This window comes from Pseudarthrobacter sp. J1763 (genome assembly GCF_050490295.1).
GTDB lineage: Bacteria > Actinomycetota > Actinomycetes > Actinomycetales > Micrococcaceae > JBNPEO01.
Genome location: NZ_JBNPEN010000017.1, coordinates 1 through 45,015, shown reverse-complemented (window position 1 = coordinate 45,015; position 45,015 = coordinate 1). Strand labels below are relative to the sequence as shown.

The following is a 45,015-nucleotide window of genomic DNA, read 5'->3' as shown; positions in this document are numbered from 1 at the left end:
AGCTCGCCGCCGGGATCCTGAGCCTGTCCTGAAAAACGGGCAACACCATTGGCACTTAGGACAGTCATCGTGCAGCGGCCACTTCCCGACCGAGCAGTCCGCGTTGAAGTGCGTCTACCTGGCTATCATGAGCCTGGACCCCACCGGCAAGGGCCGGAAACGCTGGAGCAACCGCTGGAAGGCCACTCTCAACGCCTCCGAGATCACCTTTGACGGCCGCCTGTCCGCCGGCAGGAGCTAGAGAAGACAACCCCAGTTACACCGAATAATTGACAGACCCCTAGCCCCCGGGGACACGCTCAGGAGTACTGGGCCCTAAGGTTTTGTCGAGCGTGGTAGCGGCCTGTATTTGCCGGCGTGGATGGGCTTGGGGCCCGGCCAGGTGTAGCCACGGAGTAAGAGCCCGGTATGGCAGGGATGCACGACTGCCCATGAAAGGACGTACGGATCATGATGGGTGGTCAGGTTCGGCATGGACTGGGATGGGCTATAGGCCTGCTGTTAACGTTTGGTAGGCGGGCAGGAGGAGGCCTCAGTCGTGGGCCGGTTCTCCAGTCATTAGGTGGTCGGCGTGGTTGATGGTTTCGCGGATGAGCCGGACCAGGTGCCCGTCGTGGAGGGAATAGATGACGTGCCGGCCGTCCTTGCGGGTGTCCACGAGGCCGGTGAGCCGGAGTTTGGCCAGGTGCTGGCTGACCACGGTTCGTGGTGCCCCGGACGCGTCGGTGAGTTCGGTGACGGTTTTCGGGCCGCCAGTGAGTTGCCAGAGCAGGTGCAGCCGGGTGGGTTCGGCGAGCATCCGCAGCGTCCCGGCAGCTGTTTCGAGCAGCTCCGGGCCCGGGGTGACCGGGTGGGCCAGGGACGGCTCTCCAGGGATGGTGCTCAGGGCACCGCTAGGGCTCAACGCGCTGCTAGGCCGGCTGCTCAACGGTTTGCTCCTCATTAGCCGGTTCCGCGGCGGTGTGCCGTGGCCAGGACAGGAAGGCACCTGCACTGCCTACCATCGCAATAATCATCAGGGCAAGAGCAGCCCAGCCCAACCCGGCCACGGCTCCGATCCAGCCGGCCAGCGGGTAGGTCAGGATGTAGCAGGCGTGGGAAAGGGAGAACTGCGCGGTGAAGACGTAGGGCCGGTTTTCCTCGGTGGAGGCATCGCGCAGCAGCCGGGAGGAGGGGGTGAGGATCGTGGAGTTCGCCGCACCGAGCAGGAACCACAGCCCCAACAGCAGCCACCACCCCGGACCACCGGACCCCAGGAAGGTCAGGAGTGCGGCGCCGGCCAGCACGGCAGGGATCAAGGCGGCGCCGGTGAGCATCACGGCACGGTCCCCGAACCGGTCCAGGACCCGGGGCGCTGACAAGGCGACGATCATAGACCCGACGCCGAAGCAGGCCAGAGCCAGGGCCAGGTCCGTGTCGGGACGCCGCAGAACGTCGCGGACGTAGACCACGGTGTTAACGAGCACCAGCGCCGTCGGGGCTGCGACCACGAGGTTCAGTGCCAGTAGGGAACGCAGGCGCCGGTTGCGCCAGAAAATCCGTGCTCCCAGAGTGGTCCGGTGCCACAGGGACGCCTGCGGCCCGGCCGGGACGGAAAGCCGCGGCAGGACCGTGAGCGTAACCATGAAGGCCGAGAACAGGAAACCGGCAACTGTGCCGATGAACAGGTTATTGTAGCTGATTAGCGTCAGCAGCAAGGCCGCAAGGGCCGGGCTGACCAGGGCCTCCATATCATAGGCCAGCCTGGAGAGGGACAACGCGCGCGTATAGTCCCGCTCGTCCTTCAAAATGGTGGGGATCAGGGACTGGAAGGCCGGGGTGAAGGTCGCAGAGGCGGACTGCAGCAGGAAGATCACCACGTAGATCTGCCAGGTCTCTGTAATGAACGGCAGAGACAGTGCCATCGCCGCCCGGATCAGGTCCGCCCCGATCAGCACCGGCTTTTTCGGCAGCCGCGCCCCGAGGGCGTTGATCACCGGGGCTAGACCCACGTAGGCGAGCATCTTGATCGTCAGGGCCGTGCCCAGCACCGCGCCGGCGTTCCGGCCGGCCAGGTCGTATGCCAGCAGCCCGAGGGCCACCGTGAGCAGTCCGGTGCCGATCAGGGCCACGATCTGGGCAGCAAACAGCCGCCGGTAGGTCATATTCCGCAGAACCGCTAACATCAGGCCGAACCCCTTAAGTGCATACGTGCGCGTCTATGCACTAACCATAGCGGATTTTCGCCGCTCGCGATTATCCGCATTCAGAGCCGGAGTTCCCACCCGTCATCCTCGCGGCCGGGATGTGGATGCGGCGCGCCGGTGTTCGGGGCGTCGCATCCGACGGGGCCGAGGTGCTGCTGACGGCGCGGATAGGCATATCGTCAATGTTCGGCAGCGCGCCGGCCAACCTGGCTTTGGCCTGGGCAACGACCTGTTCCGCCTCGGCCAGCGAGGTGCTGACAACCATGACGGTTGCCGCCGCCGGGGAACCTGAAGGTGCGCAGACCGGGGCGCTGGTCAGGGTCCGGCTGGGCAGCCTGGCCCGGGGCAGGGTCCGTCGGTGCCACGGGGATGTCATTCGTGGCGCTTCGCCTGATGGTCCGGTCAGTCGTCGCTTCCGGGGCGGCTGTTCCTGGTCGTGTTTCGGTTGGGTTCCCGATGGGCCCAATCCGGCGGGATGGCCGCTTCAAGGGCGTCATCGACGGTAATGACACCCAGGATGCGGCCGTCTTCATCCAGGACGGGAAGGGTCAGCAGGTTGTAGTCGGCCATGGTGGTGGTGACGTCGATGATGTCATCGCCCGCGGTCGCACTGACCGGTTCGGGATCGGCGGTGTCCCCGAGCAGGGCCGCCGGGTCGGATTGCAGTGCCTGGACCAGACCGATCACACCGGCGAGGGTTCCGTCCGGGTGCAGGCTGTAGATGGTGGTGAGTGCTTCGGGTTGCTCCGTGGTGGCGGTGCGGATGCTCTCGAGAGCATCCGCGATCGTAGAGGTAGCCGGCAACGCCGTGTAGTCGGTGCCCATGAGGCCCCCGGCGGTGGCGTCATGGTAGCCAAGGAGGGCCATGACCTTGGTGTGCTGGGCGGCGGGGAGGAGAGTGAGGATCCCGGTACGGCGCTCCTGCGGGAGATCCATGACGGCGTCGGCGGCATCGTCGGCGCGCATGTGCGAGAGCACGTCCGCGACTTCGGCGTCGGTGCGGTCTCTGAGGATCCTGGACTGGCGGTCCTCATCGAGTTCTTCGAAGACGTCTGCCTCCAGTTCGGGGTCGGAGTGGACCCGGGCCAGGAGTTCGTCTTGTTCTTTGTCTGAGGAGTCTTCGATCAGGTCCGCGATCTGGGCCGGTTTCAGCTGGGCGAACCGGGCCGAGAGGGAGCGGGTCTTGCTGGATGCCTCGTGGCCGATCAGGGGCAGGAACCGGTTCCAGTCCCGGAAGGGGTGGGTGTCGTGCCGCCGGCTGATGGTGAACCAGCGGGGTTTGTGTACGTCCAGGCCCGTCGCGGTCCATCCCGTTGCCGTGCCGTTCAGTTCGATGTCGAACGCCTTGACCATGACGGTGTGGTCGGTGTCGATCAGCCGGTGGCCCAGAACGTCTTCTTTGAGCAGTACCTCGCCCTCGCGGCGGGTGAAAGGGCGCAGGTCCAGTGTGGCTGTGCGCAGCCGGACGCTATCTGCGTCCATGTCGGAGATTTTCTCCAGCGGCGCAAAGACGCGGTTGGACCCGACTGCGACGACCAGGCCGGTCAGACGCGGGTAGTTTCCTTCGTCGAGGCGGACGATGGCGTCGGCGAGGGTCCCGACCTGGTGGCCTTTGGTGTCCAGTACGGGGCGGTGCAGCAGGGTCGAAAGCCGGATGGCCGGTGTTGCGGTGGTGCCGGTGGTGCCGGTGGTGCTCATCTTTGTGAGTGCCTTTCGAGGATACGGGAGGGGATAGCTGTCCTACGTGGAATCTACGCTGTGCCCGGTTCAGCCGCCAAGGGGGTTCAGCCGCCCATGGCAAGCTGGACTACCCGGACGATCACCAGGATCATGGCGATCAACAGGTAGGTCCGCAGCACGGTCAGCCCGGTACGGCCGGCGGTGGAGAGTTTCGGGGCCGTCAACAGCGCCAGGGGCGGCATGCGCCAGTCCTGCTTCCCGGTCCGGTCGATCGGCGCGGCACCCGGGCCGGGTCGGAATCTGGCATAGAGGAGGTATCCGGCACCGCCCAGAATGCTCAGGGCTGCCCCGCCGGCGAGGATGCCGATAATCACCGCGCTGCTCATGTCGGGGAAGAGCACCCCTGCGGTCAGGACGATGGAGAGAATTACCAGGACGGCGATGATGAGCGCGGTGAAGACGTTCGTGGCCCTGCCGTTCACCCAGGGGCCCAGGACCTGTTTGTCGTTGCACAGCAACAGTAGGAACACGGTGGCCGAGGGCAGCAGGACACCGGCGAGGACCTGGACACCGACGGTCAGCAGCCCCAGCGGGGCCCCCGGGATCAGGACAATGACCGCTGAGATGATCAGAACTCCGGCGAACACGGCATAGAAGCCCTTCGCGTCGGAGAATTTCCGGTGCAGGGAATGCTTCAGGCCCAGCACGTCCCCCAGTGCGTAGGAGGTGGACAGCCCGACGGCCGCCGCGCCGATGATTGAGGCGTCAATCAGGGCCACCGCGAACAGCACCCCGGCGGCCTTCCCGACGTACTTTTCCAGCCCGACGGCGACACCTCCGGCGTCCGTGAAGTTCCCGAATTCAGGGTGCCCGGCGAACGTGGCCGCGGTGAACCCCATGATGGCACCCGCGCCGATGATCACGATCACGATCCCGAGCCACAGGTCGACCTTCTCGTACTTCATATACCGGGGAGTGATGCGCTTATCGATGAGGTAGGACTGCTGGAAGAACAACTGCCACGGGGCAATGGTCGTACCGACGATGCCGATGATCAGCAGCGTGACCGTGGACAGGTCCGAACCCGCTGGGAGCCCGGGGATGAAGAAATCATGGGTCACCTGCCCCAGGTCCGGATGCACCATGACGATGATGGGCACCAGCAGCAGCGACCCCGCGACCAGGGTCATGCAGACCCGTTCGAACCGTTTGAACGACCCGGTTGAGGCTGCGCCGATGATCACCACTGCGGCCACGAGCACGCCCGCGACCTTGGGGATGCCCAGATAATCCAGGCCCAGGCTGATTCCAATAAACTCTGTAACGATGGTCAGGGCGTTGAGGATGAACAGATCGATCACGCTGAACGCGCCCCAGAACTTTCCGAACCGTTCCAGAATTAGCCGGGCATGCCCGACACCGGAAACCACCCCGAGGCGCAGGACCATCTCCTGGTTCACATACAGCACCGGAACCAGCAGCAGCAGCGTCCACAGCAGCGACGTGCCGTAGTTCTGCCCGGCCTCGGTATATGTCCCGAACGCGCCGGCATCGTTATCCCCGACCATCACGATCAGACCCGGCCCGATGATGGCCAGCAGGGTCTTGAACCTGGTCTTCCAGCCGCTTCCCGGCGACTCCTCACCGAGCCGGATCGTGCCGAAAGCACCCTTAATGTCGCCGATGTGTGCGCTGTCCAGGACCGCCGCCGGGGCAGGCCCGGAGGACGCTTCCGGCCCGGACCCGGAAGCCGTTGCTGGTGATGGTGACGGTGACGGAGCAGCGTGGGGTGCGGGCCCGGAATTGGTGGTCGGTTCGGGGCCGGTATGGGTGTTGGCGGGCATGGGCATGTCCTCCCGGAACATGAGACCTTTTGGATGCAGAACGCGGACATCACAGAAATCGGCGCAGCAGGAAGAGGTCCCGGAAATTGGCTAAGCGGTCAGGATGCCGGCCCGAGCAGAGCCGCGGCCGGCGGGGAAGAATTTGTGTTCAGGACCGCGCGAAGGCGGTACCGGTAGACGGACTATGACCATCGTTCACGGGTGACCACCTCCATTCCGGATCCGGCGGCGCCGCGGAGGAGGCCGGAGCTGGGACCCGGCAGTGCCCCTCCTCGTAAGACCTTTGGCACTTCACGGCGTGAACCCGGCGTTCCGGGAGCCAATCGGGGCAACCCCTTAGACCGGGGGAACCTGTCCTGACCCGGGGCGTCTCTCGACGTTGGGGGTCGCTGGCATGTATCCGCGAAGGAGCCTCAGCTAACGAACGGCACCTTGCAACCACTAATATATACCAACGTCAGACCCCGCATATCCACGAAACGCGCACCCGCAAACACCGCACACTGGCGGCCGAACAGCACGGACTGTTCCCCCGTCAGGCCGTGCCCGGGACGGAACCGGGGGATTTCTTTCCCGTGCCGGTGAGGAAGCCCTTCTGCCCTGGCCGGACAGGCACCGGCGCATCTTAGGCGCAGGACCTGACCCTTCCCTGCTGCACGATCGGTCCTACTCTCCTGCGCGTGTCAGCGACTCCTCCGGTGAGGCTCCGTCGGTGGTGGGCGTGCAGCTTCCCTGTGAGCGGTTTCCGACACGCAGGATTTCTCCGTTACGCAGGTACCAGACGGTGCCGTCCTCTGCACCGACCCTGGTGATGCGCAGGCCCACGGACTCAACGGTTCCGACGACATCGACTTCGCCTCCCAATCCAGCATCCCCCTGAGCTCCATCCACCAGCCCCGGCACTTGATTGGCGAACGCGCCGCACAGCTCCTTTTTGACGAGATAAACGCCGATTCACCCCACGTACACAGTCAGGTGGTTTTCACTCCGGAACTGGTTATCAGGCAGAGCACCTTACGCAGCTAGCTTTAAGTGGGCGCAGCTCGCTACAAACGGCCTCAGCCAACGTGAGCAGAATCCACTCCCCTGGTACTACCTCGCAACATAACCCGGCCCACCACATCGGCGAGTGGATCGTCGTCGTCCATCCCCAGTGCCAATGCGGAAGCGCGCAAACCTATTTCTTCTACCGGCAATTGTGCAGTGGTCAAGCTGGGCCTAAAGTCACGCAGGGTCTCAACATCGTCAAACCCGGCCACACCAATGTGATGGGGCACTTGCAGTCCGCGCTCCAAAAGCCCTGCAATGACCCCCATGGCCATCACGTCATTAACAGCAAAAATGCACTTCTCAGAAATCGCCTCGGCGGCGGAACGCTCACCCAACTGCGCCGCAATGCTCAGCCCCGCCGCATACCCGCCCGCTCGGGAGAATTCAACACGAACAATTTCTGCTGCGGCGCGGCCAGCATCAGCCAGCGCGCTTTGAAAACCCGCTAGCCGCACGTCCGAGGTCACAAGACCATCCGGACCAGCAACAACCAGGAATCTTTTATAGCCAAGACCGAGTAAAGCCTGACCCAGGGCATACGCTTGTTCAACATTGGGGACTTTCAACACGCGCACTCCGGCAACGTCCAGCAGCGCAGGCAGGGCCGCACCTACCATCGACACCGAGCCGCCATAGCTGCAGTAGCGCTCAATTTCTGCAGCAAGCAAGCTGTTGTCTTTTTCGGCGCCAGACAAATGCGAACGTGAACCAGCAATAATAATGGCCTCAGCCCGCCGGGCCGCAAAAGCAGCAACTGCCTCGCGTTCATCTGACGGGCTGCCATCGGTGCTGGCCAACAAAACCATTTTTCCAGCGCTTTTTGCCTGCTTTTGAACGCCGCGAGCCAAGGTAGAAAAGTATGGGTCAGCGATGTCGTGAACCACTAGGCCAATCAGACCCGTGCTAGATCGCGCCAAAGACTGCGCCTGAGCGTTGGCTACATATCCAAGTTCAAGGGCTGCGCCTTGAACCCGCTTGGTGACGGCGGCACCTGGGGTACGCGTTGAACCATTAAGCACACGGGAAGCAGTGGCTAGTGAAACACCGGCCAGCTTAGCGACGTCGGCCAAGGTACTGGCTGCCACAAGACCTCCATAGTTTGCACGTAAGTTTTTGTACACAGTGACCGGTTCCTGGTCACTGAATGCTCCCATGCTAGGGGAATTTCCGGCGCTTGCACGTCAACGCTTGCCATCGCCCGCGCCACACTGCACAATAGTCACAAGCGGAAAGCGCTTTCCACAATCTCTAGTCAACGACGATGGAGGACACCATGGGTGCCGAACAACGAACAATCCGAATTGCCATGAATGGCATTACTGGCCGGATGGGTTACCGTCAACACTTACTGCGGTCCATCCTCCCCATCCGGGATGCTGGCGGATTCACCCTTGAAGACGGCACCAAGGTTCAGATCGAACCCATTCTGGTTGGCCGCAATGAAGCCAAGGTCCGCGAGCTTGCTGAACTTCACAAAGTGGGCGAATGGTCCACCGACCTAGATGCCGTAATTAATGACCCCACCGTGGACGTTGTTTTTGACGCGTCCATGACCAGTCTGCGTGCAGCCACGCTGAAGAAGGCTATGCGCGCCGGTAAACACATCTTTACCGAAAAGCCCACTGCCGAGACCCTCGAAGAAGCAATCGAACTTGCCCAGATCGGCAAAGACGCTGGCGTCACCGCTGGCGTTGTTCACGACAAGCTTTACCTCCCGGGCCTGGTAAAACTGCGCCGGTTGGTAGACGAGGGCTTCTTTGGCCGTATCCTCTCCATCCGCGGAGAATTCGGATACTGGGTCTTTGAAGGCGACGTCCAAACTGCACAGCGCCCCTCCTGGAACTACCGCAAGGAGGACGGCGGTGGAATGACAACCGACATGTTCTGCCACTGGAACTACGTGCTTGAGGGCATCATTGGGCAGGTCAAGAGCGTCAACGCCAAGACTGCCACCCACATCCCCACGCGCTGGGATGAAGCTGGCAAAGAATATAAGGCAACGGCTGACGACGCCTCATACGGCATCTTTGAACTCGAAACACCCGGCGGCGACCCGGTCATCGGCCAAATCAACTCTTCCTGGGCCGTCCGTGTTTACCGTGACGAACTAGTGGAGTTCCAAGTCGATGGCACCCACGGTTCCGCCGTGGCGGGCTTGAACAAATGTGTGGCTCAGCAGCGCGCGCACACACCCAAGCCGGTATGGAATCCCGACTTGCCCGTCACGGAATCCTTCCGCAGCCAATGGCAAGAAGTCCCGGCTAATGCTGATCTGGACAACGGCTTCAAGCTCCAATGGGAAGAATTCTTGCGCGATGTTGTGGCCGGACGCGAACACCGTTTTGGCTTGCTTTCAGCCGCCCGCGGAGTCCAGCTGGCCGAACTCGGCCTCCAGTCCTCCGAGGAGCGCCGCACCATCGATATCCCGGAGATCACCCTCTAATGAGCTCCCTAATTCTTCCAAATAACGACGGCGGCATCCACGAGTACAGCTTGCAGCCCGCCACCGTGTGGAACAAACCAACCTCCCCTCTAACTGCACGCCGGGCCTACGCCGCAGCCCACGTTATCCCCCGTATTACGGCGGACAATACTCCCGGTGCCCCTGCACAGTTGGATTGGGATAGCACACTGGCTTACCGGCATGAGCTGTGGTCCTACGGCCTAGGTGTGGCTGACGCAATGGACACCGCACAGCGCGGTATGGGTTTGGACTGGCTAGCCACCCAGGAGCTGATCAGGCGTTCCGGCGCTGAGGCCGCTGCCGTAGTGGCCAGCGGCAATCCGGCCACAGCCGGAAAAACCGTCAGGGATCTCATCGCCTGCGGCGCCGGCACTGACCAATTGGACATTGCTGCACTCGCCACCGGCGCAGCTGGCCTTGAAGCTGTCATCAACGCCTACCGCGAACAAATAGCCACTGTGACTGAGGCTGGTGGAAAAGTCATCCTCATGGCCTCACGTGCGCTCGCGAAGGTAGCAAGCGGGGCCGAGGATTATCTGTACGTTTACTCCACACTGCTGCAGGAAGTGGAGCAGCCAGTCATCCTGCACTGGCTTGGCACCATGTTTGACCCGGCACTGGCGGGATACTGGGGTTCGGATGACGTTTCAGTGGCTACGGAAACGTTCCTGAGTTTGATCCGCGACCATTCTCAGAAGGTGGACGGGGTTAAGGTTTCTGTTCTTGATGCCGATCACGAGGTTGCACTCCGGGCCAAGTTGCCTGAAAACGTTCGCCTCTACACGGGCGACGACTTCAACTACCCCGAACTGATCGACGGTGACAAGAACCACCATTCGGACGCTTTGCTTGGCATTTTCGCGGCGATCTACCCGGCCGCGTCAGTCGCCTTGCAAAAGTACGACGCCGGCGAAGGAACCCAGGCACGCACCATCTTGGACTCCACTCGTGAGCTTGGAAAGCACATTTTCAGCGCCCCCACCTTCTACTACAAGACGGGGATCGCGTTTATGTCCTGGCTTAATGGAAAACAAGCTGGATTCCAGATGGTGGGAGGCTTGCAGTCTGGCCGATCGGTTCTGCACTTGGTCAAAACCTTTGAACTCGCTGATCAAGCAGGTCTTTTGGCCGATCCTGATTTAGCCGCTCAACGGATGTCCAGCTTCCTGCTGGTTAATGGGGTGGGAGCATGAGCACGGATTTCTCACGACTCTCGCTAAACACGGCTACCACCAAAAAGTGGAGCCTGGAGGAAGCCATTAACGGTTGCGTCCAGGCGGGAATCCCCGCTATTGGGCCTTGGCGTGATCGCGTTGCCGAGGTAGGTCTGGACAAGGCTGCTGCGCTCATCAAAGATGCAGGACTACGCGTTTCCTCGCTGTGCCGCGGCGGTTTCCTGACCGCTATTGACCCCGAAGGGCAAAAGGCTGCTCTTGAAGACAACCGTGCAGCCATCTTGGAAGCAGTGGCGCTGGGTACTACGGAATTGTTTTTGGTGGTGGGAGGGCTCGCTCCCGCCGAGAAGGATGTGGTAGCGGCACGCCAGCGCGTAGCTCACCGCCTCGAGGAGCTGGTTCCTTTCGCCGTCGAGCACGGCGTCCGGCTGGTTCTAGAACCGCTGCACCCGATGTACGCGGCGGACCGGGCGCTCATCTCCACCTTGGGACAGTCCTTGGATCTGGCCGCACCGTACGATGCTTCGGCAGTGGGCGTTGCGGTGGACACCTTCCACGTCTGGTGGGATCCAGAGCTCAAAGCGCAAATCGAACGCGCCGGGCGTCAAAACCGGATCGCTTCTTATCAAATCTGCGACTTCAACCTTCCAATTGCTGCGGACGCGTTGTTGTCTCGCGGAATGATGGGCGATGGTGTGATTGACTTCGCCACCATCAGCAGCTGGGTTCGCGACGCCGGATATACCGGTGACATTGAAGTGGAGATCTTCAATCAGGAGATTTGGGATGCCGACGGTCACCTCACTCTTGAGACTCTCAAGGAGCGCTACAGCTCCCTAGTCCAGCCCTACGTCTAGGGTCCAGCCCTACGTCTAGGGAACAGTCCCCGCAAAAGATTAGGTCCCCGTCCCGGAGCTTGTGCTCCAGGACGGGGACCTTTCTAGTGTGTGTTGTCCTTCTTGCTGTTCGTTCTACTTGTCCGCAAAGATGGGATCCAACGCTGCCAGACCATCTTGTTCAAGGCGGCCGTCAATGATCCATACCTTGAACGTACGGGACAGTTTTTGCCCTCGGGTCAACGTCACGGCAGAGTCCCAGGCCAGTGACGAACCAACTGCTGGATACTGATCAACGCGAACGAACCATGGGTCAGGTTCTTGATCCATTGCCGCAAAAACAAGTGTGCAGTCTTGGTCACCAAAGCGAGCAGTGTAGGCCAACCAAGGATTGCGGCTGCCATGGCTGGCTGCCTCGCCATGGGTTGTAGCAGTAAAGACCTCGATGTCAGTACACGGTGCGATCCGCCAGAAGAATCCGCCGTAGCCACTGCCGCGCGCGCCGTTGGAGCCCGGGCTGCCTAGGCTTGCATCTTGTTTTGCTTCAAGGCTAATGGAGACGTCTAGCTGCCATGCGTTTTGGCTGACCTGCGTAGCGCCGAAACTGCGCTGCTCGGTCAGAATTTCACGTCCATCCGGTCCAGCCCAGCTAAGAGTCTGCACCGACTGTGTGTCATGTTCAGACCTCTGCACTTCACTGATCCGGCCCTGGTTTTCCAGCTCTTCATAGCGCTGCTCGGCGGAAGTGTAAGTCTTTCCGCCCCAAAAATTGATGCCATTCACATCCTGCAATGCCACACCAACACCCAGATGCCAGGGGTGGTCCGCAGGGAAATGATCGGTGACAACGGTGCCCGCCAGGCTCCGCACGGGGTGAAGATAGGGCCGGGGAGAGAGTCTGTTGGGCAGCTGTGTGCCGGATTGCTGAGTGGCAATAGTGGGGCGTGGATCCGATGCTTCCAGAGCAAGACCAAGAGTTAGAGACTCGGCAGAGGGCTGGGTGCTCTGCGCCCACGGTAAGCCCAGCTCACTAAAGGTGACGTGGGCTGCCGTGGACCTCTCCAAAGCATCTTCAATACCGTCAACCACAGCGTGAGCCTGGTCCCCCTCGCCAACCCACCGAACGTACTGGGGCTCGATCCGCCGAGGTGGGGCCGCCGTGCGCACCGCTTCCAAAACTCGCATAAATCCGCCGCTTCCACGCAAAGGGCTGATGAGTTCAACGATGCCAGCGGTCCCCGAGAGGCTTCGAATATGTTCTATGAGGTTCTCGGTCAGATCGTCTCTTTGGAAGCTCAGGTGCCGTTCCCCGCTGGCAGTGAAAACGCTCAACCGGTCCTCGGTATAGTGCAGCACGGCTGATCCCTCGCTACCCTGCACCGTAATATACGGTTCAACACTATGTTCCGCGCACAAGGTCAAAGCGCACGTGATGGGCAAGCCAGTGGAGGTCTTGATACGGATCACAGAAGTGTCATCAGACTCAATGTCATTGGCATGGAATAGGTCCGTTTCCACGCTGTCCACATCAGCCAGCGTGTTAGCGCCAGCAATGCACAAAGCAGTTGAAATTGCGTGAGCCAACGGGTTTGTTGCCACCCCGTCCACTACATCCACACCATTGAGCCGACGTTTTCCGGCCCACGTGGAACGCTTGTAATAAGCGCGGTCACGGACCCACCTACCTGTTGCCGCAACACCAATCAACGTGCCAATTTCGCCCGATTTAAGCACCTGCTCAATGGCGCCTAAGGCATGCGAACCCAAGCCCTGAAAACCCACTTGGATACTACGGCCGGCTGCCGTTGCCGCCTTTTCCAGTACTTCGAAAGCGGCAAGATTGGCCACGGGCGGCTTTTCCAAATAGACGTGAGCGTGTTCAATGGCCAGGAGTGCAAGAGACTCGTGAGTCTGAATAGGCGTAGCGAGAATAATGACGTCAAGGTCCGCCGTTTCACCCAGCAACGTTGGCAAGTCAGGAAAGCGCTGAGTGCCTTCTGGGAGCTGATCCTCGTGGGACAGCTGTGGATCCGCCACAGCTACCAATTGAACTGAGCCAGCATTTTGCAATCGGTGCAGGTTGGCCAGGTGGTGCGCACCAAAGCCTCGAACACCTACCAGCGCCACTCGGGCCGGTTGCAAAGAATGTGAAGACGGCATCGGTTGAATTCCCTTCAGAAGCAAATATGAGGCAATAAATGGGGGTACCCCCGCACATGCGTGCGGGGGTACGGGTGCTCCAGTTGAGCCTAGGCGAAGTGTTACTGGTTTACCGAAGCATTTTTGGACGTTAGCTTGGATTCTCCTGCTTTCTTGCTGCCCAACTCGTCCAAAGTGATATGAGCCGTCTCCTTGGACGCCCACGCTGCGGCAGCGGAGATGACACACACCAGCAAAGTAAGTCCGCCGATGACCAACGGAACCGACGTTGATCCAGGAGGGGCAATCAAGGTAAAGACGGTCGGCATAAAGGCCGTGAGCAGCAGTGCGATGTTCTGTGAAACCGCGAAGCCAGTGACCCTGGTTCGAGTGGGGAAAAGTTCCTGGAAGAAACTTGCGAACGTTGCATTCCACATCTGGTAGAGAATGCCGAAGATCAAGATGGCAAGTAGCACCGTCAAGACCACATTGCGCTGGCTGACAACCTGCAGGTAGAAGAACGAAAGCAGGCCAGCTGCCAACGGTCCAAAGATCATCAGCGGACGCCGTCCAATACGGTCGGACAAGCGGCCGAAGAGAGGGATAAGAATGACCGCAACGATATTGGCCAATACTGGCATCCACAGATACGTTGACGGGCTCATTTTGACGCCATAGGCCGGTTGTGTGGCGTATGCGGCACCGAAAACAACCACCGTAGTTCCAATAACATTGGCTAGCCCCATGCACACTGCACGGAAAATTACGCTGCCGCTCTCACGGAATACCGTGAAGACCGGAACTCTTTCGATGTCGCGGGACTGCTTCTCACCGAGGAACGCCTGGCTTTCTTCAACTCCGCGACGAATGATGTAGGCGGCCACAATAACCACGGCGCTCAAGAGGAACGGAATACGCCAGCCCCAGCTGGCAAAGTCCGCAGCTGGAAGGAAGGCCGAAAGCGGGATGAAGCTAGCCGCGGCAAGAATGGACCCGACTTGGGTCCCCTGAAGGGCAAAGCTCGCATAGAAACCGCGTTTCTTGTCCGGCGAGTGTTCGATGATCATGGCACCCGCGCCGCCGAGTTCACCGGCAACTGCGAATCCTTGGACCAAACGAAGAAGGACCAGGAGCAAGGGAGCCAAAAGCCCCACTTGCTGGTACGTGGGAAGAATACCTACAAGGAATGTTGAAACACCCATCAGTAGCATGGCAAGAACCAGGACGTTCTTGCGTCCATGACGGTCCCCCATGGTGCCCAAGACAAACGCGCCAATGGGGCGGGCAACATAGCCCACGCCGTAGGTAGCCAGAGAGGCTACCACTGCGACGGCTGGGTCATGCGAGGGGAAAAATACCTGCGGAAAAACGAGTGCCGCAGCCGAGGCATAGATGGAAAAGTCGTAATACTCAAGTGCACTACCTACCCAGCCACTCATCGTGGCGCGGCGGCGGGATGCTGGTAAACCAACCTCAGGTGAAGTTGTGTTTGGCATTGGATCTCCTTTGACCTGCAATGAATGCAATTTTTCCCACCGTCATTGTGGGCAAGCGCTTTCCAATATGAAAGCATGAATCGTTTCATTGTGTCAAAGGTCATACTGAATTATTTTTTCCACGCCGATCCGTGACCTTCGGCCCTACCCCAAAACCCGAGGACGAATCACGCTTTTACGTACCAGCCTCTGTGCACGTTCAAGGAGTCAAACATGAACAAAGAATCAACGCTACAAACCATCGTTGTTGGGGTAGATGGATCAGACGCGTCAGTTGAGGCGCTCCTAGAAGCTCAGCACCTCGCCTTACCCACCGGTGCCAAAGTCATTGCAACCGCCTTTTGGGAATTCCCGCAAATGTACTTGGGCTACCTGACCATGGGGATTGACGGTTTTGAAGAGACCGCTGGAAAGATCCTCACCGAGTCCCTCACCCAGGCGTTCGGCACAGAATTGCCGGAAAACGTTGAGGCAAAACTCTCCCGCGGTTACGCCAGGGAAGGCCTCATTGAAGCGAGCAAAACCGCTGACATGGTGGTTGTTGGCCGGCGTGGGCACGGCGGGTTCGGCGGCCTTGTTCTAGGTTCCGTGAGCTCTGCCATTGTAGGAATGGCACACTGCCCAGTCCTGGTGGTTCACTCCCCCAAGAGCAAGTAAATCGAACTTCATAACAAGGAGGGGGCTGCTAGTAGCAGCCCCCTCCTTGCGTCATCTTATGTTCTACTTACTGAGCTTGACCTTGGTGAGCCTGGTAATGATGGTGGGACACGGCACCTCAGTGAGAACAGCGTGGGCCGTTGATCCGAGCATCAATCGCTTGAATCCCCCGGCACCTCGGCTGCCCAAAACCAACAAGGCCGCGTGCTGAGCCGCGGCCACAAGAGCCACCGCTGGTTCGTGCTGAGAATCCAACACCCTGTGAACCACCAAGTCCGGGTACTTATCGGCCAAACCAGCAACAGTCTCACCCATAATCAGTTCCTCTTCCTCAGCAATGAACTTTGCCAGATCACTCTCCGGGATCCCCCGCTCAACCCACCGAGTGGCGGCACCAAAAACGTGCAACACCGTCAGTTCTTGCCCCATTCGGTCAGCCTCCGCCGCAGCAAACGCCACCGCCTGAACGGATTCTTCAGAGCCGTCCACACCCACCAGGACGCCCGTCCCGGAAGCCGCGGCAGCACCGCCGTCGTCCTTTGCTCCCGCAATAACCGCTACCGGGCAGGCGGCTGCCGCGGCCACTTGCAAAGCGCGGTCAGTGACCGGGCCTCTAGGCCAAGAACTACCCGAACCGACCACCATCATCTCGGCACGTTTGGACTGGCGCTTCAACACATAGCCTGGGCTGCCCCACATCATCATCGCTTCAACGTGCACTCCCGGTTCCAGCTCCAATGCACGGGCCTGGGCGCGGGCAACTAGCGCGTGGCCGGCCTTGCTGAGTAGGTTATGAAACTCGGGCGCCTCAGAGCTCCAACGGTCATCTACTGCGTGAACCAGAACCACCGGCGACTTCAGACGAGCCGCGCGCTTCATAGCCCACTCAACAGCTGCCTCACTGCTACCGGAATCGTTTACCCCTACAACAATCGACTTCTTCATCACTGCGCCGCACTTTCTTCAACATTGAACATGGCTAGGAACCAACATCTATAACTTCAGTCTCTGCTGGTTACCGGCGCTGGGTAAGGGCCAAAAGTCCCGCGCTCAGTGGGACGGACTTTTAGCCAGTGTGTAGGTCGCGCCGCCGCATGCCCACCACGGCTGCCGCGGCCACCACCACAGCGAGCCCCACCATCCAAACCCCACCGCCAACGTTTGTATGAATCCCTTGCGGAACCGGCGTATGAGTGAACGGAGACAAATTCCGCAACGCTTCCGGGGCGCCGATCATGCCCCCAAAAATACCCAAAAACACCCCTGAGCCCAGGAAAGCCCAACCCAAAACGGTGCTGGCGCCAGGAACCACCACAAATAGAAGTGCCACCACGCCCAGATACAGGAGCGCCGCCGGAAGTTGCGCCGCGGCGGCAAGAAATACGTCCCCCATCCGCTCCGGCGAGTCCCCGGAAACCAGCACAGCCAAGGAGGCAAACAGCGCCGCGGTGAGCAGCACCAACACCACACTGACCACACCCAACAACAAGTAGTCAGCCAACCAGTGCACCCGGCTCACCGTTGTAGAAAGGACCAGTTCGGCCCGCCGACTGTCCTCTTCTTGGCGCATCCGCACCACTGTCTGCACAGCACACGCAGCCGCTAAAACTCCCACTATGGCGAACATCGCAGCGATCAGTACTTGGGAAATACTGGTCTCCCCCGCCGCGACCATAGTGCGTAAGGTTTGGCCCAAAATGGCATTAGTTTGGGCCGCCTGTTCCACCAGTTTGGCCAAAGAACCAGCCAAGACCCCCGTAGCCGCAGCACCCACGCACCACCCCATGATGGTTGGCCACTGCAGCCGCCATGCCAAAGCAAAGGAGGTCGACAGTGCCGGCCGCGCTTCCATCCGGCCAGAGCGTTCAGCCAACAGACTAGAACCACTGTCCCGCCGGGATTGAAGGGCAAAAACAGTCACGGTACATAGGGCCCCAAGCCAAGTCCCAGGAACAACGGCAGCAGATTGTTGGCCGTATATGCAGCGCTCTGCTGCCCCCAACCAATCGGCGAAAACCAACTGGGCCACGCCGCAGTCATATGCGTTCCGTCCGCATGCGGAATGCCCAAGGCGTCCCCCAGTCCACGCAAAAGATAAGCCAGTACGACGGCGGAACTTGAGAGAGCATTGGCCGCCCGGCCGGAGCGCACGAACTGTGCCGCTAACAGGCCGAAACCAAAAAAGGCCACACCAGTAGAAGCGACAGCTGCCCCAGTCACCAGCGAACCGTACGGCTCCAAGCCGCCTGCAATAAACCCGAGAGCCACAGCGGCACACAACACCACGTTGGCCAGAAACGCGTGAATCACCGTGGCCACAGTGGGTGAGTACCTCGACGCCGGGGTTGAAGCCACTAGCTCAGCGCGGCCGGATTCCTCTTCCGCTCTGCTGTGCCGCACCGCTAGAAAGGTATTCATTAGCCCGGCCATCAACGCCAGGAACGTAAAGATCTGGAAGAACACAAAAGCATCCAAGGCAGTACCTTGGGGTAAACCGCGCAACATCAAAATGGCGGGGTTTGCCACAGCAAGGCGAATAATTCCTTCACGGCCCACCGAGTCACCATATGTTTGTGCCACCGCAACGGCTGAGAAGAACCCCAGAAAGCCAATGCTCGCAATCCACGCAAGCAGTTGCCATCGGTCACGCCGGAGCCGGTGGAGCAGCAAAACCCAAACGGCGTTCATTGCCCGGCTGCTTGGAGGCCGTTGTTGGTGAATCCGTCCTTGGTGAATCCGTCCTGTTTCACGCCGTCGTGGGCCAGTTCCAGCGTGTAGTGACGCAAAAACAAGTCCTCGAGGGAAGGCGGTGTGATGGTCAAGGCCTGCGCGTTTAACTGCGCCAGCAAGGGCAAAACACCAGCCATGTGTTGGCTCTCAGCGGTGAACTTTATGCGCGCACTTTCAGCGCCAGTTGTTTCCAAGGCAAGGTCCTGGACGCCGGGAGTATGACGCAGTTTCGCCATGGCTTCCGTGATCACCGAAGGGGCCTCTCCCACACCAAAGGAAACGTCGCTGCGCGTTAGTCCACGCAGCTGATCAAGGGTTCCGGTTTCTACAGTTTTGCCTTGCCGAATGATAGTCACCCTGTCACACAAACGTTCCACCTCGGAAAGAATGTGGGAGGAAAACAGCACAGTGGCGCCATCGCCTGCCACGCGCTCAATTTCCTGGTTAAAGACCGTCTCCATAATCGGGTCAAGGCCGCTGGTGGGTTCATCCAACACGTATAGCTGGGCCGGTGTTGCCAAGGCAGCAATCAGCGCGACTTTTTGCCGGTTGCCTTTTGAATAAGACCTGCCCTTTTTAGACGGATCGAATTCAAACGCTGCCAGCAGACGGTCTTTCCTCTCCCGGTAATCTTTTTTGTTGGAGGCCCCTCGGCGCAGCCGGCTCAGCAAATCGATGGCTTCTCCCCCGCTAAGGTTTGGCCACAAACTCACGTCACCCGGGACGTACGCAATGCGCTGATGCAAGGCCGATGCGTCCTTCCACGGATCCCGTCCAAACACTGTGACGTCACCTCCACTGGAGCGGAGCAACCCTAAGATGATCCGGATGGTGGTGGATTTTCCGGAACCATTGGGCCCCAGAAAACCATGCACTTGCCCGTGCTCCACGTTCAGTTCCAGCCCGTCCAAGGCAGTGGACGTACCGAAGTTCTTACGTAGATCCCGGATTTGGATCAGTGCTGGACTGTTACCCATGTGTTCCCACCTCAACCCGCTAGTCTTACTGCAAGTCTGATGAGAGCCTGCGCCAAGCACCAGAGTCTAAGGTCACCGAACGCGCGAACCTCACCCGAATATCCCCAGCCCGCACCGGGACTTTGGACCCTTGATGGCAGCTACCGCATCCGGAAGACTCACAAGTGATAGAAACGTAGCTTGGCACTGACACTTGTAAACCACAAACGCGCATAACTAAGGAGAACCGTGGATCATCAAGAAGCCCCCATCAGGGTCTTCGTCCTAGACGACCACGAACTTGTTCGCCGCGGCCTGCAAGAACTCCTTGAGAGCGAAGGCTTTGAAGTAGTCGGTATGTCCGGCCTCGCCGTAGAAGCAACACACCGGATCCCGGCATTACGCCCGGACGTTTGCGTTCTGGACGCCCGCTTACCTGACGGCACCGGCATTGAAGTCTGCCGTGATGTACGCTCCGTGGACCCATCCCTGAGCTGCCTCATCCTGACCAGTTACGACGACGAACAAGCTCTCCGCGGCGCCGTTCTAGCAGGTGCCGCAGGCTATGTGCTGAAAGAGATTGGCGGAACCGATCTCTTGGGCGCCATTCGCCGGACCGCCCGTGGCGAATCACTCTTTGATGCCGACATAAAAGCGCGGATCCTTCAGGGCCTCACAGAGCCGGAAACTCCCGATCCGCGCGTAGCTTCACTCACCCCGCAAGAGCGGCGAGTACTCCAGCTCTTGGGCCAGGGCCTGACCAACCGGCAGATCGGCGAACAGATGACGCTGGCTGAAAAAACCGTCAAAAACTATGTGTCCTCGATGCTGGCCAAACTTGGTTTTGAGCGCCGCACCCAAGCGGCCGTATACATGGCCAACAAACCGGGTAGCTGAATGCACGCTTCAGCCTAGTGCGCTGGTATTTAGCCAACTGCCCCCGTGCTCACCGGCACCGACCACTGAACGTGGGTCCCCTCACCGGGTGTGCTGCTAACGGTGCACCAACCGCCTAACTCGGCGGCCCGGTAATCCATGTTGACCAGCCCGTTCCCGGGCGTGCATTCAGCGAAACCCACACCGTCGTCGTCGACCTTTAACAACAGCGCCCCGTTCTCAACGGCAACACTCACCCGGATACTTTCCGCCCCAGAGTGCCGGACAGCGTTGCTCAGCGCCTCTGAGATCACAGCCAGCAAATGCGTCCCAGTAGTGGGGTTGCTGATCGAATCGATCCTGCCGCGTAGCTCAAGATGAGGCGCAAATGGCAGTGGCCTAGACACGTTCCTGGCCGTGCGAAGGATGCGCGTGCTCAACAACTCAGTGCCGTTGGACGTGGAATGCAAGGAATAGATGGTGTTGCGCAGATCCCGGATGGTCTCGTCCAGCTCCTGAGTAACCGCATCGATCCTGGACAAAGCCGGCTCACCATCCGTGAACCTGCGCAGGCTCTGAATACTCAAACCCGCCGCGAACAATCGCTGAATCACCACGTCATGCAGATCCCGAGCAATCCGGTCCCGATCAGTAAAAACCACCAACTCCTCGCGCAAACGGTGACTCCGGTCAAGCTCCAAGGCAACTGCCACGTGCGAACCAAAAACGGCGCCCATCTGCACATCCGAATTCAAAAAGGGCCCCTCGCCACGGCCACGGACCAAAATCAGCAAGCCGTGGTGCACTCCGCGTGCGCTGAGATCAATAGCCAATAATCGTCCCCTATGCTGCCCAATGAGTCCGCCCAAAACGGTGCTTGCGTCCTCAGCTTGGGCGGTTTTTCCCGTGTCAACAACAGAACGAATCAGGGACGAATCCATGGCCAGCAACTGACCAGAAAATCCGGCGGACCCCTTACCGGCAGCGCCCGCCACACGGTACGCGCCTGTGCTGGTTACCTCCACGGAATCACCGGGGACCACAATGAGGGCGAGCCGGGCGCCGGATTCCTTGAGTGCACGCTCGGCAACAACATCAAAGGCCACGTGCTCGGCGCCGGTTATGTGCTCCGAAGCTGTCACCCCTGCGGAGCCAGCAGCGTGTTCCTCGCCCAGAACCCGGCCCGTAACGTCCATACACGCTTCCAACCAGGAAGCCCGGCGCCGCGAATCCTCATAAAGCCGGGCATTCTCAATGGCCACACCGGCGGCCGCTGCAAGTGCTACGGCCAGTTCTTCGTCCTCAGCGGTGAAGTCCCCACCACCCTCTTTGTCCGTCAAATACAGGTTGCCAAACACCACGTCTCGCACCGTGATGGGCACCCCTAGGAACGTTTTCATGGGCGGGTGATTGGCCGGAAAACCGTACGCATGGGGATGTTCCCGCAGATCGTGGAGCCGTAAAGGGGCCGGCTCGGTAATAAGCTGCCCCAACACCCCATGACCGGTGGGTAGTGGGCCAATCTTCTGGGCCAAATCCTTGTTTATACCCACGGTGATGAAGTGACTGAGCTGCTTGTCCTCACCAATCACCCCAAGAGCGCCATACTGGGCATGCAAGAGCCGGCAAGCGGAGTTCACCACCCGGTCAAGGACGGCCTCAAGGCTCAGGTCCTCGGCCACGGCAACCACTGCTTCAAGGAGGCCCCGCATATGCTGCTGAGCGTCTAGGAGCTCACCGCCGCGGTCCAAAAAGTTCTTGAGCAGGTCTTCGATCTTCGCGTCCACCGCTGGTAACTCGTGGAATCGCCGGGGACCCGTGTTGGAACTTTCCATATGCCAGCTTCCACCTCACTGCACCCATCAAACACTGCACCCATCAAACAACGTATGTCCACGCAGGGATATACGCCGCGGCCACTGCCGCTCTCAGACTACGCGGGGCTACCGGCACTAGCTAGAGTGCAGCTGGCCCCAGTTCCCTGCATCTGGTTCGCTACGTTCGGTTCACCATGCCTGGTTCACAACCTCCACCGCGCTCCCTGTAAACCACTGGGCCATTGGACCCTAGTCTCTGACATGGCGCAAGCGTAGCCTCGTGGACATGACGAACAAACCAACCACCCCGGAACCGGAAAACCTGGCACCGAATCAGTGCTGGGACTTGTTACGCACCACCTCGGTGGGCCGTCTGGCCCTTTGGGTCACCGACCACCCGGATATTTTCCCCATCAACTACCGCGCGGACCACGGCACAGTGGTGTTCCGCACCGGCGACGGGACCAAACTTCACGCCGCCTTGAGTGAGACCCCAGTAGCTTTTGAGGCCGACGGCGTCAGTCCCGATGGCGGTACGGCTTGGAGCGTTGTGGTCAAGGGCGAAGCCACCGCCGTAACTCTCAACCAAGAAGTAATGGACACTGTGGGGCTGTTGTTGTTCCCTTGGCAGGACGGGCGCAAAGACCACTTCATCCGAATCGTCCCCAGCTCCATCACAGGACGCCGCTTCTCCGTGACTCCGCCGCTGACGTGGTGGAGCCCCTTGGATGATGCCACCCGCGCAGGACTCGAATAGGACGGATGCGACAGTACATGGACCAGGAAATAGAAAACATTGAACGCCTCAGCCCCGAAGAGTGCTGGGACTTGTTAGGCTCCACCACGGTGGGACGGCTAGCCGTCATTGTGGACAATCACCCGGAAATCTTCCCGGTGAACTACGTCCTCGATCAGAACAGCATCGTTTTCCGCACCGCCTCCGGGACCAAACTCTGGGCCACTCTGAGCGATCCGTGCGCCTTCGAAATTGATGGCTATGATCCGCACACCGAACAGGCTTGGTCCGTGGTGGCTCGAGGCAAAAGCGAGCTGATGCTGGACCATGGCGAAAAAGCCAACGCTGATGAACTCCACCTAGAACCTTGGCAGCCCGGTAGAAAGAACCACTACCTACGCCTGAACCTCGAGGCCATCAGCGGCCGACGCTTCACCACCAACCATCCTGACATTTGGACCACACCGGACACTGACGCCCGCACGGAGACCTTCCACTGAGCGCCCAGCCCGGCACCAAAACCTCCGGACCCGTTCTGAGAGCTGTCAAACAATACCCGCTGGTGGCCTTGACCGTTCTGGTGGGTGCCGCCGTCGGAATTCTTTTACTGACCGGCCAGCCAGTGGCCGCCCGATGGACAGCCACCGTTTTTGCACTCGGCGTCACAGCGGTCCGGACCATCGCCATGGTCCGGGAAATTTTTCACGGAAAGTGGGGCATTGACCTCCTGGCCGTGACAGCCATTGTGGCCACAGTTCTGGTGGGCGAATACATCGCCTCGCTGATTATTGTCTTGATGCTCACCGGTGGTGAAGCGCTGGAAACCTTTGCGCAAGGCCGGGCCTCTAGGGAGCTCCGCTCGCTCTTGGACCGCTCACCAAGGATCGCTCACCGCGAAGCCAAGGGGGTGGGAACCGTTGCCGAGGACATCCCCGTAGCTGACGTGGAAATTGGGGATGTGCTGCTGATTAAGCCGTCAGAAATCCTTCCAGTGGACGGCGAGCTACTCACCGAGGCCGGGATTTTTGATGAGTCAGCGCTCACCGGTGAAAGCCTCCCCGTGGAGCACGTCCGTGGTGACACTCTTCTGAGCGGGTCCCTTAACGGCGAAGCTGCTGTTCACCTGCGGGCCACGGCCACTTCCGCGAACTCCCAGTACAGCCAAATTGTGGCGTTGGTCCAAGAAGCAGCTGCTAGCCGGGCTCCCACCGTCCGGCTGGCCGACCGGTACGCCGTCCCCTTCACGCTAATAGCATTGATTCTGGCCGGACTCGCCTGGTTTATCAGTGGTGAGCCGCACCGCTTTGCCGAAGTCCTAGTGGTAGCCACACCGTGTCCTCTGCTGATCGCCGCACCAGTGGCCTTTTTGGCAGGAACCAGCCGTGCAGCCCACGCCGGCATCATCATCAAAAACGCCGGCACCCTTGAACAACTTGCCCGGGTCAAAACTGCCGTGTTCGACAAAACCGGAACACTCACCCATGGACACCCCACCCTTGAGAGAATCCAGATCGCGCAGAGCGCGCCCGCAGGACTCACAGCCGATCGTCTGCTGCAATTGGCGGCCTCCGCGGAACAATATTCTTCCCATGTGCTAGCCAGTTCCGTGATGAACTCCGCACGCGCCAAAGGCTTGGCCCTCTTGCCTGCCACCGATGCCCGCGAACACGCCACCGACGGCGTTACAGCCCAGTGCCAGGGTCACACCGTAGTGCTTGGCAAAGCAGCGTTTGTGGCCGCAGCAACCACTGGATTTACCCGAACCATCCTTGCGAGCGGGCAACTGGGCATCTACCTTGGGGTGGACGGCCAGTTCGCCGGGGCCCTCATGATGAGTGACCCGCTGCGCGAAAACGCCCCCGCCACGGTGGCTGCACTCCGCGCACTTGGAGTCCAAGAAACTCTGCTCCTCACCGGAGATGCCACCTCAACCGCCGAGCACATCGGCCGCGAAGTAGGCATCAGCACGGTTCATGCTGAATGCCTGCCCGCGGACAAAGTCACCGCCGTAGCAGCCATCACCCAACGCCCCGTCATGATGGTGGGCGATGGCATCAATGACGCACCGGTCCTCGCTGCGGCCGACGTCGGCATAGCGATGGGTGCCAAAGGCGCCACAGCGGCAAGCGAGTCAGCCGACGTCGTTATTATGATCGACGACCTATCCAGAACCTCACTCGCTGTGGAGATTGGCCAGTACACACTCAAGATTGCTCACACCAGTATTTGGACCGGCATACTACTGAGCCTCGGCTTGATGGTGGCCGCCGCATTTGGACTGATCCCCGCCGTTGCCGGCGCGCTCCTGCAAGAATTGGTGGATTTGGCCACCATCCTCAACGCCCTCCGGGCCCTCGGCGACGGCCACAAGCGCTCACCCGTAGCTCCGCGTTAGAGCTGCTGAGAAACACTAAAGCGGGCCGCACGGCGGTGAACATGGTGCGTCCGCCCACGAGGCTTCGCGGCAGTGGCGGGTAGCTCCGTTTGAGCGGACCGGGCAAAGAACCAGTGCTTGGCCGTCTCCACGAGCACCAAATACACCACTGTCATGGCCAGAAGCGCTAAGAAGAACGGCACCGGTAGCGGATCAAAACCAAGAACCGGCCCCACCGGCGACAGCGGCAAATAGATCCCGGCGGCCACCACACTCAGGGAGGCCCACAACAAACCTGCCGAAGGCCTGCTGCGCAAAAACGGTACACGGCGGGTTCTGATGGCAAAAATGATCAACGTTTGAGTGGCGATGGATTCAATAAACCAACCTGCCCGGAACTCGCCAGGGGCTGCATTAAAAACAAACAACATCAACCCAAAGGTGGCGAAGTCGAACAGAGAACTGATGGGACCAAAGAGGAACATAAAACGGCGAATAAAGGCAATGTCCCAGTGCGATGGCGCTCGCAATTGTTCCTTGTCCACCCGGTCCCCCGGAATGGCCAACTGGCCAGTGTCGTAGAGCAGATTGTTGAGCAGGATCTGGCCCGGCAGCATGGGCAAAAAACTCAAGACCACAGAGGCCGTTGCTGCGCTAAACATGTTCCCAAAATTGCTCGAAGTCCCCATCAGGACGTACTTGATGGTGTTAGCAAAAATGCGCCTCCCCTCCCGGACACCTTCCGCCAAAACACCCAAGTCCTTGTCCATCAACACAATGTCAGCAGCACCCTTGGCAACATCCGTGGCGGTCTCCACCGAAATTCCAACGTCCGCCGCGTGCAAGGCGAGGGCGTCATTGACGCCATCGCCCAAAAAGCCCACAGCCCGGCCTTTTTGGCGCAGGGCCCGGATGATCCGTGCTTTCTGTTCTGGGGAAACACGGGAGAAAATGCTCGCCTCATTCGCAGCTACCGCCAACTCTTCTGCGGAGAATGCATCAATCTCAGTTCCGGTGAGCGTCCCGCCGGAAACCAAACCCAAGTCGGCGCACACCTTTGCCGCCACCCTTGCGTTATCCCCCGTGGCAACTTTCACGGCAATCCCTAGGTCCGCGAGCGCCTTGAGTGAATCTTGGGCACTGACTTTGGGCTTATCCAAAAACACGAGAAACCCGGCCAAAACCAGACCGTGCTCATCTGCCGGTGTAATAGCCGATTTGCCCACCACTTCCCGGTAGGCAACGGCGATAACTCTTGATCCGGCGTCGTACTCATTGTCCAAAAGTTGCTGGGCGGCGGCCGGGACGTCGGCGCAGACTGCCATCACGTCCTCTGGTGATCCCTTGGTGACGATCTGCTGGTGACCGGCGGAGCTGCTGATGAGTACGCTGGTCATCCGCCGCTGGTGATCAAAAGGGAGGATGGCCAACTGCTGCTGGGCCGTGGTGCTGAAATCTTGGGCGTCGCTTGCGTCCCACAGGGCTGTGTCCAGCGGGTTCTGGCCCAGGGTTAGTACTGGTGTGTGGGAGTAGTCGGCCTCTGTGGCGAGCAGGCCCAAGGTAAACAGCTCGTCCTGGGTAACGTCCGTGCGCACGGGGTGGGCTGCCACAAAACTGATGTGCCCCTCGGTGAGGGTTCCGGTTTTGTCCGTGACCAGCACGTCCATGTCTCCGAGGTCCTCAATACAGACCAGACGTTTGACCAGGACTTTCCGCTTAGCCAGGGCCCGAGTTCCAGCCGCCAGGCAGGTGCTCACCACGGCTGGCAGTAACTGTGGGGTAATGCCCACAGCGATTGCGAGGGAAAAGAGCAGTGACTCCAGGAGCGGGCGTCCCAAAAGGAGGTTGGCAATAAAGATCAGAGTGGTCAGTCCTACCGCCACTTGCAGCAGGAGGAAGGAGAAACGCTTGAGCCCGTTTTGGAACTCTGTTTGTGGTTGGCGCTCCCCCAAACCCATAGCGATCTTGCCAAACTCGGCGCGTCCACCGGTAGTAACCACCACCCCGGTGCAACTGCCAGCGGCGATGATGGTGCCCATAAAGAGGCAACAAGACAATTCCGCTAGGACGCGGTCACCCTCACACGGTGCTGGGTCCTTATCTACTGGGAGCGATTCCCCTGTGAGAATGCTTTCATCGCACTGCAAACCCTGCGACGTCAGTAGCCTGATGTCCGCAGGGATCAAGCCACCCAAGGCCAAACGGACCACGTCACCGGGAACAAGATCCACCACGTTGATGCGTGATTCTTTGCCGTCCCGCAAGACCACCACTGTGTGTGTCACTCGATCATGCAGCGCTTCGGCGGCACGCTCAGCGCGGAATTCGTTGGTGAAGCCCAAGCCCACACTGACCACGAGGATCACACCAATTACGATGGAGTTGGTGGCGTCACCCAAAAATAGCGACAAGCCCGCCGTGATGATCAGCAGGATCAGGATGGGGCTTTTGAGCTGACGGCCTAAGACCGACCAGCCACTGGCCCTGTGTGTTCTCAGTGCATTCGGGCCAACGGCTTGCAAGCGTTTGGCGGCCTCGGCGCTATCAAGACCGTTGTCCCTGGATTGCAAGTCTTGAAGGACTTTGCCAATCTCATCCCCGGCCGATTCAGGCGCAGTGAAGCGGCGGAAATCCGTTGCTTCTTTCACTCCAGCAAGGCTCACTAACTGCCAACCTGTCCTGCAGCGGTGGTTGCTGCGTTTTGTCCCTGTGGTGGGCCCAGTTGTCCCGTGCCTTACATATTCCAGTAGCCGAGCGTTCCTGCACAGGGTCCAAAGTCCCTTTCAGTCAGCACCGGCAGATGCCACACTGGGGAAGAACGTTGATTACCAGCATTGACCATGCAGCCAACGCGGTGGACATCCACCCCAACGGATCCGGGGCAAGCCTTGAACAACGAAGAAACCCAGCACAACGCGTCACCTTTCACGCCTGCCGTAAACTCCGGCGTTCCCGCAGAATTTGTTGAGCTGGACAGGTACTGGCACGCAGCCAACTACCTGACGGTGGCGCAAATTTATCTGCAAGAAAACGCCCTCTTGCGTGAGCCGCTGCGTGTGGAGCACATCAAATCCAGACTCTTAGGCCACTGGGGCACCAGCCCTGGATTGTCCTTGCTGTACGTGCACTTGAACAGGCTGATCAACAAAACCGGCGCTAAAGTTCTTTTTGTTGCCGGGCCGGGCCACGGTGGGCCGGCCGTCGTCGCAAATGTCTATTTGGAAGGTTCTTATTCCGAGGTTTACCCCGAGGTTAGTGAGAACCATAAGGGTCTGCGGAAAATGATCCGTCAGTTCTCAACCCCGGGCGGTATTCCCAGCCATGTTGGCCCGCCCACGCCCGGTTCCATCCATGAAGGTGGCGAACTGGGGTACGCACTCTCGCACGCCGCCGGTGCCGCAATGGACAATCCAGAACTGATTGTGGCGTGTGTGGTGGGTGATGGGGAGGCAGAGACCGGCCCCTTGGAAGGTGCCTGGAAAATCCCCGCATTCTTGAACCCACGCCGTGACGGTGCTGTTTTGCCCATCCTGCACCTGAATGGTTACAAGATTGCTGGGCCCACTGTGTTGGGACGCCAATCGGACCAACAGGTAATGGACTTGCTCAGTGCTCACGGTTGGGACCCCATAGTGGTCTCCGGTGATGACCCGGCATTGGTTCACCCAGCACTGGCCCAGGCCGTAGAAAAAGCTCATAAGCGCATTGTGCAGATTCAGGCCCAGGCACGGGAACGCGGCACTAACGGTATTCCCCGCTGGCCGGCGATTATTCTGCGTACCCCCAAGGGCTGGACCGGACCGTCCTCGGTGGACGGCGTCCCGGTTGAAGGGACCTTCCGTTCCCACCAAGTACCGCTCTCCGGTGTGAAGGAAAACCCGGAGCATTTGGCCCAGCTTGAGGCGTGGTTGCGGTCCTATAAACCAGAAACACTGTTCGACGACGAAGGGCGGCTAGTGCCTGAGCTTGCGGCTTTGGCCCCGGCCGGTGAAGCGCGTATGGGTTCCAGTAAGTGGGCTCGAGGTGGTCCAGCCTTGGCGCCGCTGCCCATCCGGCCCTTGGAAAATTATGCCCTCGAAGTGGGCGTTCCTGGTTCTACTAAGCACGAAACCACCAAAGTTCTGGGCGAGATGCTCCGGGACATTTACACTGACACATCAGACGATCCGCGGTTCCGGCTCTTTAGCCCCGATGAGACAAATAGCAACCGGCTAGGTGCCGTGTTTGAGGTAACCGATCGTTGCCTGATGGAGCCGGTTCAAGAAGGCGATGACCACCTTTCCCCAGACGGGCGGGTGATGGAAGTTCTCTCCGAACACTTGTGCCAAGGCTGGCTGGAGGGGTATTCGCTCACTGGACGTTACGGTCTTTTTGCCACCTATGAGGCCTTTGCCATGGTCAGCGCCTCCATGACCATCCAGCACACCAAGTGGTTGCAACACGCACGCGATTTGCCATGGCGGAACCCCGTTCCCAGCCTGAACATTTTGTTGACCTCGACCTGTTGGCGCAATGACCACAACGGTTTCAGCCACCAGGGCCCCGGGCTCATTGATACAGTCCTCTCGCTCTCCGGATCTGTGGTTCGGGTATACCTGCCACCAGATTCCAACACTCTGCTAGCAGTCTCCGAACATGTTCTCCTGAGTAAGGACTACGTGAACTTGGTGGTGGTGGACAAACAAGCTCACCCACAGTATTTGACCCTCGAAGAGGCGCGTCATCATGCCGAAGCTGGTGCTTCAATCTGGCATTGGGCCGGGAACGAGGCTGAAACCAAAGAGGCCGCCGATCCTGATGTGGTGATGGCGTGCGCCGGTGACGTACCCACGGAAGAAACCCTCGCGGCAGCGTGGCTCCTGCAACGGCACATGCCACGCCTCAAAGTCCGGGTAGTCAACGTGATGGACGTGATGGTCCTGCAGCCCGATGATGCGCACCCGCACGGTATCAGTGACGCGGACTTCGAAAAGCTTTTTACTTCCGACGGCGAGGTGATAGTTGCATGGCACGGTTACGCCCGAGCCTTCCACCAACTCCTTCACGGCCGCCAACACCCTGGCCGCTTTCATGTGCGCGGGTATAACGAACAGGGCACCACCACTACCCCGTTCGACATGGTGGTCCTTAACAGGATGAGCCGCTACCACTTGGCACTTGAAGCCATCCGCCGGGCCGGGCAGCACGTTGACGGTGCCCAAGAACTGATTGAACATTGCAACACCATGCTGGCCCGGCACGCCAGCTATGTTCAGGAACATTTGGAGGATATGCCAGAAATTCGCGATTGGGTGTGGTCAGCGCCCTAACTCGGGCGCTGGCCAGCCGCCGGTGGTGACTACCCTGTGCTGCTGATCAACAAATCTGGCGGCAACACCGGCAGCTTTGAACCAGTCAACGGCGCCAAAGCCGCGCACAATTCCTGCAGTGCTGTACGCATTGGCCTGCAAGCACGTTGGCGCCGCCACGGTGACTGATCTCCACACGGGCTCCGCTGGAGTGCCAAATCGCGGGTCCAGAATGTGGTGAACTTCTTTACCCTTCTGCACCCAACGCCGCTTCTGTGTACTGGAGGTGGCCATGGCGTGCCCCGCCGCTAAGCCAACCTGCTGCCACGGGTCTTGGGCGAGGTCTTGGACCAAAACCTGCCAACCACCCAGCGGTGCCGGACCCGCCGTCGCAATATCCCCACCCAAGGACACCAGAACGCCGGTGCCCAAGGTTGCGGCAACGCGGTCTGCTGCCATGTCCGCGGCAATTGCTTTCGCTGTGGCGCCCAAGTCCAGGCGAAGGGTCTGCGGAATCTGCAATGTGCGGCCAGTGAGCTTAACGCGTTCCCAGCCCGGTGCACGTCCAATAGTTCTGACCTGTACCACCACCGAAGACGCTGAAGGGTGTTTTAGGCGGCTGCGAAGTTTTACTTCCGTGAGGTCGCGGTCATAGCCTAGGGCGTCCATGTCGCGTCCCAAGGTGGGGTCCACTGCCCCATCTGTCCATCGGGCGGCGTCGAGTGCACCAGCCACCAGCAGGGCCAAGGTTGAGCTAACCGTTGCCCCGGACGCGAGTTCAGGCTGAAGTTTGGCCAACTCTGAGTCCGGCCGGAAGCGGCTGCCGGCAGCATCCACCTGCGCTATAACTTCCCGAACAATCTCTTCCGCAGCATTCAGCACCGAGGCGTCGGTGACAGTCAATGACGCTTCAAGACCCCATACTTTCCAGTTGGTTTGAGCGATTCTCTCAATGCCGCTCGTCGTGAGATTGCTCATCCTAAGAACCCGTTGACTGGCCGCTGATCATTCCACCGTTGCCCTGCTGGACAGAGGTATCACCGGAAGAGTCCGTACTACCTGAGGAAGCGCTGCTGTCCGAGGATCCACTGTCGCTTGAAGTACCGCTATCGCTTGAAGGACCGCTGCTGCTAGTGCTTCCGCTGGTGGTTTGCGAGCTCTGATTCGTGCTGGTGCTGGATGCTGCGGCGTGAGTGCTACTCATGGCGTCTACTGTTACGTTGGTGATCCCCACAACTGCCAGACCGCCCAGCGCCACTAGCGCCGTGGCCTTGAGTGCACCCTTGCTTCCATTACTTCGCGGTTCCATCACAGGCTCCTATCCGTTCGCTGAATCCCCTGAATTCATAGTGGCCACGGTTCCTGTGATTTGGATTAGTCAGTTCTTGGAGCGGCCTTTGGATAGTGGCCGGTGGTGCCCACAGTTGTGACTTCCGTCCGCGCTGATGAAAACCTCTCAAACACACGCTGCTCAGTGCCTGGCATACACCCGGGTCTGCCTTCAGAGTCAGTTTGCCGGGCGGGTGAGCACCAAGGGGCATACAAGACCCTGCAAAAGACTGTGTGTTGTTAGCCCGTGACGCAAGTGGTGGACAACGTCACCACCACGGCTACCCACTACCAAGAGGGTTGCATGCCGCGCGGAATCTTTGAGTGCTTGGGCGGGATCTTCACCGAAAATAACGTGTCCCTGTACGTTCAGCGCAACACCGAACCGTGCCTGAAGCTCGGTGATAGTGGAATCGATAACATCCTGACCCGCCGTCTGAGCGTCAGACTCATCCGAGGAGCTACCAACCAGCCCCGTACTGGTGCTTGCCGCGTAAATCATGGTTAGCTCACCGCCGCCTCTGAGAGCTTCACCGGCAGCAAAATGGGCCGCGACCAGCGAATTGGGTGAGCCGTCAATCCCCACCACAATTCTTGTGGCTTCGCTGGGTGTGTGTTGCGGAATGATGGCGAGGGGGCACAAGGCTAGGACGGTGAGTTGGCTATTTACAGCGCCGAATCCTTCCCCGTGAATGTCAGCAGCCCGGTCAGTACCAACCACCAACATCTCGGCATCGTGGGAGGCTTCAACCAATTTGCCGGCGGGATCACCTTGGGTGATGTGTACCTGCACCTCCGTGAGAGGCGCAAACTCCCGCACTCGGTCAGCGTCGTTTTCCAAAAGAGCAATACTTTTTTGACGCTCGTTGTGCAGGTCTGTAGGTCCTGCAAGCTCATCAATCACGTGCATCAGAACCAGCGGGAGTTGGAGTGCCTCGGCACGCCGAGCAGCCCACTCCAACGCCACCTTGCTTGACGCGGACTGATCTACCCCAACAACAATTGGCTGCTTCGAGGACATCTTTGACCCAACTCCCCTGCTGTTCTGACAATCTATGGTTCAGATGACTGATGGTGTTGAAGTACTGCTGAACTAACTTTTCAAGCTAGGACGCAGGCACTTCCATCTCGCCGAGTTTGGACCAGCCGTCAACCTTCACGTTGACGATGTCCGGGGTTTCACTCAGGTAGGCCGGCAAGGTCTGAGTGGCCTTCTGGAAATGATCTGACTGCACGTGCTCCCCACCGGCTTCGTCATCACGGAATGCTTCAAGCAGCACGTACGTGTTGGGCTCTTCAACCGAACGTGACCATTCAAAAAAGACGCAGCCTGCTTCAGCGTTGGTGGCCTCAGTGAACTCACGGGAAATCTCCGGCCAGGCGTCGGCGTGCTCAGGCTTCACCGGGAACTTCGCAGTAATAAAGATCAACGTGTACTCCTTTTACATCGTGGCCGGGCGGGGTGGCCGCAGCACTTTAACTCTGCCATCCACACTAGTAGACGCCTGTGCCAAACTGTCCGTATGCCCGCCCACCTTTACAGCCTCTCTTCCATTTGGAACTTTGCCCATCCCCGGCAGAAGGTCTGGGACGTGATGGCGGATCCCACCATGTCTTGGCCCCTTTGGTGGCCCGGCTGCAGCCTGGCTGCCCCGCTCGAACACCACAGTGACGTCCATTCCTCAGCCGATGAACAAATCTTGACGACGACGGCGGCACTGAAGTTCCGCGCGTCGTACGGCTACACCTTGATGGTCCTGTACCACCCAACCCGAGTAAACAGTCCCCGGGAAGTTACTTTTGACGCCCGCGGCGACCTGGTAGGTCAAGGACGCGCGGTTCTATCCTCGATTGACGAACAGTGCACTCGTGTGGAGATTGAGTGGAACGTTCGGCCAACCAGCCGATGGATGCAACTGCTCAGCCCGCTTGCCGCGCCGGCATTCAAACACGCGCACGCTGTATTGATGGCCAAAGGTGAGACTGGCCTGCGCAACTACCTCGGCCGCTAGTGCGCCTGCCCGTGTTCGGGTGACTTAATGAGATTATATGCGTATGTATGCAGATAAGAAGGCTTGCACGCTTGACGTTGACAGTCAGTACGTTGAGCTTGCTGTTGAAATCTTTGCCATGCTGGCCGATGCCACCCGTGTTCGGATTATCCTCGCACTGCGTGACCAAGAGCTGGCCGTTGGCACCTTAGCTTCCATCGTGGGAAAGTCCCCCACCGCAGTTTCCCAACACCTGGCAAAGATGCGTTTGGCCCGTATGGTCTCAACCCGGCAGGACGGCACCAAAGTCATGTACCGCCTGGAAAACGAACATGCTCGGCAACTGGTTACTGACGCAATTCACCAGGCCGAACACGCACTTGGCGGAGTTCCAGCCCACCACCAAAAGCAGGAGGAAGCATGAGCATTACGGATCACGGCAGCCACGAACACCCACACAAAAACGGGCACAGTCACGAGGATGAAGCTCACCACGAGCACGGTCACAGCCACGATCACGATCACAATCACAATCACAATCATGAACATGAACATGGCGACCACAGTCATAAGCATTATTCGGGAATCCGCGGCTGGCTTTATGAGCTCTTTGTTCCGCATACTCATGATGCCGCTGACTCGATCGATGACGCGTTGGAGTCCAGCACCAGGGGTGTTCGAGCTCTAAAAATCAGCCTTTTCATCTTGCTAGGCACAACCATCCTGCAATTCTTGGTGGTCCTTATCAGTGGTTCGGTGGCACTCTTGGCTGACACGATCCACAACTTCTCGGACGCACTGACGGCAGTACCCCTGTGGATCGCGTTCATTGTGGGGCGCCGTGCTGCGAACCGCCGCTACACCTTTGGTTATGGCCGCGCCGAGGATCTCGCCGGGATATTTATCGTGGCGGTAGTTGCCCTATCCGCCGTGGTGGCCGCTTGGGAATCCATTGATCGCTTGTTTCACCCGCAGCCGCTGCATAATCTCGGCTGGGTCTTGATAGCTGGACTCATCGGTTTTGCAGGCAATGAGTTAGTGGCCGTCTACCGCATTAAAGTTGGCCGCCAGATTGGCTCGGCTGCCCTCGTGGCGGACGGCGTTCACGCCCGGATTGACGGCTTCACGTCTCTAGCCGTGGTTCTTGGTGCTGTCGGCGTAATGCTTGGTTTCCCGCTAGCTGACCCGATCATTGGCCTGGTCATTTCCGCGGCCATCATTGCTCTGCTGTGGGGCACGGTGAAAAGTATCGGCCGCCGCCTGATGGACGGGATCGAGCCCGAGCTGGTGGACCGGGCGGAAGCTGCACTAACCGGCACCCCAGGGATCCTTTCTGTGGATCGGGTTCAACTGAGGTGGGTTGGGCATCGTCTCCAAGGTGCAGCCGTGGTGAATGTCGCAGACGCTCCCCTGTCTGAGGTAGCAAAAACTCTGCACGCCGCCGAACATCGCCTTGGTCACGCACTGCCCAAATTGGACCACTTCACCGTCACCCCGGCCGCCCAGCAGTAGCAGAAGCTCGCGACACGCGAACGTGGAAAGAATTCTCGAAATTAGTTGTTGCTTCAACTAAAGATGAGGCGTACATTTTTAGTTGAAGCCTCAAGTAAGTGAGGTCAACACATCGAGGAGATCGAAATGACTGCAGTAAGCATCCTGGGACACGGCAACATGGGCTCAGCAATCGCTGGCATCTTTGAAAAAGCTGGCAACACCGTTCAGCTTCTGGGAAGTGCAGACAAAGACCAGGCGCTGACTGGCGAGATTGTTGTCTTGGCTGTTCCTTACCCGGCTGTTGAGGGTATCTTGGCCCAGCGCGGTGAAGAACTCGCAGGCAAGGTGGTTGTGGACATCACCAACCCGCTCAACTTCGAAACTTTCGATTCCCTCACCGTCCCGGCCGATTCTTCCGCCACCGCCGTGATCCAGGCAGCACTCCCCGGCGCCAAGGTCATCAAGGCCTTCAACACAAACTTCGCCTCCACCTTGGCAACGGGCGAGCTCGCCGGTCAGCCCACCACCGTTTTGATCGCCGGCGACCACGCCGAAGCAAAAACCCAGCTCGCCGAGGCTGTTACCTCCGCTGGCCTGCGCGCCATCGATGCGGGCGCTTTGAGCCGTGCACGCGAACTCGAAGCAATCGGCTTCCTCCAGATCACCCTCGCTGCTGGCGAAAAGATCGCCTGGACCGCAGGATTCTCCGTCAACGCCTAAGGCACCCGTAGTAGAGCATCACCGTCATACGGCTACACATCCTTTGGGCTGGCGAACACCTTTCGCCGGCCCAAAGGACTCCACTTAATACTTTTTGAGGACCCCCAAGTGAACACTTTCTTTGCAGAACCCACTGTTATTTGGCACGCTCCGGACAACTCCGCACAGCCGCTTGTGGTCCTCCTCCACGGACGTGGCGCCGACGAAAACGGCATCATTGGCCTAGCGGACCACTTGCCAGTGGATCATTCCTACGTGGCGGTTCGTGCACCCATCGCGGCAGGCGCAGGTTACGCGTGGTTCGCTAACCGTGGCATTGGCCGTCCCATTGCCGAATCGCTGGCCGAAACCATGGCTTGGTTCAAGACTTGGTTGGACTCCGTAGCCCCAGCTGGCCGTCCGGTAATCCTGATCGGTTTCAGTGGTGGAGCCGCGTTCGCCGGCGGGCTTCTCCTGGCGGATCCTCAGCGTTTTGCTGGCACCGCCGTCCTCTATGGCACCTTGCCGTTCGACGCCGGTGTCCCCACCACTGCTGGCCAGCTCACCGGTGCGCCGGTGTTCGTAGCGCAAGGCGATGCCGACACCGTAATCCCCCGTGAGTTGCTGGATAAGACCTGGACTTATCTGTTGGGCGACTCCGGCGCCACCACCACTTCGCGCCGCGATCCGGGCGGGCATGGACTCACCAATGAAACACTGACCAAACTCGGCGAGTGGATCTCAGGACTCTAGGGTCCCGCTTCCAACCACCACGGCCAGCCATTGCCGGGCTCTGCCCATAAGGGCTTTGGCCGGTTTGGTGTTCCGCGCCCAAGACTCGAATCCGTGCGGCGCGTTAGGGACGACGTCGAGCGTTACCCTAACGCCCGCGCTGGCGAGCCGCCGCCCGTACTCACGCACTTCGGGGAAAAACAGTTCAATATCCCCCACTGCGAGAAAGCTCGGCGGCAGGCCCGTCAGATTTTCACGGCGAGCCGCAGCGGCGTAGCGCGGAACTTCCTCACCACCAGGCTCTTTACCGAGGTAACCCCGCCAGCTGTTCCGGTTGGAACGGTTGTTCCACGCCCAGTGCTCCACCGAGTCCAATGTCTCATCGGCAGCCGTTCTGTCATCAATCATCGGCGAAAAGAGCCACTGACCAATGGGCTGAGAGCCCCCCTCATCCAAAAGTCGCTGAGCCAGTACTGCCGCCAATCCTCCCCCGGCGCTTTCTCCGCCGAGCACAATTCTTGCCGGGTTCACGCCCAGCGCATCGGCATTTAGCTGCAGCCACCTCCACGCCCAGTGAACGTCATCCAAGGCCGCCGGAAAAGGGTGTTCAGGGGCAAAACGATAATTAGCCGAGACCACAACCATTCCAAGATCACGTGCTGTTTCTGCGCACAACGGTTCGTCTTGACGGGCATCTCCAAACATTAAACCGCCACCATGAATCCACAGCAGTGCCGCTTCATTGCGCCGCAAATCCGGTACATAGATTCGCAGCCGAAGCTCCCCCAGCTTGGCTGTAGACACAGCAACACCAGCCACCCGCCGCACCGGCATCACCGCAGTAGCCCACCGTGCCATATTGCGGATGAAAGCATTAGACCAATCGAGGGCGGGTAAGGCCTTTGTCGCAGCCCTCAGGTCTGGGTCCACGTTGTTGATATGCATACGCTTCCAGTCCAATGGTCACGAGAAATGGCCGGATACAGCCGTGTAACCAATTTATGCCGAAACTCCTGGTCGTCATAGCTGCATGCACTTACGCTGCCTGCACTTACAACGTTGCGGCCCGGAACCTGGCCGGAACATCTCGCGTGCCGGTGGCCAACCCTGCAGCCCACTCGCCAATCAGCGGCGCAAACTTAGCACCGTGGCCCGAGCAGGGCGAGACGATAGTGAGCCCACCGGCCCGGTCGATCACAAAGTCTTCGCTGGGGGTGTTGGTGAAGAGGCACGTGGTTTCGGCATACGGTTCAGGGTCTAGGCCAGGCAGATTCATGCGTACATAATCCACAACCCGCTCACGGTTTGCCGGATCAACCACGCCAGTTTGGTCGGCAGCAGAAGGGATGATTCGTCCGCCGTTATATTCGGCCACTTTTTGGCCGTCAAACCCGGCATCCCTGCCACCGGGGAGTCCATAAACCTCAATGTATCCGTTGTTGTGGATGAAGGTGGGCCAGGCTTGCCTAGTCTTATTTGCCTCCCGGTAGTGGAAGTGGAAGACCTGCTCTTGCCGCACCGTAAATTTGGGTATGCCAGCCAAAAAACCAGAGGGAAGTGGGAGCTGCCCAAGTAGTTGCGGTAACCAGCCACCGGCAGCGATCACCACATTTTCGGCGTCGAACGTCTCACCGTTATCGCGTACCAAACGGTACCCGTGGCTGCGTTCCTGAACCGAGGCAACAGTCCAATCCGTCAGCAGCCGAGCGCCGTGTTTTCTAGCTTGTGCCACCATCGCGTTCACCGAACCCTCGGCATCGATCACCCCGGCACCAGGCTGCCACAATACCGGCGACTCAAATTGGATCTGCGGCCAGCGCTGCCGGGCCTGGTCAGCGGTGAGGAGGTTGTGCTCAACACCAACAGCAGCCAAAACTCGGGCCAGCTGTTCCGGGTCTCGGTGCGTGCCGTGATCCACAGCCCCAACGGGGTCAATCAGATCGGCCCCGTGGAGCTGTTCGAGTTCATTCCATAGCGTGCGGGATTCCGCCACCGCCCGGGCATAAAACTCATCGGCATAGGCGTACCTGAAGATCCGCGCAGAGCCGTGCGAACTCCCCCTGTGGCTGGCTGGTTCGTCACGCTCCAGGATGGTCACTTCATGTCCTGCTGCGGCAAGCTTCCACGCAGCCGCGGCACCAGCTAGCCCCGCACCTACAACAAGGTATTTGGATGATTCAGTCATAAACGGGATCCCCGGATTCAGCTCGTGCCGCCCATCGCTTGGCGGGCCATCATTGACGCTTCAATCCTATGGGTCAGCAGGATGGCCCCATCAGCTATTACGCTGCGAGGCCATCGCTGATCATCGCCACCGGTGTGGTGCGGAACCCTTCACCTGGTTCGAACTCTTCCCGGAGGATTGCGTATGGTGGCGTTCAGATCCCCAAGATCTTCTCGAAAAGCCCGGCCGGGATATCACCCTTGCCCATTCCCCGTGGAGTGCGATCCCGACGTCGTTCAGCAAGGCGTCGCTTGGCCGAAACACTGCCTTGGAACCCCTGCGCCAGGGCGCTCTTGCGAAGTGGTGGAAGATCTTCGCGCACGATGACCTTCTGCTCAACGCGCGCCTGCAGGGGAATGACATCAAAACGGCATCGTTGGCCGAGGCATAAGTCAACGAGATGTATTCGCCGCGATGACTTTGGCACACCTCCATAACGGGGCCCACCCGGTCGTGGGGAAGATGGAGGCTCACAGAAACGAATGGCTCCAAGGCACTATGGAATTGCTGCACTTGCGGAAACTGCATGGGGCCGTCAACTGCGATCACTTCGCCGTTGACGAGCCGAGCCTGGTAAGGAACGCTCGGTGAACTGGCAATGACCTCCACGGAAAACTCACGGAGCAGCCGCTCGCGAACAATTTCTAGATGAAGCATCCCGAGGAAACCGCAACGGAACCCTGCACCCAGCGCAGTGGAAGTCTCCGGAGTGAAACGCAGCGCTGCATCGTTCAGGGCAAGCTTGGCGATGCCCTCACGCAAGGTATTCAAATGGCGGGCATCTAGGGGATAAAGACTGGCGAAGACCATAGGCGCAGGTTCATCGTAGGGCAACAATGGTTCGGTTGCCGCCAGCCCGAACCCCGTCAGGGTGTCGCCCACCCGGAGCGCCGCAACGTCCTTTACCCCGGTCACGACATAGCCGACCTCGCCGTTGGACAAGCCGAGCGCGGCAATCGGTTGAGGAGTGAAGTGGCCGACTTCCACGGCCTCTAACTCAAGATTATTCGACATCAGCTGCATGCTGTCACCGTGCGCGAGCGCACCATCAACGATTCGTACGTGCATAACTGCGCCCTGATACGGGTCATAGTGCGAATCAAACACGAGTGCACGCAACGGGCTCCTTGGATCGCCCGAGGGTGGCGGAAGTTGCGTGGTGATGGCTTCGAGGAGCTCCGGGATCCCTTGGCCCGTTTTGGCCGAGACTAATAGAGCGCCTGCGGCATCGACGCCTTCGAGGGCATCGAGTTCTGCCAAAGCGGATTCGATGTCCGCCCCGGGACTGTCCACCTTGTTCAACACCGGCAGGATAGTTAGACCTTGACGGTGGGCCGCACGGAGGACTGCAACGGTTTGCGCCTGAACTCCTTGAGTGGCATCAACCAAGAGGATTGCTCCATCGCACCCCGCCAAACTGCGTGCAACCTCCGCCGCGAAGTCGACGTGGCCGGGCGTGTCTATGAGGTTCAGCTGGAAGTCTGAACCTAAGTGGTTGCGGTAATTCAAGCGCACCGTTTGAAGCTTCACCGTGATCCCGCGTTCCCGTTCAATCGCCATGGAATCGAGGACTTGGTCTCTAAATAGCCGATCGGGAACGGCGTCAGTTGCCTGGATCAGGCGATCGGAGAGCGTGGATTTCCCATGGTCAATATGGGCGATGATGCAAAAATTCCGGATATGGACAGGACGGTCCGGTTCGGATTTAAAGGGGAAGGAAATTGCTGTGGAATTCACAAGAGTGCCTTTCGGAGCGTGAGTGCACGCACGAAACTCATTACCCGACGAAAAAATACCGCGGGTCTAACTGAATGAGGCGCCTCTAGGTGGGCGGGACCGGGCGGATCCCAAACCATGTTCACGGCTTAATTCCAGGGCCAGGCGCGCACGCTTTGCCTCGCTGCGGCTGTGGATCTAGCTCAACCTTGAGTTCTGCAGATGTGCCACGATTAGCCTGTGAGATCTAAGGAATTACTGGACAGCCTCGAAGACGTGCCTGCATCGGATCAGCGGGATGCGTATCAACGGTTTGTGTCATCGTCCGGAGACGCAGCCTTGAGTCGCGACGGCGGTCCGGAGCACGTCACAGGATCCTGCTTCGTTTTCTCGCCAGATTTCGATCAGGTCCTACTGTGTTTTCACCGCAAAGGTCAGTTCTGGGTGCAATTTGGCGGACACGTTGAGACTCAGGACCAGACTGTGGCTCAGACAGCCCAACGGGAGGCCCGGGAGGAATCAGGGCTTAGGGATCTGCTATTGATGTCAGCACAGATCGTTGACCTCGATCGCCACGAGCTCGGGTCTGGGTTTTCCTGCAGTGCCCATTGGGACATTGGCTACGTTGCCATCGCCGATCCCCGTGGTGAGGTCACGGTGAGTGACGAAAGCGACGACGTGAGGTGGTTCGCCGTCGATCGGTTACCTCGGCAAGTTCCCGCCGGCTTTGCTGGCCGCCTGAATCAGGCGCGCCACCGAGCGAGGTCGATTCGAACTACCCAACCGGGCCACATCACATCCGTACCGCGTTGAGTCGAAAGAACACCATCCACGCGCGCACTGGAGCCGTAATGGAACCAAGCAAGTCGCAGATCCTTGCCGGGTATGTCCGCACCCTTCTGCCGCTGGTCCGCGTGGGGAGCCCAGAATCCTAACGATCTGGCTCTGTGGCCGGCAGTAGCTCAGCTGGACTCCGACGGCGTTACTTCCGCAGCGGTTTCAGCCGGAGCGGCCGGTGGCATTGCGATCACAGCTACCACCGTGAGCACGGCCACCACAAGCACCGCAAGGAACACTGCTCCGGAGGCGGAGACAATAGTGTGATGGTCTGTTGTGCCGTTTGGGGTGCTGGCATAAATCGCGTTGGCTATGGCTCCAAAAACGGCCACACCAATGGCGCTACCAATCGACCGGGTAAAGAGGTTGGTTCCTGTCACCACTCCCCGTTCGCTCCAGCCCACACTTGATTGGGCTGCAATGAGAGTGGGGGTAGCAACCAGTCCTAGCCCGAGTCCCACAATGAAGCAGCTTAATGCCACCAGCAAAACGTTGGGTGTGGCGGCCGTGAGTGCAAGCACCGCCGCGCCAAGAGCGGTGATGCTGATGCCAATAAGTGCAGTGCGTTTGAAACCGATGCGCAGATAGAAGCGGCCCGACTGTGAAGCACTGATGGGCCAGCCAAGGGTTAGTGCGGCTAACGCGAGCCCGGCCAAGATGGGGGATGTGGAGAGCGAGCCTTCCAAGAACGTCGGCACGTAGGATGTGAGACCCAGCATCGCTGCACCCACACCAAAAGAGATGAGCGCCGTCGTTGCTAATAGTCGGCGGGAGAAAACCCACGGAGGCAAAACAGGTTCGGCAGCCTTCCGCTCAACAAAAACAAATATTGTCAGCGTCAGAGCACCGATCACAAAGATGCCGATGCTGATGGGCGAATTCCAGGCCCATGCTTGGCCACCCTCCAGAGCTCCCAAAATGATCAGGCTGAGGGAAATGGTGAGCAGGACTGCGCCAGCGTAATCCACGCGGTGCTTCACTCGCTCAATATTTTCATGGAAGCTTTTCAGCAGCATCCACGCCGCCAGCAGGCACAGTGGAATGTTGACCAAAAAGATGCCGCGCCAAATCCCTAGGGAGGAAAAGACGCCACCCAGCGTTGGGCCAACCACTGAAGAAATCGCCCACACACTCGCCAAGTAACCTTGGACCTTGGCTCGCTCCGTCAGAGTGTAAATATCACCAGCAATGGTGATAGCAACTGGCTGTACCGCACCAGCACCGAGGCCTTGCAGAACGCGGAAGGCGATCAAGGCCGGCATACTCCAGGCGATTCCACACAGAATAGAGCCCACTAAGAACAAACCGATGCCCAGCAGAATAATCGGCTTGCGGCCCACCATGTCGGAAAGTTTGGCATAGATGGGCACTGAGACGGCCTGCGCCAAAAGGTATGCAGAAAACAACCACGGGAAGGACGCGAAACCGCCAATATCGTTCACGATCGAAGGCACAGCCGTGGCGACAATCGTGGAATCAATCGCCACCAACCCCGTCGATAGCATCAATGCGATCAAGATTGGTCCTCGTTCGGACCGGAAGCCCACTCCGTCTGCAGTTGTTGTGGTCATCTGATCCCGTTCGTCTCGTCTTCTGTTCCGCTGTGGCGTATGGACTCCGTCTGGCCCAGGGTGCACAACCACAGACGACGGCGAATTAGTCCCGCAGGTGCCCCATGAGTGGCAGCTCTAGAGGGGCGGGTGATCCGCCATTGCGGTGCATCTCATGCCAATCATCATGTGTACTTTACTGGCGTGGTTGCATGCTAGGAACTCGGCGCCTGGCATGGGTCCTGCTGGTAAAACCATCCGCTTTTCGAAACCCGCCGTTCCACGATGGATTCACCGAGTTGAGCATTAAACAACGAATGACTCCCCCGCCCCTGCTGACCATGAGCTATGCAATTTGGCACTTCGCCTGATGTCTTAGGCGCGCGTTGCCTGCAGAAATCCGAGCAGTTGACGGTTGAATTCAGTAGCTTCGTTCCAATGCGGACAGTGCCCACTGTTTTCGAAGATGGACAGAGACGCCTGCGGCAACGTGTCCGCCAGCCACTGCATCCCCTCGAGCGGGAATGAAGGCGAATGGCGACCAGTGGCCACCCACGATGGGACATCAACCATGGGGACGACGTCTCGCCAGTCGGCAATGAAGTGATCTGCCAAAAGCGGCACTACGGTCCCCTGAGGAAATTCTGTGAGCCCTCCCACCTCAGAAAAGAGTTGCTCCACATGAGCTGGCATAGGGGGTTCCAGCTCAGGACTACCCCACTGAAACCTTCCATTTACGGAGTCCCAAACGTTACCCCACTGCACACCTCTCACACCCCAAGCCCATGACTCATCGTTAACAATTTTTGGCGACTCATCAATGGCCACGAAGGAATTCACTCGATCGATTCCGTGTAGCTCGAAATAAGCCAGACATACCGATACGCCAAGTGAGTGGCCGATCAATGCAACCTCATCAAGTTGCAGGTGATCGATCAGTTCACCGAGATCTTTCCCCATCCGGGAGATTCGTTGGCCGTTACTTGGTGAGTCCGAGCGTCCGTGAAATCTCAGATCCAGAGCAATCATTCTGTAGCCAGCAGTGATCAGAGCATCACGCTGCAAGGCCCAGTGCGCGGCCTTGCAGCTAAACCCATGAACAAGAAGGACGGCAGGACCAGCGCCCAGGTCATCGTAGACCAGCCGTGCGCCATCCGTGGTTCGAAACGAGCTAGTTTGATCCGTCACTTGTTGACTCCTTCGGCATTCTTATGACTGAGGTGTGTCAAGGATCCGGGACAGTTCGTTAGTTTCTTTTTGGTTAGGCAGCAGCGGGTAGCTGCTGGTTTTGGGTCATGAATTTGGCCATGGCCGCAGCTGGTGGCAAGCCGTCATTGTGGGTGTGGGGTCTGTGCCGATTGTAGAAGACCTCGATGTAACGCATCGTTGCCCGCCGTGCGTCTTGCCGGGTGGGGAAGCTGTAGTGGTGGTAGAACTCGTTCTTCAGTGACGAAAAGACAGACTCGGCCACGGAATTGTCCCAGCACACTCCTTTGGCCCCCATGGACTGCCGGACCCGGTTGCCCACACACCACGCACCTAGCTCCCGGGACGTGTATTGAACTCCATGGTCGGAGTGAAAAACGGCGTCTTTTCGCACATATCCCTTGTTTCTAGCCATGGTCAGGGCGCTGACACACAAGGAAGCACGCATGTGATCAGCCATAGCCCAACCAACAATCATGCGAGTACACAGATCGATAACCGTCGCCAGATACAGCCATCCTTCATTGGTCCTGAAGTACGTGATATCCCCAACCAAGCGCGTCCCAGGAGCCGGGGAGGTGAAGTCCCGGTTGATGAGGTCCGCGAAGACTTTGTCTGGGTCAGAAGGGATCGTCGTGCGTTTGAAAGCACGCATCCGCCTAGCCACCCACCCGTTCTCCGCCATGATTGACGCCACCGTTCCCAGAGACACCCGAACCCCCGCGGTGGTGAGTTTCGCATGCACCATACGATGCCCAAAAATCCCGTCGGAGGAATCGAACACAGTCTTTACCTGCCCGGTCAGCTCCCGGTGCCGAATCGTTGTGGGCGTATCGATAGCATCCCTCCAGCGGTAATACGAGGACCGTGGAACACCGAGTTTCCGGCACATGAACGCGATCTTCTCTCCAGCGTTCTCCTCCTGCTGAACAA

At 59.2% G+C, this 45,015-nt stretch carries 40 protein-coding genes, 2 pseudogenes and 1 riboswitch; of the genes and pseudogenes, 17 read left to right on the top strand and 25 right to left on the bottom strand.

The window, feature by feature from the left end:
* A pseudogene (locus ACQQCD_RS13140) lies at positions 1 to 241 on the top strand (hypothetical protein); the annotation flags it as partial.
* A 291-nt stretch (positions 242 to 532) separates the two neighbouring features.
* Here the strand turns inward: ACQQCD_RS13140 and ACQQCD_RS13135 are convergent.
* The 6 genes and pseudogenes from ACQQCD_RS13135 to ACQQCD_RS13110 all read right to left on the bottom strand — a co-directional run.
* Positions 533 to 928, bottom strand: a complete 396-nt coding sequence (locus tag ACQQCD_RS13135; protein WP_236803055.1) for an ArsR/SmtB family transcription factor — start codon at positions 926 to 928, stop codon at positions 533 to 535.
* Entirely contained in the window at positions 912 to 2,165 is a 1,254-nt protein-coding gene (locus tag ACQQCD_RS13130; protein WP_236803054.1) for an MFS transporter, read from the bottom strand. The genes ACQQCD_RS13135 and ACQQCD_RS13130 overlap by 17 nt, the downstream gene beginning before the upstream one ends.
* 70 nt (positions 2,166 to 2,235) lie before the next feature.
* Entirely contained in the window at positions 2,236 to 2,562 is a 327-nt protein-coding gene (locus ACQQCD_RS13125) for a hypothetical protein (protein WP_236803053.1), read from the bottom strand.
* A 26-nt stretch (positions 2,563 to 2,588) separates the two neighbouring features.
* Positions 2,589 to 3,884: a magnesium transporter MgtE N-terminal domain-containing protein gene (locus ACQQCD_RS13120; protein ID WP_236803052.1), complete on the bottom strand. Its 1,296-nt coding sequence runs from the start codon at positions 3,882 to 3,884 to the stop codon at positions 2,589 to 2,591.
* A gap of 86 nt (positions 3,885 to 3,970) precedes the next feature.
* Positions 3,971 to 5,710, bottom strand: coding sequence for an Nramp family divalent metal transporter (locus ACQQCD_RS13115; protein WP_236803051.1), 1,740 nt, complete (start codon positions 5,708 to 5,710; stop codon positions 3,971 to 3,973).
* A 261-nt stretch (positions 5,711 to 5,971) separates the two neighbouring features.
* A riboswitch (M-box (ykoK) riboswitch) is annotated at positions 5,972 to 6,142 on the bottom strand.
* Positions 6,143 to 6,376: 234 nt separating this feature from the next.
* Positions 6,377 to 6,559 (bottom strand): annotated as a pseudogene (locus tag ACQQCD_RS13110) (mechanosensitive ion channel family protein); the annotation flags it as partial.
* Here ACQQCD_RS13110 and ACQQCD_RS13105 point away from each other — a divergent pair.
* On the top strand, positions 6,557 to 6,736 hold the full coding sequence (locus ACQQCD_RS13105; RefSeq protein WP_430268791.1) for a substrate-binding domain-containing protein: 180 nt from the start codon (positions 6,557 to 6,559) through the stop codon (positions 6,734 to 6,736). The pseudogene ACQQCD_RS13110 and the gene ACQQCD_RS13105 overlap by 3 nt on opposite strands.
* A 32-nt stretch (positions 6,737 to 6,768) precedes the next feature.
* Here ACQQCD_RS13105 and ACQQCD_RS13100 read toward each other — a convergent pair whose 3' ends face one another.
* Positions 6,769 to 7,845, bottom strand: a complete 1,077-nt coding sequence (locus ACQQCD_RS13100; protein WP_430268787.1) for a LacI family DNA-binding transcriptional regulator — start codon at positions 7,843 to 7,845, stop codon at positions 6,769 to 6,771.
* A 188-nt stretch (positions 7,846 to 8,033) separates the two neighbouring features.
* Here ACQQCD_RS13100 and ACQQCD_RS13095 point away from each other — a divergent pair, with 188 nt between their 5' ends.
* Genes ACQQCD_RS13095 through ACQQCD_RS13085 form a run of 3 tightly spaced genes read left to right on the top strand, consistent with a single transcriptional unit; the run spans position 8,034 to position 11,256 of the window.
* A complete protein-coding gene (locus tag ACQQCD_RS13095) occupies positions 8,034 to 9,203 on the top strand; it encodes a Gfo/Idh/MocA family protein (protein ID WP_430268790.1) in 1,170 nt (389 codons plus the stop codon).
* Positions 9,203 to 10,417 (top strand): dihydrodipicolinate synthase family protein, encoded by a 1,215-nt coding sequence (locus ACQQCD_RS13090; RefSeq protein ID WP_430268786.1) that lies wholly within the window; start codon positions 9,203 to 9,205, stop codon positions 10,415 to 10,417. The genes ACQQCD_RS13095 and ACQQCD_RS13090 overlap by 1 nt, the downstream gene beginning before the upstream one ends.
* A complete protein-coding gene (locus ACQQCD_RS13085; protein ID WP_430268785.1) occupies positions 10,414 to 11,256 on the top strand; it encodes a sugar phosphate isomerase/epimerase family protein in 843 nt (280 codons plus the stop codon). The genes ACQQCD_RS13090 and ACQQCD_RS13085 overlap by 4 nt, the downstream gene beginning before the upstream one ends.
* Before the next feature lie 114 nt (positions 11,257 to 11,370).
* On the opposite strand, the gene ACQQCD_RS13080 is transcribed toward ACQQCD_RS13085, so the two are convergent.
* Positions 11,371 to 13,395, bottom strand: coding sequence for a DUF6807 family protein (locus tag ACQQCD_RS13080; protein ID WP_430268784.1), 2,025 nt, complete (start codon positions 13,393 to 13,395; stop codon positions 11,371 to 11,373).
* A gap of 101 nt (positions 13,396 to 13,496) precedes the next feature.
* A complete protein-coding gene (locus ACQQCD_RS13075) occupies positions 13,497 to 14,870 on the bottom strand; it encodes an MFS transporter (protein ID WP_430268783.1) in 1,374 nt (457 codons plus the stop codon).
* A 213-nt stretch (positions 14,871 to 15,083) separates the two neighbouring features.
* Between ACQQCD_RS13075 and ACQQCD_RS13070 the strand changes: the two genes are divergently transcribed.
* A complete protein-coding gene (locus tag ACQQCD_RS13070; protein WP_430268782.1) occupies positions 15,084 to 15,527 on the top strand; it encodes a universal stress protein in 444 nt (147 codons plus the stop codon).
* A gap of 63 nt (positions 15,528 to 15,590) precedes the next feature.
* On the opposite strand, the gene ACQQCD_RS13065 is transcribed toward ACQQCD_RS13070, so the two are convergent.
* The 4 genes from ACQQCD_RS13065 to ACQQCD_RS13050 all read right to left on the bottom strand — a co-directional run bounded on the left by ACQQCD_RS13065 (position 15,591) and on the right by ACQQCD_RS13050 (position 19,234).
* Positions 15,591 to 16,472 carry a universal stress protein gene (locus ACQQCD_RS13065; protein ID WP_430268789.1) on the bottom strand — a complete coding sequence of 294 codons (882 nt, stop codon included), beginning with the start codon at positions 16,470 to 16,472 and terminating at the stop codon, positions 15,591 to 15,593.
* Positions 16,473 to 16,593: 121 nt separating this feature from the next.
* Positions 16,594 to 17,448 (bottom strand): hypothetical protein, encoded by an 855-nt coding sequence (locus ACQQCD_RS13060; RefSeq protein WP_430268781.1) that lies wholly within the window; start codon positions 17,446 to 17,448, stop codon positions 16,594 to 16,596.
* Positions 17,445 to 18,215, bottom strand: a complete 771-nt coding sequence (locus ACQQCD_RS13055) for a hypothetical protein (protein WP_430268780.1) — start codon at positions 18,213 to 18,215, stop codon at positions 17,445 to 17,447. The genes ACQQCD_RS13060 and ACQQCD_RS13055 overlap by 4 nt, the downstream gene beginning before the upstream one ends.
* Positions 18,212 to 19,234 (bottom strand): ABC transporter ATP-binding protein, encoded by a 1,023-nt coding sequence (locus ACQQCD_RS13050; RefSeq protein WP_430268779.1) that lies wholly within the window; start codon positions 19,232 to 19,234, stop codon positions 18,212 to 18,214. The genes ACQQCD_RS13055 and ACQQCD_RS13050 overlap by 4 nt, the downstream gene beginning before the upstream one ends.
* Before the next feature lie 228 nt (positions 19,235 to 19,462).
* Between ACQQCD_RS13050 and ACQQCD_RS13045 the strand changes: the two genes are divergently transcribed.
* The gene (locus tag ACQQCD_RS13045) at positions 19,463 to 20,110 is read left to right on the top strand and encodes a response regulator (protein WP_430268778.1); all 648 of its coding nucleotides are present in this window, start codon (positions 19,463 to 19,465) and stop codon (positions 20,108 to 20,110) included.
* A 29-nt stretch (positions 20,111 to 20,139) separates the two neighbouring features.
* Here the strand turns inward: ACQQCD_RS13045 and ACQQCD_RS13040 are convergent, their stop codons facing one another.
* Entirely contained in the window at positions 20,140 to 21,924 is a 1,785-nt protein-coding gene (locus ACQQCD_RS13040; RefSeq protein WP_430268777.1) for a GAF domain-containing protein, read from the bottom strand.
* Positions 21,925 to 22,192: 268 nt separating this feature from the next.
* On the opposite strand from ACQQCD_RS13040, the gene ACQQCD_RS13035 reads away from it, so the two are divergent.
* The 3 genes from ACQQCD_RS13035 (at position 22,193) to ACQQCD_RS13025 (ending at position 25,037) form a co-directional block, all read left to right on the top strand.
* Positions 22,193 to 22,663, top strand: a complete 471-nt coding sequence (locus tag ACQQCD_RS13035; protein WP_430268776.1) for a pyridoxamine 5'-phosphate oxidase family protein — start codon at positions 22,193 to 22,195, stop codon at positions 22,661 to 22,663.
* Positions 22,664 to 22,680: 17 nt separating this feature from the next.
* Complete coding sequence (locus tag ACQQCD_RS13030) at positions 22,681 to 23,142, top strand: pyridoxamine 5'-phosphate oxidase family protein (protein WP_430268775.1); 462 nt, start codon at positions 22,681 to 22,683, stop codon at positions 23,140 to 23,142.
* A gap of 62 nt (positions 23,143 to 23,204) precedes the next feature.
* Complete coding sequence (locus ACQQCD_RS13025; protein WP_430268774.1) at positions 23,205 to 25,037, top strand: heavy metal translocating P-type ATPase; 1,833 nt, start codon at positions 23,205 to 23,207, stop codon at positions 25,035 to 25,037.
* Here the strand turns inward: ACQQCD_RS13025 and mgtA are convergent.
* Entirely contained in the window at positions 25,034 to 27,679 is a 2,646-nt protein-coding gene (gene mgtA / locus ACQQCD_RS13020; protein ID WP_430268773.1) for a magnesium-translocating P-type ATPase, read from the bottom strand. The genes ACQQCD_RS13025 and mgtA overlap by 4 nt on opposite strands.
* A gap of 177 nt (positions 27,680 to 27,856) precedes the next feature.
* Between mgtA and ACQQCD_RS13015 the strand changes: the two genes are divergently transcribed.
* Complete coding sequence (locus tag ACQQCD_RS13015) at positions 27,857 to 30,325, top strand: phosphoketolase family protein (protein WP_430268772.1); 2,469 nt, start codon at positions 27,857 to 27,859, stop codon at positions 30,323 to 30,325.
* Here ACQQCD_RS13015 and ACQQCD_RS13010 read toward each other — a convergent pair.
* From ACQQCD_RS13010 to ACQQCD_RS12995, 4 genes are all read right to left on the bottom strand, one after another.
* On the bottom strand, positions 30,314 to 31,282 hold the full coding sequence (locus ACQQCD_RS13010; protein ID WP_430268771.1) for an FAD:protein FMN transferase: 969 nt from the start codon (positions 31,280 to 31,282) through the stop codon (positions 30,314 to 30,316). The genes ACQQCD_RS13015 and ACQQCD_RS13010 overlap by 12 nt on opposite strands.
* A 1-nt stretch (position 31,283) precedes the next feature.
* Positions 31,284 to 31,613 carry a hypothetical protein gene (locus ACQQCD_RS13005; protein ID WP_430268770.1) on the bottom strand — a complete coding sequence of 110 codons (330 nt, stop codon included), beginning with the start codon at positions 31,611 to 31,613 and terminating at the stop codon, positions 31,284 to 31,286.
* 198 nt (positions 31,614 to 31,811) lie between these two features.
* The gene (locus ACQQCD_RS13000) at positions 31,812 to 32,654 is read right to left on the bottom strand and encodes a universal stress protein (RefSeq protein ID WP_430268769.1); all 843 of its coding nucleotides are present in this window, start codon (positions 32,652 to 32,654) and stop codon (positions 31,812 to 31,814) included.
* A gap of 85 nt (positions 32,655 to 32,739) precedes the next feature.
* On the bottom strand, positions 32,740 to 33,063 hold the full coding sequence (locus ACQQCD_RS12995) for a putative quinol monooxygenase (protein WP_430268768.1): 324 nt from the start codon (positions 33,061 to 33,063) through the stop codon (positions 32,740 to 32,742).
* A 93-nt stretch (positions 33,064 to 33,156) separates the two neighbouring features.
* On the opposite strand from ACQQCD_RS12995, the gene ACQQCD_RS12990 reads away from it, so the two are divergent.
* The 5 genes from ACQQCD_RS12990 (at position 33,157) to ACQQCD_RS12970 (ending at position 36,570) form a co-directional block, all read left to right on the top strand.
* Positions 33,157 to 33,645, top strand: coding sequence for a hypothetical protein (locus tag ACQQCD_RS12990; RefSeq protein ID WP_430268767.1), 489 nt, complete (start codon positions 33,157 to 33,159; stop codon positions 33,643 to 33,645).
* A gap of 43 nt (positions 33,646 to 33,688) precedes the next feature.
* Positions 33,689 to 34,048, top strand: coding sequence for an ArsR/SmtB family transcription factor (locus tag ACQQCD_RS12985; RefSeq protein WP_430268788.1), 360 nt, complete (start codon positions 33,689 to 33,691; stop codon positions 34,046 to 34,048).
* On the top strand, positions 34,045 to 35,136 hold the full coding sequence (locus ACQQCD_RS12980) for a cation diffusion facilitator family transporter (protein WP_430268766.1): 1,092 nt from the start codon (positions 34,045 to 34,047) through the stop codon (positions 35,134 to 35,136). Before ACQQCD_RS12985 ends, ACQQCD_RS12980 begins: the two co-directional genes overlap by 4 nt.
* A 126-nt stretch (positions 35,137 to 35,262) precedes the next feature.
* Complete coding sequence (locus ACQQCD_RS12975) at positions 35,263 to 35,838, top strand: NADPH-dependent F420 reductase (protein ID WP_430268765.1); 576 nt, start codon at positions 35,263 to 35,265, stop codon at positions 35,836 to 35,838.
* Between the two features lie 108 nt (positions 35,839 to 35,946).
* Entirely contained in the window at positions 35,947 to 36,570 is a 624-nt protein-coding gene (locus tag ACQQCD_RS12970) for an alpha/beta hydrolase (protein WP_430268764.1), read from the top strand.
* On the opposite strand, the gene ACQQCD_RS12965 is transcribed toward ACQQCD_RS12970, so the two are convergent.
* From ACQQCD_RS12965 to lepA, 3 genes are all read right to left on the bottom strand, one after another.
* A complete protein-coding gene (locus ACQQCD_RS12965) occupies positions 36,559 to 37,494 on the bottom strand; it encodes an alpha/beta hydrolase (RefSeq protein ID WP_430268763.1) in 936 nt (311 codons plus the stop codon). The two genes, ACQQCD_RS12970 and ACQQCD_RS12965, sit on opposite strands and share 12 nt — an antisense overlap.
* 106 nt (positions 37,495 to 37,600) lie before the next feature.
* A complete protein-coding gene (locus tag ACQQCD_RS12960; protein ID WP_430268762.1) occupies positions 37,601 to 38,734 on the bottom strand; it encodes an FAD-dependent oxidoreductase in 1,134 nt (377 codons plus the stop codon).
* Between the two features lie 120 nt (positions 38,735 to 38,854).
* A complete protein-coding gene (lepA, locus tag ACQQCD_RS12955) occupies positions 38,855 to 40,510 on the bottom strand; it encodes a translation elongation factor 4 (RefSeq protein ID WP_430268761.1) in 1,656 nt (551 codons plus the stop codon).
* A 219-nt stretch (positions 40,511 to 40,729) separates the two neighbouring features.
* On the opposite strand from lepA, the gene ACQQCD_RS12950 reads away from it, so the two are divergent.
* Positions 40,730 to 41,302, top strand: coding sequence for an NUDIX hydrolase (locus tag ACQQCD_RS12950; protein WP_430268760.1), 573 nt, complete (start codon positions 40,730 to 40,732; stop codon positions 41,300 to 41,302).
* Between the two features lie 149 nt (positions 41,303 to 41,451).
* Here ACQQCD_RS12950 and ACQQCD_RS12945 read toward each other — a convergent pair whose 3' ends face one another.
* The 3 genes from ACQQCD_RS12945 to ACQQCD_RS12935 form a co-directional block, all read right to left on the bottom strand.
* Positions 41,452 to 42,897 carry an MFS transporter gene (locus ACQQCD_RS12945; protein ID WP_430268759.1) on the bottom strand — a complete coding sequence of 482 codons (1,446 nt, stop codon included), beginning with the start codon at positions 42,895 to 42,897 and terminating at the stop codon, positions 41,452 to 41,454.
* 354 nt (positions 42,898 to 43,251) lie between these two features.
* Positions 43,252 to 44,064 carry an alpha/beta fold hydrolase gene (locus ACQQCD_RS12940; protein ID WP_430268758.1) on the bottom strand — a complete coding sequence of 271 codons (813 nt, stop codon included), beginning with the start codon at positions 44,062 to 44,064 and terminating at the stop codon, positions 43,252 to 43,254.
* A 73-nt stretch (positions 44,065 to 44,137) separates the two neighbouring features.
* On the bottom strand, positions 44,138 to 45,015 hold an 878-nt coding region (locus ACQQCD_RS12935; protein WP_430268757.1), incomplete at its 5' end, for an IS3 family transposase.

Excerpts from the sequence above, each read along its gene's own strand:
- ACQQCD_RS13095 (WP_430268790.1), top strand. The coding sequence starts at position 8,034 with ATGGGTGCCGAACAACGAACAATCCGAATTGCCATGAATGGCATTACT.
- ACQQCD_RS13015 (WP_430268772.1), top strand. The coding sequence starts at position 27,857 with ATGCAGCCAACGCGGTGGACATCCACCCCAACGGATCCGGGGCAAGCC.
- ACQQCD_RS13055 (WP_430268780.1), bottom strand. The coding sequence starts at position 18,215 with ATGAACGCCGTTTGGGTTTTGCTGCTCCACCGGCTCCGGCGTGACCGA.
- ACQQCD_RS13120 (WP_236803052.1), bottom strand. The coding sequence starts at position 3,884 with ATGAGCACCACCGGCACCACCGGCACCACCGCAACACCGGCCATCCGG.
- ACQQCD_RS13050 (WP_430268779.1), bottom strand. The coding sequence starts at position 19,234 with ATGGGTAACAGTCCAGCACTGATCCAAATCCGGGATCTACGTAAGAAC.
- ACQQCD_RS13040 (WP_430268777.1), bottom strand. The coding sequence starts at position 21,924 with ATGGAAAGTTCCAACACGGGTCCCCGGCGATTCCACGAGTTACCAGCG.
- ACQQCD_RS13000 (WP_430268769.1), bottom strand. The coding sequence starts at position 32,654 with ATGTCCTCGAAGCAGCCAATTGTTGTTGGGGTAGATCAGTCCGCGTCA.
- ACQQCD_RS12945 (WP_430268759.1), bottom strand. The coding sequence starts at position 42,897 with ATGACCACAACAACTGCAGACGGAGTGGGCTTCCGGTCCGAACGAGGA.
- ACQQCD_RS13070 (WP_430268782.1), top strand. The coding sequence starts at position 15,084 with ATGAACAAAGAATCAACGCTACAAACCATCGTTGTTGGGGTAGATGGA.
- ACQQCD_RS12990 (WP_430268767.1), top strand. The coding sequence starts at position 33,157 with ATGCCCGCCCACCTTTACAGCCTCTCTTCCATTTGGAACTTTGCCCAT.
- ACQQCD_RS13115 (WP_236803051.1), bottom strand. The coding sequence starts at position 5,710 with ATGCCCGCCAACACCCATACCGGCCCCGAACCGACCACCAATTCCGGG.
- ACQQCD_RS13005 (WP_430268770.1), bottom strand. The coding sequence starts at position 31,613 with ATGGAACCGCGAAGTAATGGAAGCAAGGGTGCACTCAAGGCCACGGCG.
- ACQQCD_RS12960 (WP_430268762.1), bottom strand. The coding sequence starts at position 38,734 with ATGACTGAATCATCCAAATACCTTGTTGTAGGTGCGGGGCTAGCTGGT.
- ACQQCD_RS12985 (WP_430268788.1), top strand. The coding sequence starts at position 33,689 with ATGTATGCAGATAAGAAGGCTTGCACGCTTGACGTTGACAGTCAGTAC.
- ACQQCD_RS13090 (WP_430268786.1), top strand. The coding sequence starts at position 9,203 with ATGAGCTCCCTAATTCTTCCAAATAACGACGGCGGCATCCACGAGTAC.
- ACQQCD_RS12975 (WP_430268765.1), top strand. The coding sequence starts at position 35,263 with ATGACTGCAGTAAGCATCCTGGGACACGGCAACATGGGCTCAGCAATC.
- ACQQCD_RS12965 (WP_430268763.1), bottom strand. The coding sequence starts at position 37,494 with ATGCATATCAACAACGTGGACCCAGACCTGAGGGCTGCGACAAAGGCC.
- ACQQCD_RS13035 (WP_430268776.1), top strand. The coding sequence starts at position 22,193 with ATGACGAACAAACCAACCACCCCGGAACCGGAAAACCTGGCACCGAAT.
- ACQQCD_RS13085 (WP_430268785.1), top strand. The coding sequence starts at position 10,414 with ATGAGCACGGATTTCTCACGACTCTCGCTAAACACGGCTACCACCAAA.
- ACQQCD_RS13065 (WP_430268789.1), bottom strand. The coding sequence starts at position 16,472 with ATGAAGAAGTCGATTGTTGTAGGGGTAAACGATTCCGGTAGCAGTGAG.
- ACQQCD_RS13030 (WP_430268775.1), top strand. The coding sequence starts at position 22,681 with ATGGACCAGGAAATAGAAAACATTGAACGCCTCAGCCCCGAAGAGTGC.
- ACQQCD_RS13125 (WP_236803053.1), bottom strand. The coding sequence starts at position 2,562 with ATGACATCCCCGTGGCACCGACGGACCCTGCCCCGGGCCAGGCTGCCC.
- ACQQCD_RS13130 (WP_236803054.1), bottom strand. The coding sequence starts at position 2,165 with ATGTTAGCGGTTCTGCGGAATATGACCTACCGGCGGCTGTTTGCTGCC.
- ACQQCD_RS12980 (WP_430268766.1), top strand. The coding sequence starts at position 34,045 with ATGAGCATTACGGATCACGGCAGCCACGAACACCCACACAAAAACGGG.
- ACQQCD_RS13010 (WP_430268771.1), bottom strand. The coding sequence starts at position 31,282 with ATGAGCAATCTCACGACGAGCGGCATTGAGAGAATCGCTCAAACCAAC.
- ACQQCD_RS13080 (WP_430268784.1), bottom strand. The coding sequence starts at position 13,395 with ATGCCGTCTTCACATTCTTTGCAACCGGCCCGAGTGGCGCTGGTAGGT.
- ACQQCD_RS13075 (WP_430268783.1), bottom strand. The coding sequence starts at position 14,870 with ATGCCAAACACAACTTCACCTGAGGTTGGTTTACCAGCATCCCGCCGC.